The 57,671-nt window shown below is 66.5% G+C and carries 48 protein-coding genes and 1 riboswitch (1 of these 49 running past the window's edge); of the genes, 36 read left to right on the forward strand and 12 right to left on the reverse strand.

Annotated elements, in window-relative coordinates; all coding sequences use genetic code 11:
- Positions 1-231: 231 nt before the first annotated feature.
- From J2W23_RS30645 to J2W23_RS30655, 3 genes are all read right to left on the reverse strand, one after another.
- Positions 232-2,097, reverse strand: a complete 1,866-nt coding sequence (locus tag J2W23_RS30645) for a phosphoenolpyruvate carboxykinase (GTP) (protein ID WP_307651405.1) — start codon at positions 2,095-2,097, stop codon at positions 232-234.
- 146 nt (positions 2,098-2,243) lie between these two features.
- A complete protein-coding gene (locus tag J2W23_RS30650) occupies positions 2,244-2,396 on the reverse strand; it encodes a hypothetical protein (RefSeq protein WP_176662004.1) in 153 nt (50 codons plus the stop codon).
- A gap of 101 nt (positions 2,397-2,497) precedes the next feature.
- Positions 2,498-3,697 (reverse strand): threonine ammonia-lyase, encoded by a 1,200-nt coding sequence (locus J2W23_RS30655; RefSeq protein ID WP_307651406.1) that lies wholly within the window; start codon positions 3,695-3,697, stop codon positions 2,498-2,500.
- Between the two features lie 115 nt (positions 3,698-3,812).
- Between J2W23_RS30655 and J2W23_RS30660 the strand changes: the two genes are divergently transcribed.
- The 3 genes from J2W23_RS30660 to J2W23_RS30670 all read left to right on the forward strand — a co-directional run bounded on the left by J2W23_RS30660 (position 3,813) and on the right by J2W23_RS30670 (position 9,203).
- A complete protein-coding gene (locus J2W23_RS30660) occupies positions 3,813-6,137 on the forward strand; it encodes an ATP-binding protein (RefSeq protein WP_176662006.1) in 2,325 nt (774 codons plus the stop codon).
- Positions 6,138-6,186: 49 nt separating this feature from the next.
- Positions 6,187-7,815 carry a S41 family peptidase gene (locus tag J2W23_RS30665; protein ID WP_307651407.1) on the forward strand — a complete coding sequence of 543 codons (1,629 nt, stop codon included), beginning with the start codon at positions 6,187-6,189 and terminating at the stop codon, positions 7,813-7,815.
- A 197-nt stretch (positions 7,816-8,012) separates the two neighbouring features.
- On the forward strand, positions 8,013-9,203 hold the full coding sequence (locus tag J2W23_RS30670; protein WP_307651408.1) for a nucleoside hydrolase: 1,191 nt from the start codon (positions 8,013-8,015) through the stop codon (positions 9,201-9,203).
- Between the two features lie 24 nt (positions 9,204-9,227).
- Here the strand turns inward: J2W23_RS30670 and recQ are convergent, their stop codons facing one another.
- Positions 9,228-11,123 carry a DNA helicase RecQ gene (gene recQ / locus J2W23_RS30675; protein ID WP_307651409.1) on the reverse strand — a complete coding sequence of 632 codons (1,896 nt, stop codon included), beginning with the start codon at positions 11,121-11,123 and terminating at the stop codon, positions 9,228-9,230.
- Between the two features lie 299 nt (positions 11,124-11,422).
- Between recQ and J2W23_RS30680 the strand changes: the two genes are divergently transcribed.
- The 14 genes from J2W23_RS30680 to J2W23_RS30745 all read left to right on the forward strand — a co-directional run bounded on the left by J2W23_RS30680 (position 11,423) and on the right by J2W23_RS30745 (position 25,731).
- On the forward strand, positions 11,423-12,391 hold the full coding sequence (locus J2W23_RS30680; protein ID WP_307651410.1) for an ABC transporter substrate-binding protein: 969 nt from the start codon (positions 11,423-11,425) through the stop codon (positions 12,389-12,391).
- On the forward strand, positions 12,372-13,253 hold the full coding sequence (locus J2W23_RS30685; RefSeq protein WP_176662011.1) for an ABC transporter permease: 882 nt from the start codon (positions 12,372-12,374) through the stop codon (positions 13,251-13,253). The genes J2W23_RS30680 and J2W23_RS30685 overlap by 20 nt, the downstream gene beginning before the upstream one ends.
- Entirely contained in the window at positions 13,253-14,041 is a 789-nt protein-coding gene (locus J2W23_RS30690; protein WP_373424007.1) for an ABC transporter ATP-binding protein, read from the forward strand. The genes J2W23_RS30685 and J2W23_RS30690 overlap by 1 nt, the downstream gene beginning before the upstream one ends.
- 7 nt (positions 14,042-14,048) lie before the next feature.
- Complete coding sequence (gene hutC, locus J2W23_RS30695) at positions 14,049-14,786, forward strand: histidine utilization repressor (protein ID WP_176662012.1); 738 nt, start codon at positions 14,049-14,051, stop codon at positions 14,784-14,786.
- 63 nt (positions 14,787-14,849) lie between these two features.
- Positions 14,850-16,409: a histidine ammonia-lyase gene (hutH, locus tag J2W23_RS30700; protein WP_307651412.1), complete on the forward strand. Its 1,560-nt coding sequence runs from the start codon at positions 14,850-14,852 to the stop codon at positions 16,407-16,409.
- A gap of 39 nt (positions 16,410-16,448) precedes the next feature.
- Positions 16,449-18,176: a urocanate hydratase gene (gene hutU / locus J2W23_RS30705; protein ID WP_307651413.1), complete on the forward strand. Its 1,728-nt coding sequence runs from the start codon at positions 16,449-16,451 to the stop codon at positions 18,174-18,176.
- Positions 18,177-18,295: 119 nt separating this feature from the next.
- Positions 18,296-19,030, forward strand: a complete 735-nt coding sequence (locus J2W23_RS30710) for an IclR family transcriptional regulator (protein ID WP_176662015.1) — start codon at positions 18,296-18,298, stop codon at positions 19,028-19,030.
- A 43-nt stretch (positions 19,031-19,073) separates the two neighbouring features.
- Complete coding sequence (locus tag J2W23_RS30715; RefSeq protein ID WP_307651414.1) at positions 19,074-19,826, forward strand: transporter substrate-binding domain-containing protein; 753 nt, start codon at positions 19,074-19,076, stop codon at positions 19,824-19,826.
- A 108-nt stretch (positions 19,827-19,934) separates the two neighbouring features.
- A complete protein-coding gene (locus tag J2W23_RS30720; RefSeq protein ID WP_307651415.1) occupies positions 19,935-20,603 on the forward strand; it encodes an amino acid ABC transporter permease in 669 nt (222 codons plus the stop codon).
- Entirely contained in the window at positions 20,600-21,169 is a 570-nt protein-coding gene (locus tag J2W23_RS30725; RefSeq protein WP_307651416.1) for a HutD/Ves family protein, read from the forward strand. Before J2W23_RS30720 ends, J2W23_RS30725 begins: the two co-directional genes overlap by 4 nt.
- Positions 21,170-21,191: 22 nt before the next feature.
- Positions 21,192-22,418, forward strand: coding sequence for an imidazolonepropionase (gene hutI / locus J2W23_RS30730; RefSeq protein WP_307651417.1), 1,227 nt, complete (start codon positions 21,192-21,194; stop codon positions 22,416-22,418).
- Positions 22,415-23,803, forward strand: a complete 1,389-nt coding sequence (locus J2W23_RS30735; protein WP_307651418.1) for a formimidoylglutamate deiminase — start codon at positions 22,415-22,417, stop codon at positions 23,801-23,803. The genes hutI and J2W23_RS30735 overlap by 4 nt, the downstream gene beginning before the upstream one ends.
- Before the next feature lie 4 nt (positions 23,804-23,807).
- Complete coding sequence (hutG, locus tag J2W23_RS30740) at positions 23,808-24,632, forward strand: N-formylglutamate deformylase (protein WP_307651419.1); 825 nt, start codon at positions 23,808-23,810, stop codon at positions 24,630-24,632.
- A gap of 40 nt (positions 24,633-24,672) precedes the next feature.
- Positions 24,673-25,731: a homocysteine S-methyltransferase family protein gene (locus J2W23_RS30745; RefSeq protein WP_307651420.1), complete on the forward strand. Its 1,059-nt coding sequence runs from the start codon at positions 24,673-24,675 to the stop codon at positions 25,729-25,731.
- Positions 25,732-25,736: 5 nt separating this feature from the next.
- Here the strand turns inward: J2W23_RS30745 and J2W23_RS30750 are convergent, their stop codons facing one another.
- Positions 25,737-26,651 carry a LysR family transcriptional regulator gene (locus J2W23_RS30750; protein WP_307651421.1) on the reverse strand — a complete coding sequence of 305 codons (915 nt, stop codon included), beginning with the start codon at positions 26,649-26,651 and terminating at the stop codon, positions 25,737-25,739.
- A gap of 100 nt (positions 26,652-26,751) precedes the next feature.
- On the opposite strand from J2W23_RS30750, the gene J2W23_RS30755 reads away from it, so the two are divergent.
- Positions 26,752-27,198 carry a PACE efflux transporter gene (locus J2W23_RS30755; protein ID WP_176662024.1) on the forward strand — a complete coding sequence of 149 codons (447 nt, stop codon included), beginning with the start codon at positions 26,752-26,754 and terminating at the stop codon, positions 27,196-27,198.
- Here the strand turns inward: J2W23_RS30755 and J2W23_RS30760 are convergent.
- Positions 27,122-28,114, reverse strand: coding sequence for a lipase secretion chaperone (locus tag J2W23_RS30760; RefSeq protein WP_307651422.1), 993 nt, complete (start codon positions 28,112-28,114; stop codon positions 27,122-27,124). The two genes, J2W23_RS30755 and J2W23_RS30760, sit on opposite strands and share 77 nt — an antisense overlap.
- 19 nt (positions 28,115-28,133) lie before the next feature.
- A complete protein-coding gene (locus tag J2W23_RS30765; protein WP_307651423.1) occupies positions 28,134-29,171 on the reverse strand; it encodes a lipase family alpha/beta hydrolase in 1,038 nt (345 codons plus the stop codon).
- 140 nt (positions 29,172-29,311) lie between these two features.
- Positions 29,312-29,385, forward strand: a riboswitch (S-adenosyl-L-homocysteine riboswitch).
- 55 nt (positions 29,386-29,440) lie between these two features.
- Here J2W23_RS30765 and metH point away from each other — a divergent pair.
- From metH to J2W23_RS30785, 4 genes are read left to right on the forward strand one after another with little or no spacing between them, the layout of a single operon-like run.
- Positions 29,441-32,155 carry a methionine synthase gene (metH, locus tag J2W23_RS30770; RefSeq protein WP_373424008.1) on the forward strand — a complete coding sequence of 905 codons (2,715 nt, stop codon included), beginning with the start codon at positions 29,441-29,443 and terminating at the stop codon, positions 32,153-32,155.
- A 52-nt stretch (positions 32,156-32,207) separates the two neighbouring features.
- Positions 32,208-34,010 (forward strand): ArnT family glycosyltransferase, encoded by a 1,803-nt coding sequence (locus tag J2W23_RS30775; protein WP_307651425.1) that lies wholly within the window; start codon positions 32,208-32,210, stop codon positions 34,008-34,010.
- The gene (locus tag J2W23_RS30780; RefSeq protein WP_176662029.1) at positions 34,007-34,987 is read left to right on the forward strand and encodes a glycosyltransferase; all 981 of its coding nucleotides are present in this window, start codon (positions 34,007-34,009) and stop codon (positions 34,985-34,987) included. Before J2W23_RS30775 ends, J2W23_RS30780 begins: the two co-directional genes overlap by 4 nt.
- The gene (locus J2W23_RS30785) at positions 34,984-35,379 is read left to right on the forward strand and encodes a GtrA family protein (RefSeq protein ID WP_307651426.1); all 396 of its coding nucleotides are present in this window, start codon (positions 34,984-34,986) and stop codon (positions 35,377-35,379) included. Before J2W23_RS30780 ends, J2W23_RS30785 begins: the two co-directional genes overlap by 4 nt.
- Before the next feature lie 21 nt (positions 35,380-35,400).
- Here the strand turns inward: J2W23_RS30785 and J2W23_RS30790 are convergent, their stop codons facing one another.
- The 3 genes from J2W23_RS30790 to J2W23_RS30800 are packed head-to-tail and all read right to left on the reverse strand — an operon-like array spanning position 35,401 to position 38,126.
- Positions 35,401-36,600, reverse strand: coding sequence for an amidohydrolase family protein (locus J2W23_RS30790; RefSeq protein WP_307651427.1), 1,200 nt, complete (start codon positions 36,598-36,600; stop codon positions 35,401-35,403).
- Positions 36,555-37,331 (reverse strand): TetR family transcriptional regulator, encoded by a 777-nt coding sequence (locus J2W23_RS30795; protein ID WP_176662031.1) that lies wholly within the window; start codon positions 37,329-37,331, stop codon positions 36,555-36,557. Before J2W23_RS30795 ends, J2W23_RS30790 begins: the two co-directional genes overlap by 46 nt.
- A 21-nt stretch (positions 37,332-37,352) precedes the next feature.
- Positions 37,353-38,126: a ferredoxin--NADP reductase gene (locus J2W23_RS30800; RefSeq protein WP_042576926.1), complete on the reverse strand. Its 774-nt coding sequence runs from the start codon at positions 38,124-38,126 to the stop codon at positions 37,353-37,355.
- Between the two features lie 317 nt (positions 38,127-38,443).
- Here J2W23_RS30800 and J2W23_RS30805 point away from each other — a divergent pair, with 317 nt between their 5' ends.
- The 14 genes from J2W23_RS30805 to J2W23_RS30870 all read left to right on the forward strand — a co-directional run bounded on the left by J2W23_RS30805 (position 38,444) and on the right by J2W23_RS30870 (position 55,071).
- Positions 38,444-40,069 (forward strand): 6-hydroxynicotinate reductase, encoded by a 1,626-nt coding sequence (locus tag J2W23_RS30805; RefSeq protein WP_307651428.1) that lies wholly within the window; start codon positions 38,444-38,446, stop codon positions 40,067-40,069.
- Positions 40,070-40,072: 3 nt separating this feature from the next.
- Positions 40,073-40,981, forward strand: coding sequence for a UPF0280 family protein (locus J2W23_RS30810; RefSeq protein WP_307651429.1), 909 nt, complete (start codon positions 40,073-40,075; stop codon positions 40,979-40,981).
- 20 nt (positions 40,982-41,001) lie between these two features.
- Positions 41,002-41,643: an amino acid synthesis family protein gene (locus tag J2W23_RS30815; protein WP_307651430.1), complete on the forward strand. Its 642-nt coding sequence runs from the start codon at positions 41,002-41,004 to the stop codon at positions 41,641-41,643.
- 39 nt (positions 41,644-41,682) lie between these two features.
- On the forward strand, positions 41,683-42,267 hold the full coding sequence (locus J2W23_RS30820) for an amino acid synthesis family protein (RefSeq protein WP_124460448.1): 585 nt from the start codon (positions 41,683-41,685) through the stop codon (positions 42,265-42,267).
- A gap of 62 nt (positions 42,268-42,329) precedes the next feature.
- Positions 42,330-43,538 carry an ABC transporter substrate-binding protein gene (locus tag J2W23_RS30825; protein WP_176662036.1) on the forward strand — a complete coding sequence of 403 codons (1,209 nt, stop codon included), beginning with the start codon at positions 42,330-42,332 and terminating at the stop codon, positions 43,536-43,538.
- Between the two features lie 80 nt (positions 43,539-43,618).
- Positions 43,619-45,547, forward strand: coding sequence for an ABC transporter permease (locus tag J2W23_RS30830; protein ID WP_176662037.1), 1,929 nt, complete (start codon positions 43,619-43,621; stop codon positions 45,545-45,547).
- The gene (locus J2W23_RS30835; protein ID WP_307651431.1) at positions 45,544-46,338 is read left to right on the forward strand and encodes an ABC transporter ATP-binding protein; all 795 of its coding nucleotides are present in this window, start codon (positions 45,544-45,546) and stop codon (positions 46,336-46,338) included. Before J2W23_RS30830 ends, J2W23_RS30835 begins: the two co-directional genes overlap by 4 nt.
- Complete coding sequence (locus J2W23_RS30840; RefSeq protein ID WP_307651432.1) at positions 46,335-47,069, forward strand: ABC transporter ATP-binding protein; 735 nt, start codon at positions 46,335-46,337, stop codon at positions 47,067-47,069. Before J2W23_RS30835 ends, J2W23_RS30840 begins: the two co-directional genes overlap by 4 nt.
- Before the next feature lie 32 nt (positions 47,070-47,101).
- The gene (gene pncA, locus J2W23_RS30845) at positions 47,102-47,827 is read left to right on the forward strand and encodes a bifunctional nicotinamidase/pyrazinamidase (protein ID WP_176662039.1); all 726 of its coding nucleotides are present in this window, start codon (positions 47,102-47,104) and stop codon (positions 47,825-47,827) included.
- 54 nt (positions 47,828-47,881) lie between these two features.
- On the forward strand, positions 47,882-49,042 hold the full coding sequence (locus J2W23_RS30850; protein WP_307651433.1) for an ABC transporter substrate-binding protein: 1,161 nt from the start codon (positions 47,882-47,884) through the stop codon (positions 49,040-49,042).
- Positions 49,020-49,532: a (2Fe-2S)-binding protein gene (locus tag J2W23_RS30855; RefSeq protein WP_307651434.1), complete on the forward strand. Its 513-nt coding sequence runs from the start codon at positions 49,020-49,022 to the stop codon at positions 49,530-49,532. The genes J2W23_RS30850 and J2W23_RS30855 overlap by 23 nt, the downstream gene beginning before the upstream one ends.
- On the forward strand, positions 49,529-53,269 hold the full coding sequence (locus tag J2W23_RS30860; protein ID WP_307651435.1) for a molybdopterin cofactor-binding domain-containing protein: 3,741 nt from the start codon (positions 49,529-49,531) through the stop codon (positions 53,267-53,269). Before J2W23_RS30855 ends, J2W23_RS30860 begins: the two co-directional genes overlap by 4 nt.
- Positions 53,270-53,388: 119 nt before the next feature.
- Positions 53,389-54,576: a fumarylacetoacetate hydrolase family protein gene (locus tag J2W23_RS30865; RefSeq protein WP_307651436.1), complete on the forward strand. Its 1,188-nt coding sequence runs from the start codon at positions 53,389-53,391 to the stop codon at positions 54,574-54,576.
- A gap of 192 nt (positions 54,577-54,768) precedes the next feature.
- The gene (locus J2W23_RS30870; protein ID WP_307651437.1) at positions 54,769-55,071 is read left to right on the forward strand and encodes a hypothetical protein; all 303 of its coding nucleotides are present in this window, start codon (positions 54,769-54,771) and stop codon (positions 55,069-55,071) included.
- Between the two features lie 56 nt (positions 55,072-55,127).
- Here J2W23_RS30870 and J2W23_RS30875 read toward each other — a convergent pair whose 3' ends face one another.
- Positions 55,128-55,541, reverse strand: coding sequence for a hypothetical protein (locus J2W23_RS30875; RefSeq protein ID WP_307651438.1), 414 nt, complete (start codon positions 55,539-55,541; stop codon positions 55,128-55,130).
- Positions 55,538-57,671 carry part of the coding region annotated (locus J2W23_RS30880) for a LysM peptidoglycan-binding domain-containing protein (RefSeq protein WP_307651439.1) on the reverse strand (this coding region is incomplete at its 5' end). 481 nt of the annotated region lie beyond the right edge of the window, so 2,134 of the 2,615 annotated nt are shown. The genes J2W23_RS30880 and J2W23_RS30875, both read right to left, overlap by 4 nt.

Consider the following 57,671-nt stretch of genomic DNA (forward strand, 5'->3'; position numbering starts at 1 on the left):
CGATGATAGTGCGGGTTCCCGTGTGAAAGTAGGTCATCGTCAGGCTCTTACAGCCCAGAAAACCCCAGTCAGCTATGACTGGGGTTTTTTGCATTGAACGACCGATTTCAATTGCGACACCAAGTCAGCAAGCAATTGATATTTGGATGAAGCAAGCGACCAAGAAAAAAGCCCGATGGATTGCTCCACCGGGCTTTCGTTATTTATTTAAGAGTAGCCGACCGCTGAAGATCAGGCAGCCAAGCGTTGCTCAATAGCAGCCTTGGTTTCCGGCAATTCCTTCGGCAAGTGGTGCGACAGCTGCTGGAACAACTCCGCATGTAGCTTCAACTCTGCCTGCCAGGCTGCCTTGTCAATGCTGGTCACAGTCGCGAATTGCTCGGCGCTGAATTCCAGCCCTGTCCAGTTCAGATCTTCATAACGCGGGCTCACGCCAGTGATGTGCTCGATGCCTTCGGTCTTCTTGCCTTCGACACGATCGATCATCCACTTCAGAACACGCATGTTCTCGCCATAGCCAGGCCAGACGAACTTGCCATCGGCGCCCTTGCGGAACCAGTTGGTCGTGTAGATCTTCGGCAGCTTCGCACCCGAGGCCTCGAGCTTCTTCCCGACGTTGAGCCAATGCTGGAAGTAGTCCGCCATGTTGTAGCCGGCGAATGGCAACATCGCGAACGGATCGCGGCGCACCACGCCTTGCTGGCCGCCGGCGGCTGCCGTCGTTTCGGAGCCCATCGTCGCGGCCATGTAGACGCCTTCGACCCAGTTGCGGGCCTCGGTCACCAGCGGCACGGTCGTCGAGCGGCGACCGCCGAAGATGAATGCGTCGATCGCCACGCCCTTCGGATCGTCCCAGGCGTCGTCGAGTGCCGGGTTATTGGTCGCAGCCACGGTAAAGCGCGAGTTCGGATGCGCCGCCTTCGCGCCGGTTTCCTTGGCGATCTGCGGCGTCCAGTCCTTGCCCTGCCAGTCGGTCAGGTGCGCGGGCAGGGTCTTGGTGTCCTGCTCCATGCCTTCCCACCAGACATCGCCGTCGTCGGTCAGCGCAACGTTCGTGAAGATCACGTCGCTGTTCAGGCTGTCCATGCAGTTCGGGTTGGTCAGCATGTTGGTGCCGGGCGCCACGCCGAAGTAACCCGCTTCAGGGTTGATCGCATACAGGCGGCCGTCCTTGCCGGGCTTGATCCAGGCGATGTCGTCGCCGATGGTGGTGACCTTCCAGCCTTCGAAGCCGGCAGGCGGCACCAGCATCGAGAAATTCGTCTTGCCGCAGGCGCTCGGGAAGGCGGCGGCCACGTGGTACTTCTTGCCTTCGGGGTTCGTTACGCCAAGGATGAGCATGTGCTCGGCCAGCCAGCCTTCGTCGCGGCCCATGTTCGAGGCGATGCGCAGTGCGAAGCACTTCTTGCCCAAAAGCGCGTTGCCGCCGTAGCCCGAGCCGTAGCTCCAGATCTCACGCGTCTCGGGATAGTGAACGATGTACTTGGCCTTGTTGCAGGGCCAGGACACGTCCTTTTGTCCGGCTTCGAGCGGCGCGCCCACGGTGTGCACACACGGCACGAACTCGCCATCGGCGCCCAGCACCTCGTAGACCGCCTTGCCCATGCGGGTCATGATGCGCATGTTGACCGCCACGTAGGGCGAGTCGGAAAGTTCGATGCCGATGTGCGCGATCGGCGAGCCCAGCGGACCCATGCTGAACGGCACCACGTACATCGTGCGGCCCTTCATGCAGCCGTCGAAAAGCGGCTGCAGCGTCGCACGCATCTCGGCCGGGGCCATCCAGTTGTTGGTGGGGCCGGCGCTGTCTTTTTCGTTGGAGCAGATGAAGGTACGGTCTTCGACACGCGCAACGTCGGTCGGGTCGGACACCGCGAGGAACGAATTGGGGCGCTTGGCGGGATTGAGCTTCTTGAAAGTGCCCGCATCGACCAGTTGCTGGCAGAGGCGGTCGTACTCTTCCTTGCTGCCGTCGCACCAATAAATGGCTTCGGGTTTGCACAGTGCGGCCATGTCGGCCACCCAGGCAATCAGTTTCGCGTTCTTGACGTATGAGGGCGCCTGAATGGTGAGGCCCTTCATCGTGGGTGCGTTCATCGGAAATCTCCTAAGTTGAAAAATCGTCTTTCCGAACGGGACGCCGAGCCGGCATGGGCACGGAGGTCCGTTTGAGAAAACGTTTCGCGAAGGGAGATTGCGTCAGCGCGGGCCGCACCGCCCGCGGACGACAGCCCAAGAGGCTGTCAGGCCAAGTAGACAGCGATGGATGCCAGCAGAAGCATCAGCACGCCGCCAGCGAGCGGGAGCACGAGCGGCATCAGGTGAACGACCGATTCGACGGCGTCTTTTTCGACGGCGGCGGCGTGGCCGGGCTCAACGGGAGTGGGGTTGGACATCGGGAAGTACCTCGAATACACAAATGACAAAACTGCGGGCATTTTACCGGTGGGGTCCTGCAGAGCGGTCTAGGGGGTTGCGAGCCCCTTGCACCCATCTCTCAATGTTGCTCTTCGGCCTCGAAACCCGCGTCCTTCAATGCCGTGAGCACGCTGGCCAGATGGGCCCGTCCGCGGGTCTGCAGGACCAGCTCGATATCGACGTTCTGGGCCGCGAGCATGGTGAAGGCGCGCTGGTGGTGAACCTCGTCGACGTTAGCGCCCGCTTCGGCGACAGTGGCCGTGATCTCGGCCAGCGAGCCCGGCACATCGCGCGCGCTCACCCGCACCCGCGCCAGCCGTCCGGCCCTGACCATGCCGCGTTCGATGATGGCCGCGAGCAGCAGCGGATCGATGTTTCCGCCCGAAAGCACGAGGCCCACGCGCTTGCCCTTGAAGCGCTCCGGATGTCGGATCAGTGCCGCAAGGCCGGCAGCACCCGCACCTTCCACAAGGGTCTTTTCGATCTCGAGCAGCATCAGCACGCCCTGCTCGATATCGCCTTCGTCCACCAGCACGAGGTCGTCGACCTTGCCGGCGATGATTTCTTGCGTCAGAACGCCGGGCGTCCCGACCGCGATGCCTTCGGCGATGGTGCTCTTGCCCTGCACATGGTGCGTGCCCTTGATGGCGTTGACCATGCCCGGGAAGCGCGTGGTCTGCACGCCGACGATCTCGATGCCGGGCTTGCGATCGCGTGCCGCGACCGCCATGCCGGCGATCAGCCCGCCGCCGCCGACCGCCACGACCAGCGTGTCGAGGTCGGGCACCGCATCGAGCATCTCGAGTGCGACCGTGCCTTGGCCCGCAATGATGGCTTCGTCGTCGTAGGGATGCACGAAGGCCAGTCCTTCGCGCTCGGCAAGCTCCAGGGCATGGGCGCGGGCCGCATCGAGCGTGTCGCCGTGCAGCACCACCTCGGCGCCGAAGCCACGGGTGCGCTCTATCTTCACGCCGGGCGTGAAGCGCGGCATCACGATCAGCGCCTGGAGGCCGAGCCGCTGCGCGTGATAGGCCACACCCTGTGCGTGGTTGCCGGCCGACATGGCGATGACGCCGCGCGTACCGGCTTCCGAAAGATCGACCAGCTTGTTGCACGCACCCCGCTCCTTGAAGGAGGATGTGAACTGCAGGTTCTCGAATTTCAGGAACACCTGCGCGCCGACGATTTCGGAGAGCGTGCGCGATTCGACACAGGGCGTATTGAGCACCTGACCCTGGAGGCGCACCGCGGCGCGCCGGATTTCTTCGATTCCGACCATGGCGCGCATTGTGGCTGGAATCGCCGGATCAGGGTTTTTACCCTTTCGGCGTCTTCCCGAAGCCAAAAGTCTGCGTTATGGTCTCTCCACGAATTTCCTCATTGGAGGTTTCCTGATGGTCAAGCGTGCGGGTGTCGATGTAGTGGCTGCTGCGGTACGCGGGCAGGCATTGCCTTCGCCTGGCCTCAAGGAAGCACCGGTGCTCGAGCTCATGTGCTCGCACTTCGTGCTCACGCTCGCAGCCAAGCAGGGGCCGCGCTTCAATGTGCGGCGAGATATCAACGGATTGCTTTCGCTCACGGGCCGCCATCTCGTATGGCCCGCCGCGGTGTTGCAGCGATTGCGCGAGTTCCTCGGCCGGCGCTGCGCGGGCAACGAAGCGTGGAAGGGCGTCGAGAATTTCGATGGCCGCACGCTGCTCGAGCGCCATGGCGTGTGGCGCGGCCCGTATGAAGAAGGCACGCTCTTCTTCTACCTCGACGAATACGCGAAGGACCAGCCCAAGGACCTGCTCTCGGTGCTCGCCGTCACGCGCGACTGGCTCACGCATGCTTTACGCAAGCAATCGACACTGGTCGAGAAGAACATCGATGCGCTCGCGGGCCTGCTGCAGCTCAACAAGGCCGAGCGCGCGCTGCTGCTCTACGGAACGCTCGCACGTTATCAACGCGACCTGCGCTCGCTGCTGGTCGAGTTCAAGGTCAACAACGCGCCCGAGGCCTACGCCGCCATCGCCGACATCGCGGGCGTGAACGCCAGCGAGGTGGGCGAGGCATTGCGCGCGGGCTCGCGGCTCGAGCGCATCGGCCTCGTGGAGAACCTGATCTCCGAACACAACATCACCGACCTCGCCGATCTCATGAAGGTCAGCGAGAAGCTGCCGCCGGTGCTGATGCGCGAGTACCGCGACCACAACGAATTGATGGCGGTGTTCACGCGGCCCTCGGCCAAGAGCGCGCTCACGCCGCACGATTTCTCCTTCGTCGAAGAAGACGCGCAGATGCTCGTCACGCTGCTGCGCGCCGCGGTCGCGCGCAAGGAGCCCGGCGTCAACGTGCTGCTCTACGGTCCGCCCGGCACCGGCAAGACCGAGCTCGCGAAAGTGGTCGCACAGGCTGCAGGGCTCGAGCTCTTCGAAGTCGAATACGCCGACCGCGACGGCAATTCATTGAGCGGCCGCGACCGCTACCGCTCGCTGCAGATCGCGCAGGTGTTCCTCAAGGGCAGCGCGCAGGCCGCGTTGCTGTTCGACGAGGTCGAGGACGTGTTCCCGCCGATCAGCACCGAGGCCGCGCAGTTCATGGCGCGCGCCGAGCAGATTCCGGCGCCCACCAGCGGCAGCGTGAGCGGCAAGGCCTGGGTCAACCAGATCCTCGAAGCCAACCCCGTGCCGACGCTGTGGGTCACCAACCGCATCGAGCAGATCGACCCGGCGTTTCGCCGCCGCTTCGCCTACCACCTCGAACTCAAGTCGCCGCCGCCCGGCGCGCGCGAGCAGCTCGTGAAGAAGACGCTCGAAGGCGTGGTGGTGTCCGAGGCGTTCACCGCCAAGCTCGCCGAGCGCAAGGGCCTCACGCCCGCGCAGATCCGCACCGCGGTGCGCTTTGCCGGGCTCGCGAAGACCGACGATGCCTCGATGGAAGGCCTCATCGAGCGGCAGTTGCGCAACGCCGATCTCGCGCTGGGCACGCTCGACACCGGCCGCGGCGAGCGCCGCAACGTCACCACCTACGACCTCGACATGCTCAATGTCGAGACCCGCTTCGAAATCCCGCGCATCGTCGAGGCGCTCAAGGCGCGCGGCCACGGCACGCTGTGCTTCTACGGTGCCCCGGGCACCGGCAAGACCGCGCTGGCCGAGCACATCGCGCGGGCCGTGGGCCGGCCGCTCATCATCAAGCAGGCCAGCGACCTCATGAGCAAGTACGTCGGCGAGACCGAGCAGAACATGGCCGCCATGTTCAAGGAAGCCGAGGCCGAAAAAGCCGTGCTGCTGCTGGACGAGGCCGACTCCTTCCTGCAGGACCGGCGCGGCGCGCAGCGCACCTACGAGGTCACCGAGGTCAACGAGATGCTGCAGGGCATGGAGCGCTTCAACGGCGTGTTCGTCTGCACCACCAACCTGCTCGACCGGCTCGACCAGGCGGCGCTGCGGCGCTTCACTTTCAAGATCAAGTTCAAGCCGCTCACGGCCGTGCAGCGCGAGCGCATGTTCATCACCGAGGCGCTGGCGGGCGATGCGGCGCTCCTGACCGGCGAAGTGAAAACGCGGCTCGCGCAATTGGCACAGCTGTGCCCGGGGGATTTCGCGGCGGTGAAACGCCAGACCGATATCCTCGCGGTCGAGTTCTCGGCGGCGGAGTTTCTCGACCAGCTGGAGGCCGAGCACCGCATCAAGCCCGAAGTCCGCGAATCGCGCGGCATGGGCTTCGTCCAGTAAAGATCAACAAGCGGGCGTGTCCGCCGTCGTGGGCACGAGGAGGAAATCCATGGGCTTTCGCAACACAGACCTGCGGCAGCTGCCGCGCCCCGGCGCATGGGCCGTTGCTGCCGCACTGGCGGTGGCCGCCCTGCTGGCGGGTTGCGGCGGTGGTGGGGGCGGGGGAGGAGGCGGCGGCGGTTTTCCGATCGGCGTACCGCCGCCGGGCGGCAATCCACCCACCAATGGCGGTGGTGGCGGCGGCGGCCTTGTTCCATCGTCGGAGGTCGCGGGCCAGTGCGCCGCGCCGCGCCGTGGCATCAACCCTGAAACCGGCACCGTCTATCCCGACACCGCCGGCACGGTCGACAACGAGAAAAGCTGGGTCCGCAGCTGGATCGACGAGACCTACCTTTGGTACAACGAAGTGCCGACCAGCCTGGTCGCCGCCGATTACGCGACGCCCGTCGCGTTCTTCAACGTGCTCAAGACGCCGGCGACCACCTCGCCCTCGGGCCGCGCGAAAGACCGCTTTCACTACACCTATGACACCGAGGCCTACCGCCAGCTGTCGAACGCCGGCGTTTCGCCGGGCTACGGGATCGAGTTCGCGTTTGTGCGCAGCTCCCGCCCGAACCGCGACCTGCGCGTGGCCTTCGTCGAGCCGCATTCCAGCTCGCCCGCCGCGGCCGCTGGCATCGCACGCGGCGCGAGGATTCTCGAGATCGACGGCGTCGACGTGCTCAACAGCACCAACACGGCGGTCATCAACCGCGGCATCTCGCCGCAGGCGGCCGGCGAGCAGCACACCTTCAAGCTGCAGGAAGGCAGCGCGACGCGAACCATCAACCTCACGGCCGCCCAGGTGACGCGCACGCCGGTGCAGAACGTCAAGTTCATCGACGACGCGGGCAGCCGTGTCGGGTATTTGCTCTTCAACGACCACATCACCACCTCCGAGGCGCAGCTCATCGCTGCGGTGAACAAGCTCAAGGGCGATGGCATCCAGGACCTGGTGCTCGACATGCGCTACAACGGTGGCGGCCAGCTCAATATCGCGAGCAGGCTGGCCTACATGGTGGCCGGGCCCAGCCAGACGGCCGGCAAGACCTTCGAGCTGCTGACCTTCAACGACAAGAACCCGTTCCGCCTCACGCTCGCGCAGACCCTGACCCCGTTCATCGGCACCAGCCGCACCAACCAGCCGCTGCCCACGCTCGGTCTCTCGCGCGTCACCGTGCTCACCAGTCCCGACACCTGCTCGGCCAGCGAATCGGTGATCAACAGCCTGCGGGGCATCGGTGTCACGGTCAACCTGGTGGGCGGCACCACCTGCGGCAAGCCCTATGGCTTCTATCCGCAGGACAACTGCGGCACCACCTACTTCGCGATCCAGTTCAAGGGCGTGAACCAGGCGGGCTTCGGCGACTACGGCGATGGCTTTGCGCCCAATGCCAATTGCACCGTGGCCGACGATTTCGGCCACCAGCTCGGCGACCCTGCCGAGGCGCGGCTGGCTGCGGCGCTCACGCTGCGCAGCTCCGGTTCGTGCCCGGCGCCGGCGGCGTCGTCCAAGGCGGTGCCGGGCATCGGCCTGGACAAGGCCGAGATCGCACCGGCGGAAGAGCAACCTGCCCTTCTCAACCGCTCCCCATTGCGTGAGAACCGCCTGATCGATCCCCCGCCCAACGCGGGCTGACAACAACAGCATCGACCGGCGACCGGCGACCGGCGACCGAGGCCGCGTCTCGCGGCCTCGCGGAAAACACCTAGTGCAGGCGCTTGCCATGTGTCGGCCTTGGCACTTAGAGTTTGGCAAACGTTTGCGCAAAGCTTTGCGCAAACGTTTGTATTTCAGTTCCCTCGACTGAAAACCAAACACTTAGGAGAAGCAGGATGCGGAACATGCGCAAATGGTTGGGGGCGGTGCTCGCCCTCGTGGTCGTGACCGTGGTGGCGGGCTGTGGCGGAGGCGGCGACGGCAATGGCGGCTTCGGGCTCGCGCCGGGCTTCGGCGCAACGCCGCCACCCGCGCAGAAGATCATCATCGACAGCGACTACAACACCATGAGCGACGACGGGCAGCTCGGCGTCATGGCCGCGCAGCTGCAGGCCCAGGGCAAGGTCCAGGTCATGGGCATCAGCGTGGTCTCGGGCAACCAGTGGCTCAAGCAGGGCGTGGCCGACGCGCTGATGTCGGTCGAGCGGCTCGGCGTGGGAGACCGCATCGGCGTGTACGTGGGCGAAAACTATGCGCTCAACCACACCTTTGCCGACGTCGAGGCCGAAATGGCCGCGGGCGCGGGCGGCGACGGCTACCTCGGCGCCTGGGGCGGCCCCGAGCCCAAGAGCGACGCCGACCTGAAGCCCTCGCCCGACGGCTTTGCCAAGCGCACGCTGGCGCAGCGCAAGAGCGCGGTCGACTTCATCATCGACACGGTGCGGGCCAATCCGAACGAGATCACCATCCTGGCCATCGGCCCGCTCACCAACATCGCTCTCGCGGCGAAGAAGAGCCCCGACATCATTCCGCTGATCAAGAAGATCGTCTACATGGGCGGTGCCATCGATGTGCCGGGCAACACCACCAAGGCTGCCGAGTTCAACTGGTGGTTCGATCCCGATGCCGCGCAGTTCGTGGTGCGCCTGCCGATCCCGCAGGTGGTGGTGCCGCTGGACGTGACCGACACCGTGTTCCTCACCAAGCCCATCTACGACCGCATCGCCCATCCGGCCAAGCCGACCGCGGTGACGGAAGTGTTCCGCAAGCTCAACGGCTACGGCTTCAGCGGCACGAACGGCTTCGAGAACAACCCCGACTACACCCAGAACATCTGGGACACCCTCACGCTCGCCTACCTGATCGATCCAACCTACGCGACCAAGACGGTGGAGCGTTACGTCGACGTGGTGGCCAAGCCGGGCGCCGCGGACAACGGCCGCTCTATCGGCTACGCCTCGCAGCCCGCGGGCCCGACGCTGCAGAAGATGACGGTGGTGCAGCGCTTCGACAACGCGCGCTTCTTCGAGCTCTTCGTCGATTTGCTGACGCGGCCCGTGCCGATCACGCTGCCGCCGGCGAATTGATGTGAAGCCGGAGTGCCCGGCTGGCTAGAACGCCGAGCACACGCGCAGCACTTCGGCACCATAAGCCTCGAGCTTCTTGGTGCCGATGCCGCTGATGCCCTGCAGGTCCTCGAGCGTTGCGGGCGCTCGCTCGGCAATCGACGCCAGCGTGGCGTCGTGAAAGATCACGTAGGCCGGCAGGTTGTGCTCCTTCGCCACCTCCGCGCGCCAGGCCTTGAGCGCCTCGAAGCGCTTCTTGCCGATGTCGTCGAGCTTGGCGGCGGCCGGCGACGGCGCGCCCTTGGCGACCTTCTCGCGACGGGGCTTGCGCTCTGCCGGTGACGAAATGGATTCGCGCAGCGTCACGTTCGCCTCGCCCTTGAGTACCGCACGCGATCCCTCGGTGAGCTTGAGCGTGTTGAAGGCCTCCGCATCGACCGCCAGTGCGCCCGTGGCGATCAGCTGGCGCAGCACGCCGCGCAACTGCACTTCGCTGAACTCCGCGCCCAGCCCGAAGGTGCTGATGCGCTCGTGCCCGAACTGCTTGACCTTCTCGGTCTCCTTGCCGCGCAGGATGTCCATGATGTGCCCTGCGCCGAAGCTGATGCCGCTCAGCTGCTGCACCCGGTAGATGGTGCTCAGCAGCTTGCGCGCGGCATCGGTGCCGTCCCACACCTGCGGCGGGTTCAGGCAGTTGTCGCAGTTGCCGCAGGGCGTGCTCTTCTCGCCGAAGTAACCCAAGAGGCGCACGCGCCGGCAGTCGCTCGCCTCGGCCAGCGAGAGCAGCGCATCGAGCTTGCCGCGCATCACCTGCTTGAACTCTTCGCCGGCCGGGCTCTCGTCGATCATGCGGCGCTGGTTCACCACGTCGTTCAGGCCGTAGGTCATCCAGGCGTCGGCGGGTGCGCCGTCGCGGCCGGCGCGGCCGGTTTCCTGGTAGTAGCCCTCGATGTTCTTGGGCATGTCCAGGTGGCCGACGAAGCGCACGTCGGGCTTGTCGATGCCCATGCCGAAGGCGATGGTCGCGACCATCACGATGCCTTCCTCGCGCAGGAACCGGTCCTGGTGCTTCTGGCGCACCGCAGCGTCGAGGCCTGCGTGGTAGGGCAGCGCGTTGATGCCCGCGCCCTGCAGCGTCGTCGCGAGGTCTTCCACGCGCTTGCGCGACTGGCAATAGACCACGCCCGCATCGCCCTCGTGCTCGCGCTCGATAAAGCGCAGCAGCTGCGTGGTCGCGTCCTTTTTCTCGACGATGGTGTAGCGGATGTTCGGCCGGTCGAAGCTGGAGACGAACTGGCGCGCTTCTTCCAGCTGTAGCCGCTCGACGATGTCGGCGCGCGTGAGCGCATCGGCCGTGGCGGTGAGCGCGATGCGCGGCACGCCCGCGTAGCGCTCGTGCAGCACGGTGAGTGCGCGGTATTCGGGTCGGAAGTCGTGGCCCCACTGGCTCACGCAATGCGCCTCGTCGATCGCGAACAGCGAGAGCTTGCCGCGCTCCTTCAAGGAATCGAGCTGCGACAGGAAGCGCGGCGTGTTGACGCGTTCGGGCGCCGCGTAGAGCAGCGTGATCTCGCCGCGCAGCATGCGGCGCTCCACGTCCTGCGTCTGTTCCCAGTCGAGCGTGGAATTGAGGAACGCCGCACTCACCCCCGCCTCGTGCAGCGCGCCGACCTGGTCGTGCATCAACGCGATCAGCGGCGACACCACCACCGCGACGCCGCGCCCCGCGCGCTGCCGGGCGATGGCCGGGATCTGGTAGCACAGCGACTTGCCGCCGCCGGTCGGCATCAGCACCAGCGCATCGCCGCCGCCCACCACGTGATCCACGATGTCTTGCTGGGCGCCGCGGAACTGCGAATAGCCGAAGACTTCGTGGAGGATTTCGGCCGGCGAGGTGCTGCTGCCGGGGGCGTCGAGGGGGTGGGGTGCGAGGGAGGACACGGCGGCGGAGGCGGACGTCGAGAGGGATGAAAGGGGAACGGGCGGGGGAGGGTGGTCGATTGTCCCCCAGCCACCCAGTTATGACTGTGGCATGAGCTTTGCAATGGTGATCCCCGTCCCGCCGCCTTTCTTGTCTAGACAGCAATCTGGTGCATCTTCCTGAAGAAATGCACCGAAACAGCCCTCTCGGGTTATCCTGTATATACAAGTTGGGGCGCTTGGCAACAATGCGAGGCGAGCGCGACCCAGACCCGGGCGCACCGCCGAGCCATTTCTAGAAAACGGAACCAGGAGTACCCATGGTCAAGACGGTAGTTGTGAAAGTCGCTTCGCTGCTGGCAGCAGGTGCATGTGCAGCGGGCATGGCCGGAACGGCCGCCGCCCAGGACACGAAGATTTCGCTCGGCATGTCCGGCTGGACCGGCTTCGCGCCGCTCTCGCTGGCCGACAAGGCCGGCATCTTCAAGAAGAACGGCCTGGACGTCGAACTGAAGATGATCCCGCAGAAGGACCGCCACCTGGCCCTGGCCTCCGGCGCGATCCAGTGCGCGGCCACCACCGTGGAAACGCACGTCGCCTGGAACGCCAACGGCGTGCCGATCGTGCAGATCTTCCAGATGGACAAGTCCTACGGCGCCGACGGCATCGCGGTGCGCAACGACGTGAAGACCTTCGCCGACCTCAAGGGCAAGACCATCGGCGTGAGTGCTCCCGGCACCGCGCCGTACTTCGGCCTGGCCTGGATGCTCAACAAGAACGGCATGAGCCTGAAGGACGTGAAGACTGTCTCTCTCGAGCCGCAGCCCGCCGCCCAGGCCTTCGTGGCCGGCCAGAACGACGCCGCCATGACCTACGAGCCGTACCTCTCGACCGTGCGCGCCAATCCGGCGGCCGGCAAGATCCTCGCGACCACGCTCGACTACCCGATGGTGATGGACACCGTCGGCTGCGCCCCCACCTGGCTCAAGGCCAACCCCAAGGCCGCCGCCGCGCTCACCAAGTCGTACTTCGACGCGCTGGACATGATCAAGGCCGACCCGGCCAAGTCGAACGAGCTCATGGGCTCGGCCGTCAAGCAGAGCGGCGAGCAGTTCGCCAAGTCGTCGGCGTACCTGCGCTGGCAGGACAAGGCCGCCAACCAGAAGTTCTTCGCGGGCGAGCTCACCACCTTCATGAAGGAAGCCGCAGCGATCCTCCTGGAAGCCGGCGTGATCCGCAAGGCGCCCGAAGACTACGCAGTCACCTTCGATGCAAGCTACGTCAAGTAAGGCGCTGCCGCAGCAGGTGCCGCCCCGCGCGGCATCGGCAAGCGCCGTTTCCTCCCAGCCCGTCGTGCCACCCGTGCGGCGCCGTGCGTTCGCGCCGCTCGAGCCGATCAGCGCCCGCGCGCGCGTGCTGCTGGGGCTCGGTTTCTTCGTCGTGTTCGTGCTCGCGTGGTCGCTCGCCACGCTCGGCGGCTTCGTCTCGCCGACTTTCCTCGCGAGCCCGCCGACCATGGTCAAGGAAGGCTGGCTGCTCTTCACCGAGTACGGCTTCATCGGCGACATCGGCATGACCGTGTGGCGCGTGTTCGGCGGCTTCCTGCTGGCGGCCGTGTTCGCGGTACCGCTGGGCATCGCGATGGGTACGTGGAAGACGGTCGAAGCCTTCTTCGAGCCCTTCGTCTCGTTCTGCCGCTACCTGCCGGCGTCGGCGTTCATTCCGCTGCTCATCCTGTGGGCGGGCCTGGGCGAAATGCAGAAGCTGCTCGTGATCTTCATCGGCTCGTTCTTCCAGATCGTGCTGATGGTGGCCGTCACCGTGGGCGGCGCGCGGCGCGACCTCGTCGAAGCGGCCTACACGCTGGGCGCCAACAGCCGCGGCATCGTCGCGCGGGTGCTCATTCCGGGCGCCGCGCCGGGCATCGCCGAGACGCTGCGCCTCGTGCTCGGCTGGGCATGGACCTACGTGATCGTGGCCGAGCTGATCGGCTCGTCCTCGGGCATCGGCCACATGATCACCGACAGCCAGGCGCTGCTGAACACCGGGCAGATCATCTTCGGGATCATCGTGATCGGCGTCATCGGCCTCCTGTCCGACTTCGCTTTCAAGGCGCTGAACCGCCGCCTCTTCGCATGGGCCGCACTTTGATGACGACGCAGAACCAACTCTCCATCCAGGGCGTCTCGCGCGTCTTCACCGGCACCAAGGGCCAGCGCACACAGGCGCTCCTGCCCATCGACTTCGAGGTGAAGGAGAACGACTTCGTCACCATCCTCGGCCCTTCGGGCTGCGGCAAGTCGACGCTGCTGCGCATCGTGGCCGGGCTCGATTTCCCGACCACCGGCCAGGTGCTGCTCGATGGCGAGCGCATCGAAGGCCCGGGTGCCGACCGCGGCGTGGTTTTCCAGAGCTACACGCTGTTCCCATGGCTCACGGTGGCGCAGAACATCCGCTTCGGCCTGCGCGAGCGCGGCATGAGCGAGGCCGACCAGAAGGAACGCAGCGAGTTCTTCATCGCCAAGGTGGGCCTGCGCGGCTTCGAGCATCACTTTCCGAAGCAGCTCTCGGGCGGCATGCAGCAGCGCACGGCCATTGCCCGCGCGCTCGCCAACGACCCCAAGATGCTGCTGCTCGACGAGCCTTTCGGCGCGCTCGACAACCAGACCCGCGTGCTGATGCAGGAGCTCTTGCTCGGGATCTGGGAATCGGCGCAGAAGACGGTGCTCTTCGTCACGCACGACATCGACGAGGCGATCTTCATGGCCAACCGCGTGGCGGTGTTCAGCGCGCGGCCAGGGCGCATCAAGACCGAGATCGCGGTGGACTTTCCGCATCCGCGCAGCTACACGATCAAGACCTCGCCGGAGTTCATGGACATCAAGGCGCGGCTGACGGAAGAGATCCGCGCCGAGTCGATGGCCGCCGCGGAGCATTGAAAGCACGATGAAACGCGACCTGCCGACCCTCGCGCTCTACGCGCAAGTCAAGGATCACATCTCCCGCAAGATCCAGGACGGCACTTGGCCGCCCGGCCACCGCCTGCCGTCGGAGCATGAGCTGGTCGCGCAGTTCGGCATGGCGCGCATGACGGTGAACCGCGCGCTGCGCGAACTGGTGGAGCAGGGCCGCATCGTGCGCGTGGCCGGCGTCGGCAGCTTCGTGGCGGAAAACAAGCCGCAATCGACGCTGCTGCAGATCGCCAACATCGCGAGCGAAATCCGCCAGCGTGGCCACGACTACCGCTGCGAAATGCTCGCGGTCGAGCGCATCGCCGCCTCGCCCGACGTGGCCGCATGGCTCGACCTGCGCGCGGGCGATTCGGTATTCCACAGCGCCTGCCTGCACCTGGAGAACGACACGCCGGTGCAGCTGGAGGAGCGCTACGTCAATCCGCAGGTCGTGCCCGAGTATCTGGAGCAAGACTTCAGCGCCATGCCGCCCAGCGAGTACCTGGTGCGCAACGTGCCCTTCGACCAGATCGAACACGTCGTCGATGCCGTGCTGCCCAACGCCGAACAGGCCGAGCGGCTCGCGATGGAAGTGACCGACCCCTGCCTGCTGCTCACGCGCCGTACCTGGACGCGCAACACGCCCGTGACCTGGGTGCGCTGCCTGCATCCCGCGTCGCGCTACAGCCTGGGCAGCCGCTTCAAAGCCGACGGCAACCCCAGCTTCGGCTAGCTTTTTTTCTTGTCGCACAGACCGATCGTTATCTCTCGCAACTACTTGTATAGACAGGTTCACATGCCAAGCAACAACACCGCTTCATCCAATGCCACTTTGACTCTCACGCCCGGCAAGGTCGGCCTTGCGATGCTGCGACGCATCCAGGCCGGCGGCGTGCAGCTCGTGCTCGATCCGTCGGTGCAGGGCGGGATGGCCCAAGCCGAGGCGGCCGTGCGCCACATCGTCGAGAACGACCAGGTCGTCTACGGCATCAACACCGGCTTCGGCAAGCTCGCGAGCACGCGCATCGGCAACGATCACCTGGCCGAGCTGCAGCGCAACCTCGTGCTCTCGCACAGCGTGGGCACCGGCGAGCCGCTGGCCGCGCCGGTCGTGCGCATGATCCTCGCAACCAAGGCGGTGAGCCTTGCGCGCGGCCACTCGGGTGTGCGACCCGCACTGGTCGATGCGCTGCTGGCGCTGTTCAACGCGGGCGTGACGCCCAGCATTCCCTGCAAGGGTTCGGTCGGCGCGTCGGGCGACCTCGCCCCGCTCGCGCACATGGCCTGCGTGCTGATCGGCGAAGGCGAGGCGACGCTGGCCGACGGCAAGAAGGTCAGCGGCGCCGAAGCGATGCGCAGCATCGGCCTCGAACCCTTCGTGCTCGGCCCGAAGGAAGGCCTGGCGCTGCTCAACGGCACGCAGGTGTCGACCGCGCTGGCGCTCGCCGGCCTGTTCGGTGCGGAAGACGTGTTCGCCGCCGCGCTGATGTCGGGCGCGCTGTCGCTCGAAGCGATTCAAGGCTCGATCAAGCCCTTCGACGCGCGCATCCACGCCGCACGCGGCCAGCCCGGCCAGATCGCCGTCGCAGGCGCGGTGCGCACGCTGCTCGAAGGCAGCGAGATCGTCCCCTCGCACGCCGACTGCGGCCGTGTGCAGGACCCGTACTCGGTGCGCTGCATTCCGCAGGTGATGGGTGCTTGCCTCGACAACCTCGCGCATGCATCGCGCGTGCTGGTCATCGAAGCCAACGCCGCATCGGACAACCCGCTCGTGTTCTGCGACACCGGCGAAGTGATCTCGGGCGGCAACTTCCACGCCGAGCCCGTCGCCTTCGCGGCCGACATCATTGCGCTGGCGGTGAGCGAAGTCGGTGCCATCTCCGAGCGCCGCCTGGCCTTGCTGCTCGACAGCGGCCTCTCGGGCCTGCCGCCGTTCCTGGTGCGCGATGGCGGCCTCAATTCCGGCTTCATGATCGCGCAGGTCACGGCCGCCGCACTCGCCTCCGAGAACAAGTCGCTCGCACACCCCGCGAGCGTCGACAGCCTGCCCACCTCGGCCAATCAGGAAGACCACGTCTCGATGGCCACCTTCGCCGCGCGCCGCCTGGGCGACATGGTCAACAACACCGCGGTGGTCGTCGGCATCGAAGCCATGGCCGCCGCACAAGGCATCGAGCTCAAGCGCAAGCTCAAGAGTTCGCCGCTGGTCGAAGCGGAATTCGCCACCATCCGCCAGAAGGTCGCCTTCCTCGAACGCGACCGCTACCTCGCCCCCGACATCGAAGCCATGCGCCTGTGGGCGCTGAAGGCCGAGTTGCCGGCCGCGCTGCTGAACATCCTGCCCAGTCACTCGTAAGACTTCATCCGATAGATCGACAGATAGGAGAACCACGCCATGAACGCTCCCGAAAAATTCGCCCTCAACAACCCCGATGCGGCCGACCCGCGCCATGACCCGACGCGCGTGATCCGCGCCCCGCGCGGCAGCGAGCTCAACTGCAAGAGCTGGCTCACCGAGGCGCCTTACCGCATGCTGCAGAACAACCTCGACGCCGAGGTGGCCGAGCGCCCGCAAGACCTCGTGGTGTACGGCGGCATCGGCCGCGCCGCGCGCAACTGGGCCTGCTACGACCAGATCCTCGCGTCGCTCAAAGAGTTGAACGACGACGAGACGCTGCTCATCCAGTCGGGCAAGCCGGTCGGCGTGTTCAAGACGCACGAGAACGCGCCGCGTGTGTTGCTCGCCAATTCGAACCTCGTGCCGAAGTGGGCCAACTGGGAGCACTTCAACGAGCTCGACCGCCAGGGCCTCTTCATGTACGGACAGATGACTGCCGGCAGCTGGATCTACATCGGCAGCCAGGGCATCGTGCAGGGCACCTTCGAGACCTTTGTCGAAGCCGGCCGCCAGCACTACAACAACAGCCTCGCGGGCAAGTGGATCCTGACGGCGGGCCTCGGCGGCATGGGCGGCGCGCAGCCGCTCGCGGCCACGCTGGCCGGTGCGGTGTCGCTCAACATCGAGTGCCAGCAGTCGAGCATCGACTTTCGCCTCCGCACGCGCTACGTGGACAAACAGGCGCGCGACATCGACCATGCCTTCGAGCTGATCAAGCAACACACGGAAGCGAAGGAAGCCGTGTCGATCGCGCTGCTCGGCAATGCGGCCGACATCCTCCCTGAACTGGTGAAGCGCGCGAAAGCGGGCTGCCTCAAGCCCGACCTCGTGACCGACCAGACCTCCGCGCACGACCTGATCAACGGCTACCTGCCGTCGGGCTGGACCGTGCCGCAATGGCAGGCCGCGATGAAGGACGCCTCGCAGCACGACGCGCTCAAGAAGGCCGCAGCCAAGTCGTGCGCCGTGCACGTCCAGGCCATGCTCGACTTCCAGGCCATGGGCATCCCGACCGTCGACTACGGCAACAACATCCGCCAGGTCGCGTTCGACGAAGGCGTGAAGAACGCCTTCGACTTCCCCGGCTTCGTGCCCGCCTACATCCGTCCGCTCTTCTGCGAAGGCAAGGGCCCGTTCCGCTGGGTCGCGCTCTCGGGCGACCCGGAAGACATCTACAAGACCGACGCCAAGATCAAGGAACTGTTCCCCGAGAACACCCACACGCATCGCTGGCTCGACATGGCGCGCGAGCGCATCGCCTTCCAGGGCCTGCCCGCGCGCATCTGCTGGCTGGGCCTGGGCGAGCGCCACATCGCCGGCCTGGCCTTCAACGAGATGGTGAAGAACGGCGAGCTGAAGGCGCCCATCGTCATCGGCCGTGACCATCTGGACACCGGCTCGGTCGCCAGCCCGAACCGCGAGACCGAGGCCATGAAGGACGGCACCGATGCGGTGAGCGACTGGCCGCTGCTCAACGCGCTGCTCAACACCGCGGGCGGCGCCACCTGGGTCAGCCTGCACCACGGCGGCGGCGTGGGCATGGGCTACTCGCAGCACTCGGGCGTGGTGATCGTGTGCGACGGCACCGACGCGGCCGCCAAGCGCATCGAGCGTGTGCTCTGGAACGACCCGGCGACCGGCGTCATGCGCCATGCGGATGCGGGCTACGACATTGCCGTCGCGACCGCGAAGAAGCAGGGCCTGAAGCTGCCGATGGTGCGCTGAGCCGGCCGTTCGTCGCACGCAAGCCGGTAAGACAAAGGTAGAAGTAAAAATCCGGCCGATTCCCACCCGGTGGGAATTTGGGCTTGGAAGTGAGAACGGCCAGCAAGATACTGCTTGCGATGACGCCCCCGACCGACGCTCCCGCCCACAACGACCGCGCACTGTTCGTGCTGTCGGTGCTGGCGCAGAGCAAGGTCGCGATGACGGCAGCCGAGCTGGTGCAGGCCACCGGCCTCGTCAAGAGCACGCTGTACCGCCAGATCGCCACGCTGCGCCGCTGGGGCTTCGTGATGGAGTCCGACGGGCGCTACTCGCCCGGCCCCGTGAGCGTGCAGCTCGCGAGCGGTTTCGACGGCAACTCCGACCTCGTCATGGCCGCCCGCGCCGACATGCGCGCGCTGGTGCAGCAGAGCCACGAGAGCGTGGCGCTGGTCACCGCGGTGAACGACCGCGTGGTGTGCCTGGAGATGATCGACAGCGAACATTCGCTGCGCTGCTCGTTCGACCGGGGCCGCAGCGTGCCGGCCAGCGACGGCGCGAGCGCCAAGTGCCTGCTCGCGCACATGCCGCTCGACCAGCGCGATGCCTTGCTCGACGGTCTCGGCGAGAGCGCCGGGCGCCGCGCCGAACGCGCCGCCGAACTCGATGCGATCCGCGAGGCCGGTCATGCCGTGACGCAGGGCGAGGTCGATGCCGGCGTCTGGGGCGCGAGCGCACCGGTGCTGTCTTCGGGCCGGCGCCTTCGTGGCGCGATCACGCTCATGGCGCCGATCACGCGCGTCCAGGGCATGGAAGCTGCGTTGCTCCACATGACCGTCGTCACGGCGGCGCGCATCTCGCGTGCGCTCCAGTAGCCGGTCGTTCTCACTTTTTTCAAACCCACGAAAGCTTTTCACCATGAACACCCGCCGCACCCTCGTTGCCGTCGCACTCTCCGGCCTCGCTCTCTTCGGTTTTGCCGGCGCCGCGCAAGCCCAGGGCGAGCCGCTGCGCGTCGCCACCGACGCCACCTTCCCGCCGATGGAGTTCGTGGAAAACGGCAAGCGCACCGGCTTCGACGTGGAACTGGTCGAGGCCATCGGCAAGACGCTGGGCCGCAAGATCGAGTGGATCGACATCGACTTCAAGGGGCTCGTGCCGGGCCTGATCTCCAAGCGCTTCGACATGGCCGTCTCGGCCATCTACATCACCGACGAGCGCAAGAAGGTGGTCGACTTCACCGTGCCGTACTACGCGGGCGGCCTCGTGGTGATGGTGAAGGACGGCAACACGGCGATCAAGGTGCCGGCTGACATCAACGGCAAGAAGGTCAGCGTGCAGGTGGGCACCAAGTCGGTCGCCTTCACGAAGGAAAAGTACCCGCAGGTGCAGCTGATGGAAGTGGAGAAGAACCAGGAGATGTTCAACCTCGTGGACATCGGCCGTGCCGACGCCGCCGTCACCGGCAAGCCCGCGGCCTACCAGTACGTGCGCACGCGCGGCGGCCTGAAGGTGCTGCCCGAGCAGATCACCACCGAGGAGTACGGCATGGCGATCCGCAAGGACACGCCGGAGCTCACCAAGGCGGTGAACGGCGCCATCGAGAAGCTGAAGGCGGACGGCACTTACGACCAGATCGTGAAGAAGTGGTTCAGCGCCGCCACCAAGTGATGTTGGCCCCCCGGCTTTTCACGCGCTGCGCGCGTGTAACTCCCCCCCCTGAGGGGGAGGCGCGGCCCGCTTGGGGCGGCCCGGCGCTCGGCCGCCAAAAGGACTGATATGGACTTCGATTTCTCGCCGGTCTGGCAAGGCTGGCCCGACCTGCTGCGCGGTGCGCTCGTCACGGTGGAGATCACCGCCTGCGCGCTCGCGCTGGGCTGCGTGCTCGGCCTCGTCGTGGGCATCGGTCGGCTGAACCCGAAGCGGCGTTGGCTCTACGGCATCTGCACCGCCTACGTGGCGGCCATTCGCGGCACGCCGCTCCTGGTGCAGCTGTTCATCCTGTTCTTCGGCCTGCCGCATTTCGGCATCCTGCTGCCCGCGTTCCTGTGCGGCGTGCTGGGGCTCGGCGTGTACTCGGGCGCGTACGTCTCGGAGATCGTGCGCGGCGCGATCCAGTCGATCGACAAGGGCCAGACGATGGCCGCGCAGTCGCTCGGCATGACGCCCGGCGTGGCGATGCGCCAGATCGTGCTGCCGCAGGCGGTGGTGCGGATGATTCCGCCGCTGGGCAACGAATTCATCGCGCTCATCAAGAATTCGGCGCTGGTGTCGCTGCTGACCATCCACGACGTGATGCATGAAGGGCAGAAGATCATCAGCGTGTCGTACCGCTCCCTGGAGGTGTACCTGGCCATCGCGCTCGTGTACTTCGTGCTGACCGGCACGATGACCTTGATCCTGCGGCACTTCGAGCAGAAGCTGCGGCAAGGCGGGCTGATGCGATGAGCGTGTTTCGTTTTTCCCGTTCCACGCTGCCCGCCATGCCGTGGAAGAACGGCGGCGGCACCACGCAGGAAATCGCAAGCTGGCCGCAGGGCGCGGGGCTCGACAGCTTCGGCTGGCGCGTGAGCATCGCGACCATCGCGGCGGCCGGGCCGTTCTCGGCGTTCGCGGGCATCGACCGCAGCATCATGCTGCTCGAAGGCGACGGCGTGCGCCTCTTCACGCACGACGGGCGCATCGAACACCGGCTCGACGTGCCGCACCGGCCATTCGCATTCAGCGGCGACGACGCGATCGATTGCACGCTGCTCGGCGGCGCATCGAACGATTTCAACGTGATGACGCGGCACGGCCAATGGCGCGCCGATGTGCAGGTGCTGGATCACGCAACGGCCATCGAGGCGGCACCGCACGGCGTGCTGCTCGCCTTGCGCGGCGCATGGCGCCTGAACGGCGAGCAATGCACCGACGGCGAGGGCCTGCATTGGGCCGACGCGCCGCTGGCGTGGCAAGCGGCACCAGAGAGCGAAGACGCGCGGCTGGTGGCGGTTCGCATCGTGCCGGCGTAACCTGCAAAAAGAGAACCAGACGATGAAATCCGCCAATACATACCCATCGGCCGACGGCCTCTGGACCGGCCTGCGCCTTGCAACCGATGCCGGCACCGAAGCCGCCATCGTGGTCGCGCAAGGCGCGATCCGCTGGGTCGGCGCACGCAGCGCGCTGCCGGCCGAGTTCGCGGGGCTTGCCGTGCATGACGGCGGCAATGCGCTCGTCACGCCCGGCCTCGTCGATTGCCACACGCACCTCGTCTACGGCGGCCAGCGTGCCAACGAGTTTGCGATGCGGCTCGCGGGCGCCACGTACGAAGAAGTGGCCAAGGCTGGCGGCGGCATCGTGTCGTCGGTGCGCGCCACGCGCGAGGCCGACGAAGACACGCTCTTCGCGCAGGCCGCGCCGCGCCTCGAGCAGCTGCTGGCCGATGGCGTCTGCGCCATCGAGATCAAGTCGGGCTACGGCCTGTCGCTGGAACATGAGCGCAAGCAGTTGCGCGTGGCTCGCCGGCTCGGCGAAGCGTATGGCGTCACCGTGCGCACCACCTTCCTTGGCGCGCATGCGCTGCCGCCCGAATACGCGAACCGCAGCGGCGACTACATCGACCTCGTGTGCCGCGAGATGCTGCCCGCGCTCGCAGCCGAAGGGCTGGTCGATGCGGTCGACGTGTTCTGCGAGCGCATCGCCTTCTCGCTCGCCGAAACCGAGCAGGTCTTCCAGGCGGCGAAGGCGCTGGGCCTGCCGGTCAAGCTGCATGCCGAGCAACTGTCGGACATGGGCGGCGCAGCATTGGCCGCGCGCTACGGCGCGCTGTCGTGCGACCACATCGAGCACCTGTCGGCCGAGGGCATCGAGGCCATGCGCCAGTCGGGCACCGTGGCCGTGCTGCTGCCCGGCGCCTACTACACGCTGCGCGACACGCACCTGCCGCCCATCGAGGCATTGCGCGCCGCGGGCGTGCCGATGGCCGTATCGACCGACCACAACCCCGGCACCTCGCCGACGCTGAGCCTGCTGCTGATGGTGAACATGGCCTGCACGCTGTTCCGTCTGACGGTGCCCGAAGCGCTGGCCGGCGTCACGCTGCATGCGGCGCGCGCGCTGGGCCTCGAGGCCACGCACGGCGCAATCGCCGAAGGCATGCCCGCCAACTTCGTGCTGTGGAAGGTGCGCGATGCGGCCGAGCTCGCGTACTGGTTCGGTCAACGTCCGCTGCGCACCGCGGTGCGCCAAGGCCGCATTGCGGTGGAGAACGCGGCATGACGACGACGCGTACGCTTTTCGCAGCCGATGCGCTGCTGCCCGCGGGCTGGGCGAAGAATGTCCTGTTGACATGGAACGACGCCGGCCAGCTGACGCACGTCCAATCCGCCGCGCAATCCCCGGCTGGTGCGCAAGTGGCGGCCGGCCCCGTGATCCCCGGCATGCCCAACCTGCACTCGCATGCCTTCCAGCGCGCGTTCGCGGGCCTCACCGAGCACCGCGCCGAGCAGCACGACAGCTTCTGGAGCTGGCGTACGCTGATGTACCGCTTTGCCGCGCGCCTCGGCCCGCAGCACATGGAAGCGATTGCGACCTGGCTCTACGCCGAGATGCTGGAAGCCGGCTACACGAGCGTCTGCGAATTCCAGTACGTGCATCACGACGCCGACGGCCGCCCCTATGCCGACGATGCGACGCTGAGCCTCGCGCTGCTGCGCGCCGCGGAGAAGACCGGCATCGGCTTCACGCTGCTGCCGGTGCTCTATCAGACCAGCGGCTTCGGCGACCAGCCGCCCAGCGAAGGCCAGCGCCGCTTCGTGCGCTCGACCGAATCGATGCTGCGCCTGCTGGAAGCGCTCAAGCCCGCGTGCGATGCGCAAGGCGCGCGCCTCGGTATGGCGCCGCACTCGCTGCGCGCCGTGCCGCCCGAGGCATTGCGCGATGGGGTCGCGGGGCTCGAAGCCATCGACCGCACCGCGCCGATCCACATCCACATCGCCGAGCAGACGAAGGAAGTCGACGACTGCGTGGCGTGGAGCGGCCTGCGCCCCGTCGAGTGGCTGCTCGACCACGCGCCGGTCGATGCGCGCTGGTGCCTCGTGCACGCGACGCACATGAACGACGCCGAATACGAGTACGCCGCCAGGAGCGGAGCGGTCGCGGGCCTGTGCCCGACGACCGAGGCGAACCTCGGCGACGGCATCTTCGATTTCTCCAAGTGGCGCAGCCATGGTGGCGCATGGGGCGTAGGCTCCGACAGCCACGCCAGCGTCAATGCGGCGGAAGAACTGCTGATGCTCGAATACAGCCAGCGCTTCGCCAAACGCCAACGCAACGTCGGCGCGAGCGCGGCGCAGCCGCATGTCGCGACCGCGCTCACGCTCGAGGCCGTGCAGGGCGGGGCGCAGGCCTCCGGCCGCGCGGTCGGAGGGCTCGCCGCGGGGCAGCAGGCCGACTTCGTCGTGCTCGATGCGGCGCACGTCGCGCTGCAGGGCCTGTCGGCGCCCGACATGCTGTCGGCGCACGTCTTCGCGAGCCATCGCACCTGCGCGATCGATGCGGTCTGGGTGGCTGGCCGCGAGCGCGTCTCGGCGGGACACCACGCGCTGCACAGCGAATCCGCGTCTGCCTTCGTGGCTGCGCGCACCCAACTTCTCAAGGATTGAATCCATGGCCTTCTCCACCGCCGAACCGGCGTTCCGCTTCCGCCAGGGCACGCGCCCGCTGCTGATCTCGATGCCGCACGTCGGCACTCACGTGCCCCCCGCGCTGGCCGCTCGCCTCACCGACGAGGCGCGCCATGTGCCCGACACCGACTGGCACCTCGAACAACTCTACGACTTCGCCGATGAACTCGGCGCCTCGGTGCTCGTGGCCACGCATTCGCGCTACGTGATCGACCTGAACCGTCCGCCGGATGGCGCGAGCCTCTACCCGGGCCAGAGCGTGACGGGCCTGTGCCCGGTCGACACGTTCGACGACACGCCGGTCTACGCGAACGCCGCCGATGTGCCGGGCGACGAGGAAATCGCCGAACGCCGCGATGCGATCTGGGTGCCGTACCACCGCCAGCTGCAGGCCGAGCTCGACCGCCTGAAGGCCGTGCACGGCACCATCGCGCTGTGGGACGCGCACTCGATCCGCTCGGTGCTGCCGCGCTTCTTCGAAGGCAAGCTGCCCGACCTGAACCTGGGCACCGGCAACGGCACGAGCTGCGATCCGGCGCTGGCCGCCACGCTGCTGGATATCGCCAAGTCGGCCGCGGGCTACACCGGCGTGCTCAACGGCCGCTTCAAGGGCGGCCACATCACGCGCCAGTACGGCAACCCGGCCGGCGGCGTGCATGCGGTGCAACTGGAGATGACGCAGTCGAGCTACATGCAGGAGACGCTGCCCTTCGACTACCTGCCGGCGGTGGCGGCGGGCGTGCAGCCGCATGTGCGGCGGATGATCGAAGCGGTGCTGGCCTTCGTAGAGGGCTCGTCAAAGCACTGACGGACGGCAGGGCAAGCCTCCTTTTCTACAATCGGAGGTTATGAAGCCCGTCATCTATACCCGTGGCCAGGCATTGGCCGGCATCCTCGAAAAGCGCATCGCCATCCTCGACGGCGCGATGGGCACGATGATCCAGCGCTTCAAGCTCACCGAGGAGCAGTACCGCGGCGAGCGGTTCAAGGACTTCGAACGCGACGTGAAAGGCAACAACGAGTTGCTGTCGCTCACCCGGCCCGACGTGATCTCCGACATCCACGCGGGCTACCTCGCGGCGGGCGCCGACCTGATCGAGACCAACACCTTCGGCGCGACCACCATCGCGCAGGAGGACTACAAGATGGCGCACCTGGCGCGCGAGATGAACCTCGAATCCGCCAGGCTCGCGCGTGCGGCCTGCGACAAGTTCAGCACGCCCGACAAGCCTCGCTTCGTGGCCGGCGCCCTCGGCCCGACGCCCAAGACCGCGAGCATCAGCCCCGACGTGAACGACCCGGGCGCGCGCAACGTCAACTTCGAGGAACTGCGCGCGGCCTACTACGAGCAGACCGAGGCGCTGGTCGAGGGCGGCGCCGACGTGATCCTGGTCGAGACCATCTTCGACACGCTCAACGCCAAGGCCGCGCTGTTCGCGGTGGACGAATACTTCGACAACAGCGGCCAGCGCCTGCCGCTGATCATCAGCGGCACGGTCACCGACGCCTCGGGCCGCATCCTGAGCGGCCAGACCGTCACCGCGTTCTGGCACAGCGTGCGCCACGCGCAGCCGCTGGCCATCGGCCTGAACTGTGCGCTGGGCGCGGCGCTGATGCGCCCCTACATCCAGGAACTGGCGCGCGTGGCGGGCGACACATTCATCAGCTGCTATCCGAACGCGGGTTTGCCCAACCCGATGAGCGACACGGGCTTCGACGAGACGCCCGACGTCACCTCGCGCCTCCTGCACGAGTTCGCGGCCGAAGGGCTGGTGAACATCGTGGGCGGCTGCTGCGGCACGACGCCGGACCACATCGCGGCGATCGGCAAGGCGGTGGCGCCGGTCGCGGGCCGGGCGCTCGGCAGCAACAGCGCCGGCTTCTACCGCGAGGCGGAGGCCGCCTAGGTCGCCTACGTCGCTGCGGCGTGCGCGGCCGCCTGCCGATCGCGCGCGATCAGTGCCACGAAGCGCTGCGCGCCCAGGCCGAGCGGGCGCTCCCTGGACCACACCACGTCGACCCACAGGTCGAGCCCGTTGCTGAGGTTCTCGAACGGAATCTCGACCAGCGCGCCCGCCGCCACATGCGGCCGCGCGAAGTTGCGCGGCAGCCAGCCCCAACCCAGCCCCGCGGTGATCAGGCTCAGTGCCGCCAGTGCGTTGTCGGTGCGCCAGACGTGGCGCGCGAACACGAAACGCGGATCGCTGGTGGCCAGATCGCGCCCGGCGACGACGATCTGCCGGGTGTTCGTGAGGTGTTCCTCCCGCAGCCGCTCGCCGGCCGCCGCCACGAGCGCCGGATGGTCGGGCGCCATCACGGCCACCATGGTGTCGCTGCCCACTTCCTGAAAGCCTTCGCGGCCGTCGAGGCTCGGGCGCTCGAACACCAGCGCCAGCTGCGCGCGACCGCTGTGCAGCAGCGCCAGCGCGTCGGCCTGCGGCGCGGCCAGCACTTCGACCTGCAGCAGCGGGTATTCCTGCGCCAGTTCGGCCAGCGGCCCACTCCAGGGCGCTGCCAACAGCTCGGGCGCAATCGCCAGCGTCAGGCGGTTTTCCAGCCCCTGGGTGAGCGCGAGCGCCTGCACCTGCAATTGCTTCAACTGTGCTGCGAGCATGCGCGCCTGCGGCTCCAGCGAACGCGCGGCGGCGGTGGGCTGGGGCTCGCGGCCCTTGCGGTCGAACAGGGGCAGGTCGAGCTCGGCCTCCAGGCCCGCGATGGCCATGCTCACGGCCGATGGCACCTTGTGCAGCGCCCGCGCGGCGGCCGAAAAGGAGCCGTGGTCGATCACGGCCAGGAACACTTCGACGTTGTCGCTGGAGAAGGCCATGGCGTCCGATCTATCAATTAAATTGAAATAAGATGACTTTTTATATCAGTAAATAGCAAATAAAGTCCAGCCATCGCATTCAAGTTCAAGAGGAAAAGTCATGCAAGGGCTCCAGCGTCGTGTCGTCTACATCTCCCTTTACGAGGGGATCGCCATCGTCTGCGCCAGCGCCGGCCTGGCCCTGATGACGGACGCAGGACTCGGCCATTCCGGCGTGCTGGCAGTGGCCGCCTCGGTCGTCGCGGTGATCTGGAACCTGATCTTCAACGCGCTGTTCGAGCGCTGGGAGTCGCGCCAGGCCGTGCGCGGCCGCAGCCTGCGCCGCCGCATCGCCCACGCCATCGGCTTCGAGGGCGGGCTGATCGCGTTCCTGGTGCCCATGTTCGCCTGGGGCCTGGGCGTGACGCTCTGGCAGGCACTGGTGATGGACCTGGGCCTGGTGCTGTTCTTCCTGGTCTACACCTTCGTCTTCAACTGGGGCTTCGACCGGGTGTTTGGCCTGCCCCGCTCGGCGATGGCGCCTGCCCAGGCTGCCCAGACGGCGTAATTCGCGATCCCCGCAGCGCCAGTGCGCCGGCCAGGCGCAGGCGCTCGCGCTCGTTGAACAGCGACTCGCGCAACTGCTCCTGCTGCTCCGCAGGCGCGGCGGCGTACTGGTCGAGGCGGTTGTTCCAGTCCTGGTTTTCCTGGTCCAGCGCGGCGAGCTGCCGGGCGGCTTCGTAGCCGTAGGCGGCGCTGCGTTCGGCAAAGCGTTCCTGCGCGCTCGCGCCGCGCGCGTTCATGGCGTCGGTCTGGCGCTGCACGTCGACCTGCGCGGTGAAGGCCCGCCGCTGCTCGCGCTGCTCCGGCGTGAGCAGGGCCTCCTCGCTACGCTTGGCGGCGGCCTCGCGCTCTTCGGGCGTGAGGTTGGAGTTGCGGGCGAGCGCCATCTTGTCGGCCATGAGGGTGTCCTGGCGGATCTCGTCGCCGAAAAGGCCTTCGATTTCCTCGGGCGCGAAGTACCTGCGCCGCACCTCGGCGCGCGCCTCGATGGTCTTGCGCAGCGAGGCCGGATCGCCCGCGTCGGGCGGCGGCAGGGCCTGCATGGCTTCCTGCATGTCGATGTAGCGCTCCAAGAGCCCCATCGCGCGCGCGACCAGTTCGGCCGGCAGGCGCTTGGCGAGGAGGCTGGGCGCCATTGCCATGAAGGCGGCCTTGCCGGTGGCCTGCGCCTCGGCGAGCGCGCTTTCGAAGCTGAGGATCAGCGACGGGGTCAGCATGGCATCGGGACCCGGGCGGGCGTCGCCCATCGGCGGCGTCGTTTCCGGCACCGCGCTGATGGCGCTGGTGGCGGCGGAAGTCGCCACCACCGTCTCTGGGGCATCGGCCGGCGGCAGCCCGTCCACCAGCCACCATCCGGCAAGGATGGCGAGCGCCGCAGCGCCCGCCATCGCGCCGAGCTGGAGCGGCCTCGTTTTCTTCACGGCAGGGCGCGGCGCATCGTCAGAGACCCGCGCTCTTCAGTCGCGCGGCCTGCTCCTGGTAGAGCTGCACCGGCTTCTTCTCGAACAGCGTCCACAGCCCAATGTAGGTCAGGCCGAAGAGCTGGTTGACCTCGTCCAGGTGGTTCTGGCGGTAGTCGCCCAGGTGCGTGCCGAGGCGCGTGGAGCACACGGCCAGCAGGCCGTCGTTGGTCTCGCTCCCGAAGGCGACGAGGCTCAGCCCGCCCATGGCCACGTCGCTCGCGTCGAGCGCGTTGGTGAGCGGCTGCACGCCGGACCACGAGTAGTAGCGCACGCCGTTCACCTCGGCCGGCCCGCTCTTCACGTCGCACGAAGAACCGGGGGCCGGGCGGCCTTGCGGAAACTTCTTGTCGAAGGCCGCGCCGCCCACCGTGGTGAGCGAATTGAGCGCGTTCAGCGGCACCTCGGGCAGCTCGCTCGGGTCCTTGCCCGAGATGGCGCCCAGCAGCAGCATCGCGAGCCGCAGCGTCTCCGCGACCACCGCCTCGGTGGCGCTGCCCTCGGGGATCTTGCGCAAGAGGTCCGCCACCTTGGAGCCGCCGTTGGCCCCGCCCACGGAGGTGACCGAGGCGACCAGCCCGGGCTCCACCGCCGCCACGTAGCGCGCGGTGGGCGCGCCCTGCGAATGGCCGACGAGGTTGAACTTGAGCGACGGGTTGCCCGAGAGCGCCCGCAGGTTCTTCAGTTCCTGGATCAACTGCTCGCCGCGGATTTCGGAGCTGTTGGCGCCCGAGACCTGTGCCACGTAAACCTTCGCGCCCGCGCCGGCCAGGCTCTCGGGGATGCGATAGAAGTAGTCGATGCCCAGCACGTTGTCGAAGCCGAACAGGCCGTGCACCAGCACGATCGGGTTCTTCGTCTTCGCCTCGCTGGACGTCACCCGGGCTTGGACCTGCGTGGGGGTGTCGGTGATGGCCGCCTGGCTCAGGGTTGTCGTCCCCACGAGGCTGAAGAGCAGTGCGGCGCAGACCGGACGGGCGGCGAGGCGCAGCAGCCTCGAATTCCTCTTTCTTGGCATATGTTCATTCCTTTGTTTTCAGATAAAAACACGAACGTTCGTTCTTCGACGAATTGCGCGCCCGCATTCTGTGGGGGGGGCCCGCGGGGCCAAACTAGGACTTTCCCGCGGCTCGTGGCGAACGACCTTAAAATACATCCCCTCCCAAGGAGCGTTGCAGCGGTCCGCCAGGCGGGCCGTCAGGCTTGGGATCTCAAAACGACGCTCGCCTGTCCGTTCCTTTCGCAGGTGAGCCCATGGCGCAGACCCCACAGATTTCCGTTCCCCCCATGAAGTTGTCCGGCCTCGAGCCGGTCGCCATCGGCGAGGGCACGCTGTTCGTCAACATCGGCGAACGCACCAACGTCACCGGTTCCAAGGCCTTCGCGCGGATGATCCTGAACGGCCAGTTCGAAGAGGCCCTGGCCGTTGCGCGCCAGCAGGTCGAGAACGGCGCGCAGGTGATCGACATCAACATGGACGAGGCCATGCTCGACAGCAAGGTCGCGATGGTCCGGTTCCTGAACCTCATCGCCAGCGAGCCCGACATCGCGCGCGTGCCGGTGATGGTCGACAGCTCCAAGTGGGACGTGATCGAGGCGGGCCTGCGCTGCATCCAGGGCAAGGGCATCGTCAACTCCATCTCCATGAAGGAGGGCGTGGACAAGTTCAAGCACGAGGCCAAGCTGGTCAAGCGCTACGGCGCGGCCGCCGTGGTCATGGCCTTCGACGAGAAGGGCCAGGCCGACACCTACGCGCGCAAGATCGAGATCTGCGAGCGGGCTTACCGCATCCTGGTGGACGAGGTGGGCTTTCCGCCCGAGGACATCATCTTCGACCCGAACATCTTCGCCATCGCCACCGGCATCGAGGAGCACGACAACTACGCGGTCGACTTCATCAACGCGGTGCGGTGGATCAAGGAGAACCTGCCGGGCGCGAAGGTCTCGGGCGGCGTGTCGAACGTGAGCTTCAGCTTCCGCGGCAACGACCCGATGCGCGAAGCCATTCACACCGTGTTCCTGTACCACGCGATCAAGGCGGGCATGGACATGGGCATCGTCAACGCCGGCATGGTGGGCGTGTACGACGACCTGGAGCCCACGCTGCGCGAGCGCGTGGAAGACGTGGTGCTCAACCGCCGCCCCGATGCCGGCGAGCGCCTCGTCGAGATCGCCGAGACCGCCAAGAGCGGTGCCAAGGACGAGAGCAAGCGCCTCGAATGGCGCGGTACGCCCGAGAGCCCGGTGCACGTCAACCAGCGCCTCTCGCACGCGATGGTGCACGGCATCACCGACTTCATCGTCGAGGACACCGAGGAGGCCTACCAGCAGATCCTTGCGAAGGGCGGGCGTCCGCTGCATGTGATCGAAGGCCCGCTCATGGACGGCATGAACATCGTGGGCGACCTGTTCGGTGCGGGCAAGATGTTCCTGCCGCAGGTGGTGAAGTCGGCGCGCGTGATGAAGTCCGCCGTGGCCCACCTGCTGCCCTACATCGAGGAAGAGAAGCTGCGCGACGAGGCCGCCGGCCGCGACGTGCGCACCAAGGGCAAGATCATCATCGCCACCGTGAAGGGCGACGTGCACGACATCGGCAAGAACATCGTGACTGTCGTGCTCCAGTGCAACAACTTCGAAGTGGTGAACATGGGCGTGATGGTTCCGTGCCACGAGATCCTGGCGCGTGCCAAGGTCGAGGGCGCGGACATCGTGGGCCTCTCGGGTCTCATCACGCCGAGCCTCGAAGAAATGCAGTACGTGGCTGGCGAGATGCAGCGCGACGACCACTTCCGCATCAAGAAGATCCCGCTCATGATCGGCGGCGCCACCACCAGCCGTGTGCATACGGCCGTGAAGATCGCGCCGCACTACGAAGGTCCCGTGGTGTATGTGCCCGACGCGTCCCGCAGCGTGAGCGTGGCGCAGTCGCTCTTGAGCGACCAAGCCACCGCGTACATCGACGAGATCAACGCCGACTACGAGAAGGTGCGCACACAGCACGCCAACAAGAAGCAGGTGCCGATGTGGCCGCTGGCGAAGGCGCGCGCCAACAAGACGCCCATCGACTGGACGAACTACACGCCGCCCGTGCCCAAGTTCATCGGCCGGCGCGTGTTCAAGAACTTCGACCTCACCGAGCTCGCGAAGTACATCGACTGGGGCCCGTTCTTCCAGACCTGGGACCTGGCCGGCCCGTTCCCCGCGATCCTGAAGGACGAGATCGTCGGCACCGAGGCCGTGCGCGTGTACGCCGACGGCCAGCGCATGTTGAAACGCCTGATCGAAGGCCGCTGGCTCAGCGCGAGTGGCATCGTGGGCTTCTGGCCCGCCAACACGGTGAACGACGACGACATCGAGCTCTACACCGACGAGACGCGCAGCGAAGTCGCGCTCACCTGGTACGGCATGCGCCAGCAGACCGAAAAGCAGGTGATCGACGGCGTAGTGCGCCCGAGCCGCTGCCTGGCCGACTTCGTCGCGCCGAAGGACAGCGGCCTCAAGGACTACGTGGGCGTGTTCGCGGTCACCGCGGGCCTGGGCGTCGAGAAGAAAGAGAAGTACTTCATCGACGACCTGGACGACTACTCGGCCATCATGCTCAAGGCCCTGGCCGACCGGCTGGCCGAGGCCTTCGCCGAATCGCTGCACCACCGCGCGCGCACCGACCTCTGGGGCTACGCGCCCGACGAGGGCCTGAGCAACGAGGACATGATCGCGGAGAAATACCGCGGCATCCGCCCCGCGCCCGGCTACCCGGCCTGCCCGGACCACAGCGTGAAGCGCCCGATGTTCGACCTTCTGAACTGCGCGGACATTGGCATGACCCTGACGGAAAGCCTCGCTATGATGCCCGCCGCCAGCGTCAGTGGGTTCTACCTGAGCCACCCCGATGCGACGTACTTCAACGTCGGCAAGATCGGGCACGACCAGTTGCAGGACCAGGCCGCGCGGCGCAAGGAGAGCGAGTCCGATCTGGAGCGGCTCCTCGCGCCCAACCTTTGAACCTGCCGGCCGGCCTGGCCGACCGGCACCGGGAGTTGTTATTCAGAAGCTGATGTTTGCAGCCGCGCACTACGCGGCACTCGTGGTTTTCGTCGTCAGCTGCTGGGGATGGGGGCGCGGCGTGCTGGCTCGCCTGGCGCCGCCGTCGCGCCGCGATGGCTGGCTCGAAGCCGCCGTGGCGGTCGCACTCGGCGTCGGCCTCTTCATCTGCGCGTTCCAGGTGCTGGCGATCTTCGGCGTGTTCAAGCTCGGCGCCACGCTGGCGGTGATTGCTGCCGGCGTCGTCGTGGCGGCGCTGCAGTTGCCTTCCTGGCTGCGTGAGCGCCGCATCCTGAGCGCAAGCGCCGTCGCGGTGCCGTGGACCTACTTCGACCGCATCGCGATGGTCGCACTGGTGCTTGTCGCGCTGCCCGCGCTGGTCGCCCCGCTCGCCCCCCCGGCCGCCTTCGACGAGCTGATGTACCACCTGCCCTATGCGCGCGAAGTCGCGCAGCAGGGCTCGCTCGGCATCCACGAGTGGCTGCGCTACCCCTGGTTTCCGTACAACTACAACCTGCTCTACGCCGCAGCCCTGCAAGTGGGCGACGACGTCCTGCCGCACTTTCTGAACGCGCTGGCGGGCGGCCTCTCGGTGGCGATGATCTATCGCCTCGGCATGCTGCATGCCAACCGGCTCACCGCCTGCATCGGCGCGGCGATCTGGCTGGGGCTCGGCGACTATTCGAATGCGCTGATCGACATGGGCGTGGCGCTCTTCGTGCTCACAGCCTGCGTGTCGCTGTGGTGGTGGCGCGAGTCGCAACCCGTGCACAGCGGTATGCGCTGGCTGGGGCTCGCCGCCTTCTGCCTCGGCGTGGCCGCTGGCTCCAAGTACCAGGCGCTGGTCTTCATGCCGCTGGTGGCGCTCTTCGTCATTTGGCATGAGCGCCGGCCCAAGGCCTGGGCGCTGGCGTTGCTGTGCTTCCTCATCCCGTGCATCTACTGGTATGCGCGCAACGCCGTCATGACCGGCGACCCGTTCAACCCGATCGGCGCACGCGTGTTCGGCTTCAGCGAGTGGATTCCGGCCGACTACGTACAGCAACTGGCCGACGTGCGCGATCACGCCGAGATGCCGAACGCGCTGATCTGGTCCGTGTTCCTCGCGCCCTTCGGCGTGCTGTGGAAGCGCTCGGCCGCGGTGCGTGCCGCGGGCTGGTTCTGCTTCTATTCGCTGGTCGTGTGGGTCGTGACCTCGCGCTACCCGCGGTATCTGACGGCCTCGTTCCCGCTGCTCGCGATGACGGCGGCCATCGGCTGGCAGGTGCTGTTCGGCTGGATCGCGATGGGCGTGCGCCGCCTGTTCGGCATGAAGGCGAGCCCCGCGGAAGGCGTGCCCGAGCTCACCAACCGGCGCAGCGCGGCCCGCATCGGCGACTGGGTGGCTGTGCTGCTCCTGGCCGTGCTGGCAGCGGTGTCGGTGCGGCAAACGGCGGGCAAGGTCGCGATGATCTCGCCCACGCCCGAGACGCGCGAGGCGTTCCTGCGCAAGCACGTGCCGGGCTACGCCGTCATGGACTACCTGCGCCGCAACCCCACCGGCCGCGTCTACCAGATCGCGCTTAACGAGGCGATCTACTACGGCCCGAACCCGATCTGGGGCGACACGCTCGGCCCGTGGCGCTATGCCGACTTCCTGCTGCTTGCGCCCGGCGACATGGCGAACAAGCTTGCCAAGCAGGGCTTCACCGCCATCGTCATGCCCGACAGCCTGGCGCCGACGCTCGCGACCCGCGCCGGCTTCGACACCCACTTCGCCCCGCTCTTCGCGCAAGATGGCAGCCGGGCCTACCGTATCCTCCCCTCTGCACCATGACCGAAGCCGATGACACCGTGAGCCGACGAAGCGCCGCGCCGCGCATAGCCGCGGTCATTCCGTGCTTCAACGAAGCGCTGGCCATCCGCCAGGTGATCGAGGGCTTCCGCGCCTCGCTGCCGGCCGATGCCGAGATCCATGTCTTCGACAACAACTCGACCGACGACACCGCCGCCGTCGCGCGCGCGGCCGGCGCCATCGTCACGCATGTGGCGGCGCCGGGCAAGGGCAACGTGGTGCGGCGCATGTTCGCCGACGTGGAGGCCGACATCTACGTGATGGTCGACGGCGACGCCACCTACGAGACCGCCGCCGCACCGCGGCTGATCCAGCGACTGATCGATGGCAACCTCGACATGGTGGTGGGCAACCGCATCGACGACGGGCAGAACGCGCTCACCTACCGCGCCGGCCATCGCCTGGGCAACCGCATGCTCACCGGCGCGGTGGTGCAGCTGTTCGGCGGCGGCCTCACCGACATGCTCTCGGGCTACCGCGTGTTCTCGCGGCGTTATGCGAAGTCGTTCCCGGCGCTGTCGCGCGGCTTCGAGATCGAGACCGAGCTCACCGTGCACGCGCTGGAACTGCGCATGCCCTGGGCCGAGGAAAGCACCGCCTACAGCACGCGCCCCGAGGGCTCGCACAGCAAGCTGTCGACCTATCGCGATGGCTGGCGCATCCTGAAGACCATCTGCAAGCTCTTCGTGAGCGAGCGCCCGCTGCAGTTCTTCTCGATCATCGCGGCGTTGCTGGCAGCGGGCGCGATCGCGCTGGTCATCCCGCTCCTCGTGACCTACATGCACACCGGTCTGGTGCCACGCCTCCCCACCGCGGTGCTGGCCACGGGCGCGATGCTCGCTGCGATGCTGTCGATGGTCTGCGGCGTGGTGATGCACGCGGTGACGCTCGGCCGCAGGGAGGCCAAGCGGCTGCGCTATCTGGCGATTCCGGGCGTGCGCAGCTGCAGCACACGATGAAGCTCGGGCGGGAGTTCCTGTCGTTCGCCGTGGTGGGCGCGGCGGGCTTCGTGGTCGACGTGGTGGTGCTGTACCTGCTGGCGCCGCTGCTGGGCTGGTATGGCGCGCGGGTGTTGTCTTTCCTCGCGGCTGCAACGGCGACCTGGGCGCTGAACCGGCGCTACACCTTCAGCGCCCGGAGCGCCAATGTCTCCGTGCTGCGCGAGTATCTCGGCTATCTCGTGACGATGCTGGGTGGCGCCGTCGTCAACTACGGCGCCTATGTGCTCGTGCTGCATTGGGTTGCAGGCGCCTGGGCGCCGGCTGCCGGCGTGGCGTTGGGGAGCTGCGCGGGACTGGTCGTGAACTTCCTGTCCGCGCGCTACCTGGTGTTCAAGCCGCCGCGTCCCTGAGGCGCAGCGGCGGGGCGGGCGTCAATGCGAGCCCGACACCACCACCGGAATCTCGGTCGCAGGCGGCGTGTTGCGGCTGCGGCCGCAGCGCACGATGCCGTCGATCATCACCATGCCCACGCCCGGGATGTCGCCCAGCTGCACGCTTTCGAGCAGGCCCGGCGCGGGCGAGTGCTGCGCGCGGTCCATGAAGACGAAGTCGGCATCGCGGCCCACTTCGATCAGGCCGCAGTTGAGCTTGCGGATCTTCGCCGTGTTGCCCGTGGCGAAGCAGAACACCAACTCGGCCGGAATATTCGCGATGGACGACAGCATTGCCACCATGCGCAGGATGCCCAGCGGCTGGACGCCCGAGCCCGCAGGGCCGTCGGTGCCCAGGATCACGCGGTGCGGGCACTTCAGTTCGAGCGCGGCCTTCGCCGCCGCGATGGCAACCTTCTCATTGCCGTTGTGCACGATCTCGATGGCGCGCGACGATTTCTCGCACAGCTCGCACACATGCGCCTCGGGCAGCGAGGTGTGGCCGCCGTTGATGTGGCCGATGATGTCGGCGTCGGCTTCGAGCACCACGTCCTTGTCGATCAGGCCCGAGCCCGGGATCGACGGACCGCCCGTGTGGATCGTGCTCTGGATGCCGTACTTGCGCGCCCAGGCCACCATTTCCTTGGCCTCGTAGCCGGCCTTCACCGAGCCCAGGCCCACTTCGCCCAGCAGGCCCACGCCGGCTTCGGCGAGTTCCTTGAAGTCGCTCTCGACCATGCCTTTCTCGATGACGGGCGCACCGGCAAGAACCTTCACCCCGCCGGGGCGGAAGTTGTCGAACGCACGCTGCGCGGTGATGGCCAATGCCTTCAGGCCCACGATGTCCTTGGGGCGGCCGGGCAGGTGCACTTCGCCGGCCGAGATCATGGTGGTCACGCCGCCGTTCATCGTCGAATCGATCCAGCCGATCTGGCCCTGGCGCGGTGTCCAGTCGCCGAACACCGGGTGCACGTGGCTGTCGATGAGGCCGGGCGCAACGCAGGTCTTCTTCGCATCGATGACGGTCTTGGCGCCTTCGAGGTCGCAGTCCTTTTCCTTGCCGACCGCGACGATCAGGCCGTCGTTCACCACGATGGTGTCGGCGTCCAGGATGGGCTTGTCGATGTCGCCCGAGAGCAGGAGCCCGATGTTCTTTATGACGACCTTGCCCGACTTTGCGCCGGCTGCGATTTCTGCCATTTCGTGGTGTCCTCGTCGTGGGGTGGGGTGTTGTCTTGTTCCTGGGCGTCGTCCGCACGCACGGTGCGCAGCAGCGTCTCGATCACGAAGTCTTCCCAGTGCGTGATCGCCTCCGGCGACTCCAGCGGCTCGCCGAGGAAGGCGGTGAGCGTGTGCCGGTTGGAGGTGTAGAAATAACCGGTGGACGCGATCAGCAGGTAGATGTCGCGCGCCACCAGGTCCTTGCGGAACAGGCCCTGCGCCGAACCGCTCGCCAGGATTTCCGCAATGATGGCCACCGCCCGCGACGAATATTCGCGCGCCCTGAGCGACTTGGAGATGTGCCGGCCCTTGTGCAGGTTCTCGGTGTTCAGCAGCGTCACGAACTCGGGGTTCTTGCGGTAGTAGCCGAGCACGAAGCGGATGACTTCGGTGAGCGCCTCCACGGGGCGCGAGGCATCGAGCGCGATCGCGGCCTCGGCATCGTCCATGCGCTGGTAGATGCCTTCGAGCACCGCGATGAAGAGGCCTTCCTTGCTGCCGAAGTAGTAGTAGATCATCCGGTCGTACGACTTGGCAGCCTTGGAGATTTTCTCCACGCTGCCGCCGTCGTAGCCGTACTTGGCGAATACCTTGGTCGCCGACTTCAGGATGCTGTCGCGCGTGGCCTGGGCGGCCGCCTCGCGCACGCCGGTGCGGCGCTGGGGCTTGGTTGCCTTGCTTGTTTTCGAGGCGGTGCGGCTGTCGGCCATCGTGCGCGCGGCGTCCCTGGCTTACTTTTCTGCGAAGGCGCGTTCGACGACGAAGTCACCCGGCGTCGAGGTGTTGCCTTCCTTGAAGCCGCGCTTCTCCAGGATGTGCTTCAGGTCCACCAGCAGGCCGGGGCTGCCGCACAGCATGACGCGGTCTTCCTCGACGTTGAGCGGCGGCAGGCCCAGGTCGTCGGTGAGCTTGTTGCTCTCGATCAGGTCGGTGATGCGGCCCTGGTTGCGGAATTCTTCGCGCGTGACGGTCGGGTAGTAGAGCAGCTGCTTTTCGATCATCTCGCCCAGGATTTCGTGCTTGGGCAGGTGGTCGGTCACGAGGTCGTGATAGGCCAGCTCGTCGACCTGGCGCACGCCGTGCACCAGGATGACCTGCTCGAACTTCTCGTAGGTGTCGGGGTCGCGGATGATGCTCATGAACGGTGCGAGGCCGGTGCCCGTGCCGAAGAGGTACAGGCGCTTGGCGGGCAGCGTGTAGTCGATCAGCAGCGTGCCGGTGGGTTTGCGACCCACGATGATGGTGTCGCCCACCTGGATGTGCTGCAACTTCGAGGTGAGCGGGCCGTCTTCCACCTTGATGCTCAGGAACTCGAGGTGCTCCTCGTAGTTCGGGCTCACGATGCTGTAGGCGCGCAGCAGGGGCTTGTTGTTGACCTTCAGGCCGATCATCGTGAAATGGCCGTTCGAGAAGCGCAATGCCGGGTCGCGCGTGGTGGTGAAGGTGAACAGGCGGTCGGTCCAGTGGTGGACGCTCAGGACGCGTTCTTCGCTGAATGCACTCATACGGAACTCAAGAGTTGGTTGGTAACAGGGGAGGGATTGGCTGAGCCGAGATGCACACCCTTGGGGCGTGAGACGTCGGCCGGCTCCGAACCCTCCATTGTCGTTGGTCGTAAAAACCCCGATGAACATCGCGAGAAAACACCATTGCAAGCATCGGGCCTGTTTGCTACATTGATCTTCAATGTAGTGAATGCAACATGAAAGTGTAGGGAATGCTACACAAACGGCAGGCGACGCACAAGCGGGCAGGCGGCACGTTTGTTGCAAACCTCGCCAGACCGGATTGCCCATACACATACCGCCACGAGATCGCCCCGATGACCGAACACACCAAGACAGACGGATTGCCCGGCATGGACATGCCGGTGGTCGCCGAAGCCGGCGCCAGCGCCTTCGGCAAGGCGCCGCCGCGCAACGAGAAGATGAGCACGGCCAAGGTCGAGTGCAACGCCTGCCCAGTGCTGTGCCAGATCTCCGACGGCCGCACCGGCGCTTGCGACCGCTATGCAAACCGCGAAGGCGTGCTGGTGCGCGTCGACCCCGTCGTGCTGCTGCGCCGCGAAATCGCGAGCGAGGCGCCCAAGCTGGTGTCTTTCGACCGCCCGGCTGCCGAGAAGAACGAAGTGGCCGAAGCCACCGCTCCCGACTGGAACGGCGACCTGCTGCATGCCGACGAAGTCTTCGTCACCGGCGTCGGCTCCTCCACCACCTATCCCGACTACAAGCCCGCCCCCTTCATCGTCGCTTCGAAGGCCCAGGGTGTCGACATGGTCACCGTCGTCACGGAAGGCATCTTCAGCTACTGCAGCTTCAAGGTGAAGATCGACACCGACCGGTTCCTCGGCTCCGAGCAGGCCAACGTGCGCTACCGCGGCGAGGTCGTGGGCCACGTCACCACGGCTGAATACGGCTCGCAGATGCTGTCGCTCGGCGGCGTGCATCACCTCACCGGCGGCAGCAAGAAGGAAGGCCGCATGACGGCCGAACTCATGCAGTTCCTGGGCAACAAGAAGGCGGTGGAGTGCACCATCGACGGCGGCTCCACGCTGGTGATCCAGGCCGGCAAGGCGCCCATCGTCAACGGCGTGGAAGAGCAGCGCATGCGCGTGGGCTGCGGCTCCGCGGCGGTCGGCATCTTCGCGCGCCAATTCGCGGGCGTGGCCGACGAGGTGGTGGTGGTCGACGATCACATCACCGGCGTGCTCACCGAGCACCAGGCCGGCCGGTGTCTGGACATGGCGCCCTCGGGCATCCAGATGCTGGGGCGCAAGTCCACCCCGGGGCGCTACTTCCAGGTGGCGAACCCGGGCAACGGCTGGGGCGGCACCGACATTGCCGATCCGCTCGCGATCATCGAAGGCTGGGAAGAGGGCGTTGCACGCCCGGGCCTGCGCCTCTTGATGACATCGACCACCGGCGAGCATGCGCAGTGGTACGTGCTCGATGAGGCGCTCAAGCCTGTCGAGCAACCGATGCCCGCCGAAGTGAAGCGCATCGTCGACCGCATCGGCGAGAACTGCGAGCCGTCGCTGTGCACCGTGCTGTTCCTCGGCGGCGCCGGCGGCAGCCTGCGCGCCGGCGTCACCGAAAACCCGGTGCTGCTGACGCGCGCCATCAAGCGTGCGCTGGTCAACGTTACTTGCGGCGGTGCGCCGGCCTATGTGTGGCCCGGCGGTGGCATCACCGTGATGGCCGACGTCATGCGCATGCCCGACAACAGCTTCGGCACCGTGCCCACGCCGGCCATCGTGGCACCCATCGAATTCAGCATGCGGCGCGCCGACTACGAAGCGCTCGGCGGCCACATGGAACACATCTTCTCGCTCGAGCAGGCGCTCGCGCGCGGCGCGTGGCAGGAGGACGGCGCACCGCTCGCACGCCAGTGGCTCGCGATCGATGCGGCCAACCCGTGGCCGCTCGGCCATGCACCCATGCTGGGCTGAACCATGTCCGCCCAACGCAGCGCGCTCGACGGCGGTCGCTGGCACTTCAACCACGGTCCGATCGACATCGTGGCCGAGGCGCACGGCGATCCCTACGCCGTCGCGGCCGCGCATGACGCGGCCTGGGCGCGCTTCGGCCATGTGCTCGACGAGCTGGTGCGCGAGCTGCCGCTGCTGCGCCTGCCGGTGACCGACAAGATGCGCCCGCGCGGCGTCGTCGGCCAGCGCATGTGGGATGCCTGCGCCGCGTTCGCCCCCATGTTCATCACGCCGATGGCGGCGGTGGCGGGATCGGTGGCGCAGGAGCTCATCGCGTTCTACGACCGCCCCGGCATCGAGCGCGCCTGGATCAACAACGGCGGCGACATCGCGCTGCACCTCGCGCCCGGCCAATCGGCGCGCGTGGGCGTGTTCGCCGACATCGCGCGCTTCGACTGGCGCAGCAGCAACAACAGCATCCTCACCACCGACGGCCAGTTCGAGCTGCATGCCGACGAGCCCGTGCGCGGCGTCGCCACCAGCGGCTGGCGCGGGCGCAGCTTCTCGCTGGGCATCGCCGACAGCGTGACGGTCCTGGCCGCCACCGCAGCGCAGGCCGATGCCGCAGCGACAGTGATCGCCAACGCCGTCGATGTCGACGATGCGCTCATCCAGCGCAAGCCCGCCAACGAATGCAAGGACGACAGCGACCTGGGCGACACCCTCGTCACCGTCGACGTGCCGCCGCTCGCACCGTCGCAGGTCAGGAGCGCACTCGATACGGGCGCGATCTGCGCCAAGGTCCTGCAAAAAGGGGGGCTCGCCTGGGCCGTTCTACTCGTTTGCCAGGGGCAGTTCCGACTTGTCGAGCCCTTATGCTCGAAGTCGCTGCAGACCGTGTTGCCGAAAACAGTTGGTTCAGTATTTGCTTAACGAAAGCAAGGTTCTTTTTCATGATCGAAATCCGTCGCGTCTTCACCCAAGTCGAGCACATCCACCACGAGTTCGGACCGCGTGCCGACACCCCGTTGGTGCGCGGTGCCATCGGCGCGGTGCTGACCAATCCCTTCGCGGGCCGCTACGAGCCCGACATCCTGCCGATGATGGCGCTGCTCGACCCCGTGGGCGTCGACATGGCGCACAAGCTGCACGCCGCGATGGACGTGTCGCTCGATCAGATTTCCACCTACGGCAAGGGCGCCATCGTCGGTGCCGACGGCGAGCTGGAGCACGGTGCACTCTGGCATGTGCCCGGCGGCTACGCGATGCGCGAACTGCTCGGCTGGAAGGGCAGCCGCGTCGCCTATACCGCGGGCATCGCCGAAGAGAAAAAAGGCCAGCCCGGCAACGCACTCTCCATCGTGCCCTCGACCAAGAAGGTCGGCCCGCCCGGCGCCGCACTCGACGTGCCGCTCACCAACATCAACGCGAGCTACGTGCGCGGCCAGTTCGACGCCATCGAGGTGCGCGTGCCCGGCGCGCCGGCTGCCGACGAGATCGTCTTCATCCTCGCGATGAGCACCGGCTACCGCGTGCATGCCCGCGTCGGCGGCCTGCTCGCGAAAGACATCAGCAAGTGGGACGGCCTGCGCTAAGCCCACGCATACAGAGACAAGACAAGGAACACACAGAACATGACCGCCAACATCCGCAAGCTCGTCATCCAGGTCGATGAAACCCGCAAGGAAATGGGGCAGGACGTGACGCCCCCCACGCGCCGTGCCGTCGCCATCGCCGTGATCGAGAACCCCTACGCCGGCCGCTACAGCGAGAACCTCGACGAGCTCATCGCCATCGGCGAAGAACTCGGCGCGCTGCTCGGCCAGAAGGCCGTGAAGGCGCTCGGCATCGAGCCCGGCCAGGCGCAGAGCTACGGCAAGGCCGCCATCGTCGGCGAGCGCGGCGAGCTCGAACATGCGGCCGCCATCCTGCACCCCAAGCTGGGCGCACCGCTGCGCGTGGCGGTCGAGAAGGGCGCGGCGCTCGTGCCTTCGGCCAAGAAGCAGGGAACGCTCGGCACCGCCATCGACGTGCCGCTCGGCCACAAGGACGCCGCCTTCGTGCGCAGCCATTTCGACGCCATCGAAGCCCGCGTGTCCGATGCGCCTCGCGCCAACGAAATCGTCGTCGCCGTGGCAGTTACCGACAGCGGCCGCCCGCTGCCGCGCATCGGCGGACTGCAGGCCAGCGAGATCAAGGGCGAAGACGGTCTCCGCTGATCCGTCTTCTTGCCATCACCACCGCACACGTGTTTTCTGTTCGAACCCCTAGGAGCTCCCCGATGAATCCATTGCGCCATGTCTTCTGCGCCGCTTCCGTCGTCACGCTGGCCACAGCCGCCCTCGTCCCCGCGCATGCGCAGGGCGTGATCAAGATCGGCGAAATCAACAGCTACAAGGCGCAGCCCGCCTTCCTGGAGCCCTACAAGAAGGGCATGGAACTGGCCGTCGACGAGATCAACGCCAAGGGCGGCATCAACGGCAAGAAGATCGAGCTCATCAGCCGCGACGACAACGCCAACCCCGGCGACGCGGTGCGCGTGGCCGAAGAGCTCATCTCGCGCGAGAAGATCGACGTGCTGGCCGGCGCGTTCCTCTCCAACACGGGCCTCGCGCTCACCGATTTCGCCAAGCAAAAGAAATTCTTCTACCTGGCCGCCGAGCCGCTCACCGACAAGATCGTCTGGAGCAACGGCAACAAGTACACCTACCGCCTGCGCCCCTCGACCTACATGCAGGTCGCGATGCTGGTGCCCGAGGCCGCCAAGCTCAAGAAGAAGCGCTGGGCGCTCGTGTACCCCAACTACGAATACGGCCAGTCGTCGGTCGCCACCTTCAAGACGCTGCTGAAGGCCGCGCAGCCCGATGTCGAGTTCGTCGCCGAGCAGGCGCCGCCGCTGGGCAAGGTCGACTCGGGCAGCGTGGTGCAGGCGCTGGCCGATGCCAAGCCCGATGCGATCTTCAACGTGCTGTTCGGCGCCGACCTCTCCAAGTTCGTGCGTGAAGGCAATACCCGCGGCCTCTTCAAGGACCGTGAAGTGGTGAGCGTGCTGACCGGCGAACCCGAATACCTCGACCCGCTGAAGGACGAAGCGCCCAACGGATGGATCGTGACCGGCTACCCGTGGAACGGCGTGAAGACGCCCGAGCACAAGGCCTTCCTCGATGCCTACCAGGCCAAGTTCAAGGACTATCCGCGCCTGGGCTCGGTGGTCGGCTACAGCGCCATCCACTCGATCGCGGCGGGCATCAAGAAGGCCGGCGGCACCGACACCGAAAAGCTCGTCGCAGCCTTCAAGGGCCTGCAGGTCGACACGCCCTTCGGCAAGATCAACTACCGCGCGCAGGACAACCAGTCCACCATGGGCGCGTATGTCGGCAAGACCAAGAACGACGGCGGCAAGGGCGTGATGGTCGACTACGTGTACCTCGACGGTGCCAAGTTTCAGCCGTCCGATGACGAAGTGAAGAAGATGCGCCCCGCAGACTGATTGCGCGGCTCCTGCAACGCGCCCGCCGTCGCTGATCGAGCGCGGCAGGGCGCGGTGTCTCCAGTTTCCTCAGGGTCCTTATGAGCTTTTCAGGCTTCGTTGTTCAGTTGCTCAACGGGTTGGCCGGCGCGTCCTCGCTTTTCCTCGTGGCGGCCGGTCTCTCGTTGATCTTCGGCGTGACGCGCATCGTCAACTTCGCCCATGGATCGTTTTTCATGGTCGGCATCTATGTCGCGTACACGCTCGTCGAGAAGCTGGGTTCGAGCCTGGGCTTCTGGCCCGCGCTGCTGATCGCGGCGCTCGCGGTCGGCGTGCTCGGCGCGCTGATCGAGGTGCTGCTCTTGCGCCGCATCTACAAGGCACCCGAGCTGTTCCAGCTGCTCGCCACCTTCGCGCTGGTGCTCGTCATCAAGGACGCGGTGCTGTGGCTCTGGGGGCCTGACGAACTGCTCGGCCCGCGCGCGCCGGGCCTGAAGGGCTCCATCGAAATCCTCGGCCGCCAGTTTCCTTCGTACGACCTGTTCCTGATCGTCGTCGGGCCGCTGGTGCTCGGCCTCGTCTGGCTGCTGCTCACCCGCACGCGCTTCGGCACGCTGGTGCGCGCCGCCACGCAAGACCGCGAGATGGTGAGTGCGCTCGGCGTCAACCAGGCCTGGCTCTTCACCGCGGTGTTCGCGCTCGGCGCATTGCTCGCGGGCCTGGGCGGTGCGCTGCAGCTGCCGCGCGAACCCGCCACGCTGGAGATGGACCTGAACACCATCGGCGCCGCGTTCGTGGTGGTGGTGGTCGGCGGCATGGGCTCCCTGCCCGGCGCCTATGTGGCGGCGTTGCTCATCGCCGAGATCAAGGCCGTGTGCATCTGGCTCGGCGTGGTGCAGATCTTCGGCATCGACGTGTCCTTCTCCAAGCTCACGCTGATGGTCGACTTCCTCGTGATGGCGATCGTGCTGGTGTGGCGCCCATGGGGCCTGTTCGGCCGGCCGCAGGCGCCCAGCCGCTACGTGGGCATGCAGGAGGAACCGCTGCGCCGCCCGAGCAACGCCTACCTCGTTGCCGCTGCGGTGCTCGCGCTGATGCTCGCGGTGCTGCCGCTGCTCACGGTGAATTCGCCCTACACCATGGTGCTGATGATCGACCTGCTGATCGCCGCACTCTTCGCGACCAGCCTGCACTTCATCATGGGCCCGGCGGGCATGCACTCGTTCGGCCATGCCGCGTACTTCGGGCTCGGCGCCTACGGCGCAGCGCTGCTGGTGCGCTCGCTGCACCTGCCGATGGAACTCGCATTGATCGTCGCGCCGGTCGTGGCCGCGCTCGGTGCGCTGGTCTACGGCTGGTTCGCGGTGCGGCTCTCGGGCGTCTACCTCGCGATGCTCACGCTGGCCTTCGCGCAGATCACCTGGGCCATCACCTACCAGTGGGACAGCTTCACGGGTGGCAGCAACGGCCTGACCGGCGTGTGGCCGTCCGAGTGGCTCTCGAACAAGCAGGCCTATTACTGGCTCACGCTGGTGCTCGTGGGCGCTGGCGTGTGGTGGCTGCGCCGCGTGCTGTTCTCGCCCTTCGGCTATGCGCTGCGCGCGGGCCGCGACTCGGTGCTGCGCGCCGACGCCATCGGCATCGACGTGAAGCGCATGCAATGGATGGCCTTTGTCATCGCCGGCACCGTGGCCGGCCTCGCGGGCGCGCTCTACGCCTTCTCGAAGGGCAGCATCTCGCCGGAAAGCCTGTCGGTCGGCAAGTCGGTCGACGGCCTCGTGATGGTGCTGCTTGGCGGCATCCAGACGCTCGCGGGCCCGGTGGTCGGCGCCGTCACCTTCACCTGGCTGCACGACACCGTGGCACGCAACACCGACTACTGGCGCGCGATGCTCGGCGCCATCATCCTGATCCTGGTGCTGCTGTTCCCGCAGGGCATTGCCGGCTCCGTCAAGCAACTCGTCGATCGCTGGCGTGCACCAAAGAATGAAACTGAAGCAGATGCCAAGCTCAAGGAGGTGAAAGCATGAGCCTCCTCAAAGTCGAAAACCTCGGCAAGTCCTTCGGCGGCGTGAAGGCCGTGGATGGCATCAGCTTCGAGCTGCCCGCGGGCGAGCTGCTCGCGCTCATCGGCCCCAACGGCGCGGGCAAGTCCACCACCTTCAACATGGTCAATGGCCAGTTGAAGGCCGACCAGGGCTCCATCACGCTCGACGGCCACGAGCTCGTGGGCCGCAAGCCCCGCGAGATCTGGCGCAAGGGCGTGGGCCGCACCTTCCAGATCGCCGAAACCTTTGCCTCGCTCACCGTGGTGGAGAACGTGCAGATGGCCTTGCTCTCGCACGACCACAAGCTGTTCTCGATGTGGCGCCGTGCGGCCGACCACAAGCGCGACGAAGCGCTCGCGCTGCTCGACCAGGTCGGCATGAAGTCGCAGGCCGACCGGCCCTGCAGTGTGCTGGCGTACGGCGACGTGAAGCGTGTCGAGCTCGCCATCGCAATGGCCAATTCGCCCAAGCTGCTCCTGATGGACGAGCCCACCGCCGGCATGGCGCCCAAGGAGCGCAACTCGCTCATGGCGCTGACCAAGGACCTCGTCATTCAACGCGGCATGGCCGTGCTCTTCACCGAGCACAGCATGGACGTGGTGTTCGCGTACGCCGACCGCATGATCGTGCTCGCGCGCGGCCGCCTCATCGCGCAGGGCAAGCCGCTGGAGATCCGCGACCATCCGAAGGTGCAGGAGGTGTACTTCGGCAGCGGCAAGACATTCGAGAAGATCGCAGAGAAAGCCGCAGCGCTTGGAGTGACAACCGCATGAGCACGCACGAACCTCTCTTGCAGGCCAAGGCGCTGTGCGCCTGGTACGGCGCCGCGCAGATTCTTTACGACGTCGACCTCGACGTTCGCCGCGGCGAAGTCGTCGCGCTCATGGGCCGCAACGGCGCGGGCAAGTCGACCACGCTGAAGGCGCTGATCGGCATGCTCGCCAAGCGCCGCGGCGCGGTACGTTTCCTCGGTCACGACATTTCGAAGAGCGAGCCGCACCACGCGGCGCGCCTGGGCCTCGGCTTCGTGCCCGAAGACCGGCGCGTGTTCACCGACCTCACGGTGATGGAGAACCTGGAAGTCGGCAAGCAGCCCGCGCGCCAGTGGGCCGACGGCACCGAGGCGCCGCTGTGGACGCCCGAGCGCCTGTTCAAGCTCTTCCCCAATCTCGGCGAAATGCCCAACCGTCCCGGCGGCCGCATGAGCGGCGGCGAGCAGCAGATGCTCACCGTCGCGCGCACGCTCATGGGCAACCCCTACCTCGTGCTGCTCGACGAGCCTTCCGAGGGCGTGGCGCCCGTCATCGTCGAGCAGATGGCCAACATGATCCTGGAGCTCAAGGCGCAGGGCGTGAGCATCCTCTTGTCGGAGCAGAACATGCACTTCGCCGAGCTTGTGTCCGACCGCGCCTATGTGCTGGAGAAGGGCCAGATCCGTTATCACGCCACGATGGCCGACCTGGCGGCCAACGAGGAAGTGCGCCGCGCGTATCTCAGCGTCTGATCGTTTTCTTCAACCTCACCGGAGTCCACACCATGCATCGCAGAACCGTATTGAAGTCCGCCGCTGCCCTCGGGCTCATGAGCGGCCTCGGCAGCTTCGGCCTTTCGGCCTTCGCGGCCGGCAAGATCAAGCCCGGCGCCAAGGCCGCGCTCATCGTGGTCGATGTGCAGAACTGTTTTCTCGACGGCGGCACGCTCGCGGTGAAAGGCGGCAACGAGGTGATCCCGGTCATCAACGCGCTGGCGCCCGCGTTCGAGAACATCGTCGTCACGCAGGACTGGCACACCGCGGGCCACGCCTCCTTCGCGAGCACCTACTCGGGCAAGAAGCCTTTCGAGACCACCAAGCTCAACTACGGCACGCAGGTGCTGTGGCCCGACCACTGCGTGCAGGGCACCGAAGACGCCGCGCTCGGCAAGGACCTGAAGGTGCCGACCGCGCAGCTCATCATCCGCAAGGGCTTCCACAAGGAGATGGACAGCTACTCGGCCTTCGAGGAAGCCGATCACAAGACGGCCACGGGCCTGGCGGGCTACCTCAAGGCGCGCGGCATCAAGACCGTGTTCGTCACCGGGCTGGCCACCGACTTCTGCGTGGCCTGGACCGCGATGGACGCGCGCAAGGCGGGCTTCGAGGCCTACGTGATCGAAGACGCCACGCGCGGCATCGACCTCAACGGCTCGCTCGCCGCCGCATGGAAGCAGATGACGGCCAAGGGCGTGAAGCGCATCCAGTCGGCCGATATCCAGAGCACCTGAGGTGCATTCATTTTTTCGCAACGGCGACAACAACAACTCAGAGACAAACGACGCATGAAGCTTTCGATTTCAAGGCGCGCCATGGTGGCGGGCGGCGCAGCCCTGGCGCTGGGCCCCGGTCTCCTGCGGTCGGCACGCGCGGAGAACGGCGTGACCGACACCACCATCCGCATCGGCCAGTCGGCCGTGTTCAGCGGGCCGGCCAAGGATTTCGGCGTCGATTACCGCGCGGGCATCAAGCTCTACTTCGACCGCGTCAACAAGTCGGGCGGCATCAACGGCCGCAAGATCGAACTCGTCACCTACGACGATGCCTACGATCCCGCGAAGACGGCGGTGAACACCGCCAAGCTGATCGACGAGGACAAGGTCTTCGCGCTCACCGGCTTCGTGGCCACCGGCAACCTCGCCGCGGCGATGCCGCTCGCCGAGAAGGCGGGCGTGCCGATGTTCGCGCCGCTGGTGGGCACCACCTCGTTCCGCACCAAGGTCAACCGCTACCTGTTCCACGTGCGCGCGGGCTACGACCTGGAGCTGCGCAAGATCATCAGCCACCTCTCGACCATCGGCATCTCGTCGATTGCGGTGGTGTTCCAGGACAGCCCTTTCGGCAAGTCGAACCTCGCCACCTGCGAGCAGCTCGCGGCCGAGTACAAGGTGCAGGTGGTCAAGACGCTGCCGCTGGCCATCACCGCGGAAGACGCGAAACAGGTCGCCACCGAGATATCGGCCGCCAAGCCCGGCGCGGTCGTGATGATCATGGCTGGCCGCATGGTCGAGACCTTCATTCGCGACTACCGCGCGGGTGGCGTGGGTGCGCCGCTGTACACGCTGTCGGTCGGCATCACCGATGCGGCCGGCTCGGCCAAGCGCCTGGACGGCAAGCTCGCGGGCCTGGTCACGGCCAGCATCGTGCCGCCGCCGAACGCGCAGCGCGTGCCGATCGTGGCCGACTACCAGCGCGACCGCGCCGAGTTCGGCGAGAAGATCGACAGCTACACCACGCTGGAGGGCTACATCGTCGCGCGCGTGATGGTCGAGGGCCTGCGCCGCGCGGGCAAGACGCTCACCCGCGACAGCTTCATCGCCGGGCTGGAGAGCATCGGCAGCACGCGCTTCGGTGACTTCCCCATCGACTACAGCGCGAAGAACCACAACGGCTCGACCTTCGTGGACCTGGAGATGTACACCCGTGACGGCCAGTTGCGGCGCTGAGCAGCCGCTGCACCTGCAGGTCAACGGCCAGGCGTGCTCTCTCGCAAGCGTGCCGCGCGAGGCGTCGCTGCTGCAGTTCCTGCGCAACGACCTCGGGCTCAACGGGCCCAAGTACGGCTGCGGGCTGGGGCAATGCGGGGCGTGCACGGTGCACGTCGATGGCGTGGCCGCGCGGTCGTGCGTGATCCCTGCGCATGGCGTGGCGGGTCGCGACGTCATCACGCTCGAAGGACTGGGTTCCCGCGGGCGCTGGCATCCGGTGCAGGCCGCCTTCGAAGACGCGCAGGCCGCGCAGTGCGGCTACTGCCTCAACGGCATGGTGATGCAGGCGGCGGCGCTGCTTGCGCGCGATCCGCATGCGAATGAAGCGCGCATCCGCAGCGAGCTGTCGGGCAACCTGTGCCGCTGCGGCACGCACATTGAAATCCTCGATGCGGTGCAGCGTGCGGCCGTGCGCATGAGCGCATCGCACGAAGACAAGGCCGCATGACGCGCCGCGCCGACCTGCCGCAGACCCGCGCGGAGTTTCTTTCCGCTGATGGCGTGCTGCTCGTGGTGCGCGAGACGCCGCCGGCACCGGCACCTGCCAAAGGCCAACCCGCGGCGGTTGCCGGTAACCCCATCGAGGGCGACGAGATCCTGATCGCCGTATGGGACGACGGCAGCGTCTCGGCGCTCAACGGCCACGTCGATCTCGGCACTGGCATCCAGACCGCGCTCGCGCAGATCGTGGCCGAGGAGCTCGACCTCGGCATGCCCTGCGTGCGCATGATGCTGGGCGACACGGCGCGCGTGCCCAACCAGGGCGCGACGATCGCGAGCGCCTCCATCCAGATCCATGCGCAGCCGCTGCGCCTCGCCGCCGCGCAGGCGCGCGCATGGCTGCTGGCGCGCGCGGCCGAACGCCTGGGCGTTGCGGTCGATGCACTGCAGGTGCGCAACGGCGTGGTGCGCGTCGCCGAGGCACCGGACCGCCACGTCAACTACGCGGACCTCGTGGCGCACCAGCGCACCGTGCTGCGCCTGGACCCCGGCGCGAAGCCCAAAGACCCGGCCGACTACCGCATCGTCGGCACGCGCCAGGCGCGCGTGGACATTCCCGCCAAGCTCGCGGGCGAGCTCGTGTTCGTGCACGACATGCGCGTGCCCGGCATGCTGCACGGCCGCGTGGTGCGCCCGCCGTACGCGGGCGCGGACCACGGCGAGTTCATCGGCAACACGCTCGAGTCGGTCGATGAATCGTCGATTGCGCACATCCCCGGCATCCGCGCCGTGGTCGTGATCCGCGATTTCGTCGGCATCGTCGCCGAGCGCGAGGAGCATGCGGAACAAGCACTGCGCGAACTGCGCATCACGTGGAAGCCATGGCCCGGCATGCCCGATCTCGGCGACCTCGCCCAGGCCCTGCGCGACAACCCGTCGACGCAGCGCCTGCTGGTGGACGAAGGCGATGTCGATGGCGCCATCGCCTCGGCCGCGCAGCCGATGCATCGCACCTACGTCTGGCCGTACCAGATGCACGCGTCCATCGGCCCCTCGTGCGCGCTCGCCGACTGGCAGCCGGCCGACGGCAGCGGCATGCAGTTGCGCGTGTGGGCAGGTTCGCAGAACCCGCATGTGCTGCGCGCCGATCTCGCCAAGCTCATGGCCGTGGACGACATTCAAGTCGACGTGGTCCGCATGGAAGCCGCGGGTTGCTACGGCCGCAACGGTGCCGACGACGTGGCGGCCGATGCGGCATTGCTCGCACGCGCCGTCGGCATGCCGGTGCGCGTGCAGCTCACGCGCGAGCAGGAGCATGCGTGGGAGCCCAAGGGTGCCGCACAGTTGATGGAAGTCGATGGCGGCCTGATGGCCGATGGGCGCATCGCCGCCTATGACTTCGAGACCTCGTACCCATCGAACGGCGCGCCCACGCTCGCGCTGCTGCTCACGCGCACCATCGAGCCGGTGGCGCAGGCCTACGAGATGGGCGACCGCACCGCGCGCCCGCCGTACAGCTACGACAACCTGCGCGTGAAGGTCAACGACATGGCGCCGATCGTGCGCGCCTCGTGGCTGCGCGGCGTGTCGGCGCTGCCGAGTTCGTTCGCGCACGAGTCGTACATCGACGAACTGGCGACGGCGGCGGGTGTCGATCCTGTGCAGTTCCGCTTGCAGCACCTGAACGATCCGCGCGCAGTCGAACTCGTGCAGGCCACCGCGCAGAAGGCCGGCTGGCGCATGCGCACCGGGCCGCAGGAGAACGCGGACGGCGGGCTCGGCGAGGGCGGCGACATCCTCTTCGGCCAGGGCTTTGCATACGCGCGCTACATCCACAGCAAGTGGCCGGGCTTCGGCGCGGCATGGGCCGCGTGGGTGGCCGACGTCGAGGTCAACCGCAAGACCGGCGAGGTGCATGTGCGCCGCGTGGTGGTGGGGCACGACGCGGGGCTGATGGTCAACCCTGCGGGCGTGGAGCACCAGGTGCACGGCAACGTGATCCAGACCACGAGCCGCGCGCTGATGGAAGAAGTGAAGTTCGCGCCGCAGCAGGGCACCGCACCCGGCGGTGCGCAGGTGCCCGGCGTGCTGCCGACCGGCGTGGTCGCGAGCCGCGAGTGGGGCAGCTACCCGATCATCAACTTCCGCGACGTGCCGGTGATCGAGGTGATGCACATGCCGCGGCCGGGCGAGCCGTCGCTGGGCGCGGGCGAGTCGTCGTCGGTGCCGGGGACGGCGGCGATCGCGAATGCGATCTTCGATGCAACGGGGGTGCGGTTCAGGGCGCCGCCGTTCACGCCGGAGACGGTGCTGGCGGAGTTGAATCGGGAGTTTCTTCCTCCTCCGCCGGGGGAGGGCGGGGGTGAGCGGCGCTCGGATGGCGATGCGGCCTTGCCGTCATCCCAACCTTCCCCCAGGGGGAAAATAAGCGACGCACCGTGGCCCCGACGCAAGGGCCTTTGGGCCACCGGCGCTGCGCTCTTCATCGGCGTCGTCGCGGGCCTGCTCGGCTGGCGCTCCGCCATCGCCCCCGTTTCGCTCACCGCGCCTGTCTACAGCGAGGCCACCATCGAACGCGGCCGCGTGCTCGCCGCGCTCGGCGACTGCGCGGTGTGCCACACCGCACCCGGCGGCGCACCCAACGTAGGGGGCCGCGCGATGGACACGCCCTTCGGCACGCTCTACACCACCAACCTCACGCCCGATGCCGACACCGGCCTCGGCCGCTGGTCGTTCAGTGCGTTCCAGCGCGCGATGCGCGAAGGCGTCTCGCGCGACGGCCATCACCTGTATCCGGCGTTCCCCTACACCGCATTCGCCAAGACCAGCGACGACGACCTGCAGGCGCTGTATGCGTACTTCATGTCGATGCCCGCGGTGCGCTCGGAAACGCCGAAGTCCGAGCTCAAGTTCCCGTTCAGCATGCGGCCGCTGATGGCCGGATGGAACGCGCTCTTCCACGACCCCACGCCCTTGCAGCCCGTTGCCACGCAAAGCGCGGAGTGGAACCGCGGCGCGTACCTCGTCAACGGCCTGGGCCATTGCGGCGCGTGTCACACACCGCGCAACGCACTCGGCGCGGAGCAGGGTGGCAGCGCGTTCCTCTCGGGCGCGATGGTCGATGGCTGGGAAGCGCCCGCGCTCACGCACCTGTCGAAATCCGCCGTGCCGTGGGACGCGGATGAGCTGTATCGGTACCTGCGGAGCGGCCACACGCAGCGCCACGGCATCGCCGGCGGCCCGATGGCCGAGGTGGTGCGCGAGCTCGGCCAGGTGTCCGATGCCGACGTGCGCGCCATGGCGACCTACCTCGGCTCGTTCAACCCGACGCCGGCCGCCGAACCGCAAGCGCTCGCGCAACAGGCCATCGACAATGCGGCGCGCACGCAAGGCCAACTGCTCGGCCCCGCGCAGCGCATGTTCGACAGCGCCTGTGCCTCGTGCCATCACGACGGCAACGGCCCCACGCTACTGGGCGTGAACACGCCGCTCGCGCTCAACAGCAGCCTCACGAGCGCACATCCCGACAACCTGCTGCGCACCATCCTCGATGGCGTGCGCGATCCGGCGACTCGCGACATCGGCTTCATGCCGGCCTTCCGCGAGGCGCTCGACGACCGGCAGATCGCCGAGCTGGCCGGCTACATGCGCGCGCGTTTCGCGCCGCAGGAGCCGGCGTGGACCGACCTGCCCGGGCAGGTGGCACGCGCCCGCGCCGCCAAGGCGCACGGCGCGGGGCACTGAGCCGAGTGCCCCGGAGCGCCCGCGGGCGCACCGCCGACGCTACGATGCGGCGTCGCGCATCGGCCTCGTCGTTCGTTCGCGCGCTGCACCGAACACCTTCAACGGAGACACACAGCACCATGGCCCTGAACCTCACGTCCTCGAACAGCCTTCCCAGCGACGCCGACCGCGCCACACTGGTCGGCCGCATCTGGCAGCCCGATGTGGGCCCGGTGCTGGTGGCCGCGCACGAAGGCGGCCTGCACGACCTGTCGAAGCTCGCACCCACCATGAGCGATCTGCTCGAAGCCAAGGGCTCGCCATCCGCCGCCGTGCGCGATGCGCTCAAGAGCGGCAAGGCACCGCGCATCGCCGCGCTCGATGCCGTGCTCGCCAACAGCGACGAGACCGCACGCGACAACGCCAGGCCCTGGCTGCTCGCGCCGTGCGACCTGCAGGTCATCAAGGCGAGCGGCGTGACCTTCGTGGCGAGCCTGCTCGAACGCGTGATCGAGGAGCAGGCGCGCGGCGATGCATCGAAGGCCGAAGCCACGCGCGCGGCCATCGGCAAGGTGCTGGGCGACAACCTCGCGGACATCGTGCCCGGCTCGCCCGAGGCCGCGAAGGTCAAGGAGGTGCTGATCGCGCAGGGCGTGTGGTCACAGTACCTCGAGGTGGGCATCGGCCCCGATGTGGAAATCTTCACCAAGGCCCCGGTGCTCGCCGCCGTGGGCACCGGCGCCGACGTGGGCATCCATTCGGGCTCGGTCTGGAACAACCCCGAGCCCGAGGTCGTGCTCGCGGTCAACAGCCGCGGCGAGACGCTGGGCGCTGCACTCGGCAACGACGTCAACCTGCGCGACTTCGAAGGCCGCAGCGCGTTGCTGCTGGGCAAGGCGAAGGACAACAACGCCTCGTGCGCGATCGGCCCGTTCATCCGTCTCTTCGACGATCACTTCGGCATTGCCGATGTGCGCCGCATCACCGTGGCGCTCGAAGTGACGGGGCCCGAGGGCTTCGTGCTCGAAGGCTCGAGCTCGCTCACGAAGATCAGCCGCGATCCGCTGGACATCGTGTCGCAGGCTGTCGGCATTCACCACGACTACCCTGATGGCTTCATGCTGTTTCTCGGCACGATGTTCGCGCCGACGCAGGATCGTCATGGGCCGGGGCAAGGGTTCACGCATGTCGTGGGGGACCATGTGCGCATCGGTGCGCCGGAGCTTGGTGCGTTGTTCAACCGGGTTGTGCATGCGGATCAGGCGCCGCGCTGGACCTTTGGGTTGAGCGCGCTGATGCGAAATCTTGGTGGGCGCGGGCTGGTGTAGTTGCTGGGACGAAAGCCGCAGATTTCTCCGCAGAGACTCTGCGGCTTTGTCGCTCGTGCCTCCATTTTTTGGCGGCTCGAGCAGGGAGCCGCAAGGTTCGCCGGTTTGCGCAAGCAGTTCCCGGTACGCCAACCTGTTCGAGCTGCCGCCCCCAATTGGCGTTGGGGGCGGTGGTCTTACAAACCGAACTGCTTGGAGGCCTTCAAGGCTCACGTTCCTTCGTTCCCCGAATCTCCCGAAATCGACACAGCCGAATTGCTCGCGCTACGCGCATGCGATGGCATCGACAGCCTTCGCGTTGTGCAACGTGCGTACGCATGCCTTGAAAATCTCATCGGCCCACAGCACACGAGCGACACGGAAGAGGTCTATTCGAGCCGCTCTGAACTCAGCGCGTTGATGGGGCTGGTCAATGAGAAGTTGCAGCGGCGGATCGAAACGGCTGATGCCACGATTCAGTCGTTGCGTGTTGCTCTGAAAGAGGAGGGTGCTTAATGCGGATTTACGAGGCCATTAACACTCAACTTTGCAAGCCCAGTTCGTGCAATGCATTAGTCTTCCGCAGTAATCGATCTGCAACAACGAATGCCAAGGGCCATTAACGCATCTGCGAGCTCTTGCGAAAAATCCATGAAGCCTTGTGCGTTCATAGGTTTTTCGTGAATAAAAGATCTGACAAACTCACCACTCTGATCTATCAATAGATTCAAGGGTGAATTTGTATTGCAAATAACTTCAAGGCGATACTCTTCGTCTTCTTCGTCTTGCGGCCCCAAGAGTAGAAAATTAACTTCACCTGTGCTGGCTTCATAGGCGGGTATCTCATCATATCGACCGCTGGTTTCTTCATTGAATTGAAGGCCGGTGACTTGGGCTATATTTTTAATAAATTCATCAAATGTCGCTGTGCGAAAAATAATTACCACGGCGGAAATAAAAATGGATTGAGTGCTATCTGCTTTCATTTAAATTTACCAAGTGGCAAGTATGTCTGTGGGTCATTATTTTTTCGACTCATTGCTTCTTCGCTCCAAATTCTAAACTCTGGCGCGCCTGACTTCATTCCTGAAAGAATTGGGTTGGAGCGCAATTGCTCATCGAATTTATCAAGCACACCTCTTAGCGAGGGATCGAACCGTGGAGCATTGTCTCGATTGATGAATGTTTTATTTCCATAACGCGCCGCCAACTTATCACTCACTACAAAAAAGTCAGCGTCATATCCTTGCTCGCCGCTGTATGACTGATATTTTTCTGCACGATTTTTCTGATAGGCAACCTCTCCGTCAAAGGCCACTCTGTTTCCATTGGCGTCGATTTTGTGCTCACCCTTCAGTCCGCTTGCAAGACTTCCCCGAAATCCAACTCTTGCATCTGGGTCAAGCCTTAGGAATGCATCGACTGCAGGTTGGGCAACGTTGTCGATTTGCTCGACGATTTTTGCCCGCGAGGCATTCCCCCGAAGAATAAGCTCTGTTTCTAGAGCCTCGTTTGGAACCAGATGAGGCGGACCTCGGCGTAAGCCGCTAGCGGCAGCAGTTCGGCCACTGCCTCCCATTGGAGCGACCAAACTATCAATCGGCGCAGCAATATCAGTAGCCATCGAGGCGGTTCTGATGTTGCCGCTTGCCAGCATCGTGATCGAAGCCGCAACACCTCCTAGCGCCATATTGCCTTGGCCGCTAAGGTAGTTCAGCAACGCGCTGTCGGTTGACTCCTGAACGCCGTCTATTCGAGGATCCCAGCCACGAAGTTGTGGCGTGTTGCGCGCTTGCTGCAGAGCAATCTCGTCAGCAAGCGTACGCGGCCGCAAATTCAGCAAAGAAGTATCCCGCGGTGCGAAAACACTGGCACTGTCGAATGCCGTTTCCTTGGCTGTCGCAGTTGCAGTCTGAGCCGCATCCGACTGTTGTTGCGCGCGGTCCGCGGCATTTTTCAAGCTTTCGCCCAGGGCAATGTCTTTTCCATGCACACCCAGTCCGTTCGTGGCAGCAGGTGTGCCGACACCTGGCAAGGCGATGTCCCAATCACCGCCTACAGTACGCGGGTTCTTGATGCCGTTGATCTCGATGAGCTGACCCACATAGTTGTTGATGTCACGCTGGCTGGCACCCGAGCCAAGCTGTGCCCGCGCAATGCGCTCCATCGAACCACCATAGTCACCTGCACGTACCGTGCTGGCCTGTGTCGACATCCTGTCTTGCCAGCCCAAGATGCCATTGCCCGAGGGCTCGATGCCATAGCCTGTTGGGGTTCCGCCGCTGTCGACATAGGTTGGCAACCCAGCCGGATTGATGCCAGCGCGTCGCGCTGCTGCATCCTGCGAGAAGTTCCGCCCATTGACCATCGGCACACCACCGTTGGCATGGACGCCGTTGAAGTTGTTGTTCCGCGCAAGGAATGAATCCAGCGGGTCCGCATCGCTCATGCGATCCATCTGGTTCTCGTACCTGCTGCTGCTCGGGTTGTTGGTGCTGTTGGCCCAAGCCAGGCTGTCCCCAATGATGTTCCCGAAGGCGTCCGACGCCAGAGTCGTTGTGCTGATCTTTCCGCCGCGCACAACCTGCGCAGCGAGGCTGCCGCCCAGACCCGAGGCCAGACTCTTGCCAAGCTCAAAGCCGGTGAGAGATGGGTTGTAGTCCATCGCTGCATTCAAACCTTGGCCTATGCCCGCGCTCACGGCACTGGCCGCCACGCTCTTCCAACTGAACTTGTCCTGCAACCCCGTTGCCACCGCAATGCCCTGCGAAGCCGCATTGCCGATGGCGCCGCGCACGATGGCATTCCCTATGACCCCGGCTGTGGTCCCGGCATCGAAGAGGTTGATGCCGCCGACAGCACCGGAGATGCCTCCACCGATGGCTGCGAGCGCCACAGCTTTCCAACTGAAGCTGTCCTGAACGCCGATGGCAATTCCCACAGCTTGGCCAGCGATCGAACCCACGGCTCCACCTACGGCATAGCCGGCAATGTTGCCGAGCACGCCTGCGGCCGCACCCCCTGTGAAATACGTCACCACCGCAGCCACAACAATGACGATGACCTGTCCAAGTCCCCCACACCCCTTGTCCTGCTTGGGCTGAGGCAGATCCAGC

This window comes from Variovorax boronicumulans (assembly GCF_030812215.1).
Classification (GTDB): Bacteria; Pseudomonadota; Gammaproteobacteria; order Burkholderiales; family Burkholderiaceae_C; genus Variovorax; species Variovorax boronicumulans_C.

Coding starts and splice junctions, on each gene's coding strand:
- J2W23_RS30735 (WP_307651418.1), top strand. CDS start 22,415: ATGACGACGACGCGTACGCTTTTCGCAGCCGATGCGCTGCTGCCCGCG.
- J2W23_RS30800 (WP_042576926.1), bottom strand. CDS start 38,126: ATGAGTGCATTCAGCGAAGAACGCGTCCTGAGCGTCCACCACTGGACC.
- J2W23_RS30785 (WP_307651426.1), top strand. CDS start 34,984: ATGAAGCTCGGGCGGGAGTTCCTGTCGTTCGCCGTGGTGGGCGCGGCG.
- J2W23_RS30865 (WP_307651436.1), top strand. CDS start 53,389: ATGGCCCTGAACCTCACGTCCTCGAACAGCCTTCCCAGCGACGCCGAC.
- J2W23_RS30790 (WP_307651427.1), bottom strand. CDS start 36,600: ATGGCAGAAATCGCAGCCGGCGCAAAGTCGGGCAAGGTCGTCATAAAG.
- J2W23_RS30710 (WP_176662015.1), top strand. CDS start 18,296: ATGACGCCCCCGACCGACGCTCCCGCCCACAACGACCGCGCACTGTTC.
- J2W23_RS30685 (WP_176662011.1), top strand. CDS start 12,372: ATGCAAGCTACGTCAAGTAAGGCGCTGCCGCAGCAGGTGCCGCCCCGC.
- J2W23_RS30745 (WP_307651420.1), top strand. CDS start 24,673: ATGAAGCCCGTCATCTATACCCGTGGCCAGGCATTGGCCGGCATCCTC.
- J2W23_RS30725 (WP_307651416.1), top strand. CDS start 20,600: ATGAGCGTGTTTCGTTTTTCCCGTTCCACGCTGCCCGCCATGCCGTGG.
- hutG (WP_307651419.1), top strand. CDS start 23,808: ATGGCCTTCTCCACCGCCGAACCGGCGTTCCGCTTCCGCCAGGGCACG.
- J2W23_RS30655 (WP_307651406.1), bottom strand. CDS start 3,697: ATGGTCGGAATCGAAGAAATCCGGCGCGCCGCGGTGCGCCTCCAGGGT.
- J2W23_RS30660 (WP_176662006.1), top strand. CDS start 3,813: ATGGTCAAGCGTGCGGGTGTCGATGTAGTGGCTGCTGCGGTACGCGGG.
- hutI (WP_307651417.1), top strand. CDS start 21,192: ATGAAATCCGCCAATACATACCCATCGGCCGACGGCCTCTGGACCGGC.
- J2W23_RS30720 (WP_307651415.1), top strand. CDS start 19,935: ATGGACTTCGATTTCTCGCCGGTCTGGCAAGGCTGGCCCGACCTGCTG.
- J2W23_RS30715 (WP_307651414.1), top strand. CDS start 19,074: ATGAACACCCGCCGCACCCTCGTTGCCGTCGCACTCTCCGGCCTCGCT.
- J2W23_RS30690 (WP_373424007.1), top strand. CDS start 13,253: ATGACGACGCAGAACCAACTCTCCATCCAGGGCGTCTCGCGCGTCTTC.
- J2W23_RS30850 (WP_307651433.1), top strand. CDS start 47,882: ATGAAGCTTTCGATTTCAAGGCGCGCCATGGTGGCGGGCGGCGCAGCC.
- J2W23_RS30875 (WP_307651438.1), bottom strand. CDS start 55,541: ATGAAAGCAGATAGCACTCAATCCATTTTTATTTCCGCCGTGGTAATT.
- J2W23_RS30765 (WP_307651423.1), bottom strand. CDS start 29,171: ATGCCAAGAAAGAGGAATTCGAGGCTGCTGCGCCTCGCCGCCCGTCCG.
- J2W23_RS30645 (WP_307651405.1), bottom strand. CDS start 2,097: ATGAACGCACCCACGATGAAGGGCCTCACCATTCAGGCGCCCTCATAC.
- hutC (WP_176662012.1), top strand. CDS start 14,049: ATGAAACGCGACCTGCCGACCCTCGCGCTCTACGCGCAAGTCAAGGAT.
- J2W23_RS30795 (WP_176662031.1), bottom strand. CDS start 37,331: ATGGCCGACAGCCGCACCGCCTCGAAAACAAGCAAGGCAACCAAGCCC.
- J2W23_RS30820 (WP_124460448.1), top strand. CDS start 41,683: ATGACCGCCAACATCCGCAAGCTCGTCATCCAGGTCGATGAAACCCGC.
- J2W23_RS30680 (WP_307651410.1), top strand. CDS start 11,423: ATGGTCAAGACGGTAGTTGTGAAAGTCGCTTCGCTGCTGGCAGCAGGT.
- J2W23_RS30840 (WP_307651432.1), top strand. CDS start 46,335: ATGAGCACGCACGAACCTCTCTTGCAGGCCAAGGCGCTGTGCGCCTGG.
- J2W23_RS30750 (WP_307651421.1), bottom strand. CDS start 26,651: ATGGCCTTCTCCAGCGACAACGTCGAAGTGTTCCTGGCCGTGATCGAC.
- metH (WP_373424008.1), top strand. CDS start 29,441: ATGAAGTTGTCCGGCCTCGAGCCGGTCGCCATCGGCGAGGGCACGCTG.
- J2W23_RS30805 (WP_307651428.1), top strand. CDS start 38,444: ATGACCGAACACACCAAGACAGACGGATTGCCCGGCATGGACATGCCG.
- J2W23_RS30755 (WP_176662024.1), top strand. CDS start 26,752: ATGCAAGGGCTCCAGCGTCGTGTCGTCTACATCTCCCTTTACGAGGGG.
- hutH (WP_307651412.1), top strand. CDS start 14,850: ATGCCAAGCAACAACACCGCTTCATCCAATGCCACTTTGACTCTCACG.
- J2W23_RS30780 (WP_176662029.1), top strand. CDS start 34,007: ATGACCGAAGCCGATGACACCGTGAGCCGACGAAGCGCCGCGCCGCGC.
- pncA (WP_176662039.1), top strand. CDS start 47,102: ATGCATCGCAGAACCGTATTGAAGTCCGCCGCTGCCCTCGGGCTCATG.
- J2W23_RS30650 (WP_176662004.1), bottom strand. CDS start 2,396: ATGTCCAACCCCACTCCCGTTGAGCCCGGCCACGCCGCCGCCGTCGAA.
- J2W23_RS30810 (WP_307651429.1), top strand. CDS start 40,073: ATGTCCGCCCAACGCAGCGCGCTCGACGGCGGTCGCTGGCACTTCAAC.
- J2W23_RS30665 (WP_307651407.1), top strand. CDS start 6,187: ATGGGCTTTCGCAACACAGACCTGCGGCAGCTGCCGCGCCCCGGCGCA.
- J2W23_RS30860 (WP_307651435.1), top strand. CDS start 49,529: ATGACGCGCCGCGCCGACCTGCCGCAGACCCGCGCGGAGTTTCTTTCC.
- J2W23_RS30775 (WP_307651425.1), top strand. CDS start 32,208: ATGTTTGCAGCCGCGCACTACGCGGCACTCGTGGTTTTCGTCGTCAGC.
- hutU (WP_307651413.1), top strand. CDS start 16,449: ATGAACGCTCCCGAAAAATTCGCCCTCAACAACCCCGATGCGGCCGAC.
- J2W23_RS30825 (WP_176662036.1), top strand. CDS start 42,330: ATGAATCCATTGCGCCATGTCTTCTGCGCCGCTTCCGTCGTCACGCTG.
- J2W23_RS30830 (WP_176662037.1), top strand. CDS start 43,619: ATGAGCTTTTCAGGCTTCGTTGTTCAGTTGCTCAACGGGTTGGCCGGC.
- J2W23_RS30835 (WP_307651431.1), top strand. CDS start 45,544: ATGAGCCTCCTCAAAGTCGAAAACCTCGGCAAGTCCTTCGGCGGCGTG.
- J2W23_RS30670 (WP_307651408.1), top strand. CDS start 8,013: ATGCGGAACATGCGCAAATGGTTGGGGGCGGTGCTCGCCCTCGTGGTC.
- J2W23_RS30815 (WP_307651430.1), top strand. CDS start 41,002: ATGATCGAAATCCGTCGCGTCTTCACCCAAGTCGAGCACATCCACCAC.